51 protein-coding genes (2 of these 51 only partly in view) are annotated in these 56729 nt (G+C 71.5%); 29 read left to right on the top strand and 22 right to left on the bottom strand.

Translation table 11 applies throughout. From position 1 onward, the window contains the following. From MQP27_RS39870 to MQP27_RS39880, 3 genes are all read right to left on the bottom strand, one after another. A protein-coding gene (locus tag MQP27_RS39870) for a PAS domain S-box protein (protein ID WP_242774895.1) crosses the window boundary here: on the bottom strand, positions 1–1789 show its 5' portion. The gene continues 875 nt to the left of window position 1, outside the view; 1789 of the gene's 2664 nt are visible here — the first part of the coding sequence; the start codon lies at positions 1787–1789; its stop codon lies off the left edge, out of view. Positions 1790–1906: 117 nt separating this feature from the next. Then, positions 1907–2401 carry a type 2 periplasmic-binding domain-containing protein gene (locus tag MQP27_RS39875; RefSeq protein ID WP_242774663.1) on the bottom strand — a complete coding sequence of 165 codons (495 nt, stop codon included), beginning with the start codon at positions 2399–2401 and terminating at the stop codon, positions 1907–1909. Between the two features lie 426 nt (positions 2402–2827). Further along, positions 2828–4183 carry an ABC transporter substrate-binding protein gene (locus tag MQP27_RS39880; protein WP_242774666.1) on the bottom strand — a complete coding sequence of 452 codons (1356 nt, stop codon included), beginning with the start codon at positions 4181–4183 and terminating at the stop codon, positions 2828–2830. A 206-nt stretch (positions 4184–4389) separates the two neighbouring features. Between MQP27_RS39880 and MQP27_RS39885 the strand changes: the two genes are divergently transcribed. The 4 genes from MQP27_RS39885 (at position 4390) to MQP27_RS39900 (ending at position 8093) form a co-directional block, all read left to right on the top strand. Further along, the gene (locus MQP27_RS39885) at positions 4390–4764 is read left to right on the top strand and encodes a response regulator (RefSeq protein ID WP_242774669.1); all 375 of its coding nucleotides are present in this window, start codon (positions 4390–4392) and stop codon (positions 4762–4764) included. A 211-nt stretch (positions 4765–4975) separates the two neighbouring features. Then, entirely contained in the window at positions 4976–5929 is a 954-nt protein-coding gene (locus MQP27_RS39890) for a hypothetical protein (protein WP_242774672.1), read from the top strand. A gap of 141 nt (positions 5930–6070) precedes the next feature. Next, on the top strand, positions 6071–7117 hold the full coding sequence (locus MQP27_RS39895) for a LacI family DNA-binding transcriptional regulator (protein WP_242774675.1): 1047 nt from the start codon (positions 6071–6073) through the stop codon (positions 7115–7117). Between the two features lie 64 nt (positions 7118–7181). Next, positions 7182–8093, top strand: a complete 912-nt coding sequence (locus MQP27_RS39900; protein ID WP_242774678.1) for a carbohydrate kinase family protein — start codon at positions 7182–7184, stop codon at positions 8091–8093. Between the two features lie 32 nt (positions 8094–8125). Here MQP27_RS39900 and MQP27_RS39905 read toward each other — a convergent pair whose 3' ends face one another. After that, entirely contained in the window at positions 8126–8983 is an 858-nt protein-coding gene (locus MQP27_RS39905; RefSeq protein ID WP_242774681.1) for a helix-turn-helix domain-containing protein, read from the bottom strand. A gap of 100 nt (positions 8984–9083) precedes the next feature. On the opposite strand from MQP27_RS39905, the gene MQP27_RS39910 reads away from it, so the two are divergent. Beyond that, entirely contained in the window at positions 9084–9671 is a 588-nt protein-coding gene (locus MQP27_RS39910; protein WP_242774684.1) for a YceI family protein, read from the top strand. Between the two features lie 84 nt (positions 9672–9755). On the opposite strand, the gene uvrA is transcribed toward MQP27_RS39910, so the two are convergent. Continuing rightward, a complete protein-coding gene (uvrA, locus tag MQP27_RS39915) occupies positions 9756–12800 on the bottom strand; it encodes an excinuclease ABC subunit UvrA (RefSeq protein ID WP_242774687.1) in 3045 nt (1014 codons plus the stop codon). Positions 12801–13029: 229 nt separating this feature from the next. Here uvrA and MQP27_RS39920 point away from each other — a divergent pair, with 229 nt between their 5' ends. From MQP27_RS39920 to MQP27_RS39940, 5 genes are all read left to right on the top strand, one after another. Further along, positions 13030–13716, top strand: coding sequence for a maleylpyruvate isomerase family mycothiol-dependent enzyme (locus MQP27_RS39920; RefSeq protein ID WP_242774690.1), 687 nt, complete (start codon positions 13030–13032; stop codon positions 13714–13716). A 76-nt stretch (positions 13717–13792) separates the two neighbouring features. Continuing rightward, positions 13793–14449 (top strand): MBL fold metallo-hydrolase, encoded by a 657-nt coding sequence (locus MQP27_RS39925; protein ID WP_242774693.1) that lies wholly within the window; start codon positions 13793–13795, stop codon positions 14447–14449. A 339-nt stretch (positions 14450–14788) separates the two neighbouring features. Then, positions 14789–15673, top strand: a complete 885-nt coding sequence (locus MQP27_RS39930) for an ABC transporter substrate-binding protein (protein ID WP_242774696.1) — start codon at positions 14789–14791, stop codon at positions 15671–15673. After that, entirely contained in the window at positions 15670–16587 is a 918-nt protein-coding gene (locus MQP27_RS39935) for an amino acid ABC transporter permease (protein WP_242774699.1), read from the top strand. The genes MQP27_RS39930 and MQP27_RS39935 overlap by 4 nt, the downstream gene beginning before the upstream one ends. Then, complete coding sequence (locus MQP27_RS39940; RefSeq protein WP_242774702.1) at positions 16584–17336, top strand: amino acid ABC transporter ATP-binding protein; 753 nt, start codon at positions 16584–16586, stop codon at positions 17334–17336. Before MQP27_RS39935 ends, MQP27_RS39940 begins: the two co-directional genes overlap by 4 nt. 25 nt (positions 17337–17361) lie before the next feature. Here the strand turns inward: MQP27_RS39940 and aroQ are convergent, their stop codons facing one another. Continuing rightward, positions 17362–17835, bottom strand: a complete 474-nt coding sequence (gene aroQ / locus MQP27_RS39945) for a type II 3-dehydroquinate dehydratase (RefSeq protein WP_242774705.1) — start codon at positions 17833–17835, stop codon at positions 17362–17364. An 85-nt stretch (positions 17836–17920) separates the two neighbouring features. Between aroQ and MQP27_RS39950 the strand changes: the two genes are divergently transcribed. Further along, a complete protein-coding gene (locus MQP27_RS39950) occupies positions 17921–18967 on the top strand; it encodes a S66 family peptidase (protein WP_242774709.1) in 1047 nt (348 codons plus the stop codon). A 62-nt stretch (positions 18968–19029) separates the two neighbouring features. Next, positions 19030–20334 carry an MFS transporter gene (locus tag MQP27_RS39955; RefSeq protein ID WP_242774712.1) on the top strand — a complete coding sequence of 435 codons (1305 nt, stop codon included), beginning with the start codon at positions 19030–19032 and terminating at the stop codon, positions 20332–20334. A gap of 29 nt (positions 20335–20363) precedes the next feature. On the opposite strand, the gene MQP27_RS39960 is transcribed toward MQP27_RS39955, so the two are convergent. The 7 genes from MQP27_RS39960 to MQP27_RS39990 form a co-directional block, all read right to left on the bottom strand. After that, a complete protein-coding gene (locus tag MQP27_RS39960; protein WP_242774714.1) occupies positions 20364–21464 on the bottom strand; it encodes a calcium:cation antiporter in 1101 nt (366 codons plus the stop codon). A 61-nt stretch (positions 21465–21525) separates the two neighbouring features. Beyond that, positions 21526–21840, bottom strand: a complete 315-nt coding sequence (locus MQP27_RS39965; RefSeq protein ID WP_242774716.1) for a DUF1330 domain-containing protein — start codon at positions 21838–21840, stop codon at positions 21526–21528. Between the two features lie 128 nt (positions 21841–21968). Then, entirely contained in the window at positions 21969–22970 is a 1002-nt protein-coding gene (locus MQP27_RS39970; RefSeq protein ID WP_242774719.1) for a TerC family protein, read from the bottom strand. A 228-nt stretch (positions 22971–23198) separates the two neighbouring features. After that, a complete protein-coding gene (locus MQP27_RS39975) occupies positions 23199–25202 on the bottom strand; it encodes a TerD family protein (protein WP_242774721.1) in 2004 nt (667 codons plus the stop codon). Between the two features lie 56 nt (positions 25203–25258). Next, positions 25259–25837 carry a TerD family protein gene (locus tag MQP27_RS39980; RefSeq protein ID WP_242774723.1) on the bottom strand — a complete coding sequence of 193 codons (579 nt, stop codon included), beginning with the start codon at positions 25835–25837 and terminating at the stop codon, positions 25259–25261. A 160-nt stretch (positions 25838–25997) separates the two neighbouring features. Beyond that, positions 25998–28130 carry an excinuclease ABC subunit UvrB gene (uvrB, locus tag MQP27_RS39985; RefSeq protein WP_242774725.1) on the bottom strand — a complete coding sequence of 711 codons (2133 nt, stop codon included), beginning with the start codon at positions 28128–28130 and terminating at the stop codon, positions 25998–26000. A 40-nt stretch (positions 28131–28170) separates the two neighbouring features. Continuing rightward, positions 28171–29028: an MHYT domain-containing protein gene (locus tag MQP27_RS39990; RefSeq protein ID WP_242774728.1), complete on the bottom strand. Its 858-nt coding sequence runs from the start codon at positions 29026–29028 to the stop codon at positions 28171–28173. Positions 29029–29308: 280 nt separating this feature from the next. Here MQP27_RS39990 and MQP27_RS39995 point away from each other — a divergent pair, with 280 nt between their 5' ends. From MQP27_RS39995 to fdhA, 3 genes are all read left to right on the top strand, one after another. Then, positions 29309–30187 carry a glycerophosphodiester phosphodiesterase gene (locus tag MQP27_RS39995; protein ID WP_242774731.1) on the top strand — a complete coding sequence of 293 codons (879 nt, stop codon included), beginning with the start codon at positions 29309–29311 and terminating at the stop codon, positions 30185–30187. A gap of 54 nt (positions 30188–30241) precedes the next feature. Then, on the top strand, positions 30242–30796 hold the full coding sequence (locus tag MQP27_RS40000; RefSeq protein WP_242774733.1) for a methylated-DNA--[protein]-cysteine S-methyltransferase: 555 nt from the start codon (positions 30242–30244) through the stop codon (positions 30794–30796). Between the two features lie 129 nt (positions 30797–30925). Further along, positions 30926–32152 carry a formaldehyde dehydrogenase, glutathione-independent gene (fdhA, locus tag MQP27_RS40005; RefSeq protein WP_242774735.1) on the top strand — a complete coding sequence of 409 codons (1227 nt, stop codon included), beginning with the start codon at positions 30926–30928 and terminating at the stop codon, positions 32150–32152. 59 nt (positions 32153–32211) lie between these two features. On the opposite strand, the gene MQP27_RS40010 is transcribed toward fdhA, so the two are convergent. Further along, positions 32212–32640 carry a VOC family protein gene (locus MQP27_RS40010; RefSeq protein ID WP_242774737.1) on the bottom strand — a complete coding sequence of 143 codons (429 nt, stop codon included), beginning with the start codon at positions 32638–32640 and terminating at the stop codon, positions 32212–32214. A gap of 99 nt (positions 32641–32739) precedes the next feature. Between MQP27_RS40010 and MQP27_RS40015 the strand changes: the two genes are divergently transcribed. Continuing rightward, positions 32740–33648, top strand: a complete 909-nt coding sequence (locus MQP27_RS40015; protein WP_242774739.1) for a pseudouridine-5'-phosphate glycosidase — start codon at positions 32740–32742, stop codon at positions 33646–33648. 74 nt (positions 33649–33722) lie between these two features. Next, on the top strand, positions 33723–34664 hold the full coding sequence (locus tag MQP27_RS40020) for a carbohydrate kinase family protein (RefSeq protein ID WP_242774741.1): 942 nt from the start codon (positions 33723–33725) through the stop codon (positions 34662–34664). Positions 34665–35305: 641 nt separating this feature from the next. On the opposite strand, the gene MQP27_RS40025 is transcribed toward MQP27_RS40020, so the two are convergent. Continuing rightward, on the bottom strand, positions 35306–36100 hold the full coding sequence (locus MQP27_RS40025; RefSeq protein ID WP_242774743.1) for a methyltransferase domain-containing protein: 795 nt from the start codon (positions 36098–36100) through the stop codon (positions 35306–35308). A gap of 242 nt (positions 36101–36342) precedes the next feature. Here MQP27_RS40025 and MQP27_RS40030 point away from each other — a divergent pair, with 242 nt between their 5' ends. Next, on the top strand, positions 36343–37470 hold the full coding sequence (locus tag MQP27_RS40030; protein ID WP_242774746.1) for a magnesium and cobalt transport protein CorA: 1128 nt from the start codon (positions 36343–36345) through the stop codon (positions 37468–37470). A gap of 18 nt (positions 37471–37488) precedes the next feature. On the opposite strand, the gene MQP27_RS40035 is transcribed toward MQP27_RS40030, so the two are convergent. The 4 genes from MQP27_RS40035 to MQP27_RS40050 all read right to left on the bottom strand — a co-directional run bounded on the left by MQP27_RS40035 (position 37489) and on the right by MQP27_RS40050 (position 39803). Further along, complete coding sequence (locus MQP27_RS40035; RefSeq protein ID WP_242774749.1) at positions 37489–37917, bottom strand: CBS domain-containing protein; 429 nt, start codon at positions 37915–37917, stop codon at positions 37489–37491. A gap of 158 nt (positions 37918–38075) precedes the next feature. Next, positions 38076–38489, bottom strand: a complete 414-nt coding sequence (locus tag MQP27_RS40040; protein ID WP_242774751.1) for a PPOX class F420-dependent oxidoreductase — start codon at positions 38487–38489, stop codon at positions 38076–38078. Between the two features lie 118 nt (positions 38490–38607). Continuing rightward, positions 38608–39249: a nucleoside/nucleotide kinase family protein gene (locus MQP27_RS40045; protein WP_242774754.1), complete on the bottom strand. Its 642-nt coding sequence runs from the start codon at positions 39247–39249 to the stop codon at positions 38608–38610. A gap of 155 nt (positions 39250–39404) precedes the next feature. Then, entirely contained in the window at positions 39405–39803 is a 399-nt protein-coding gene (locus MQP27_RS40050; RefSeq protein ID WP_242774756.1) for a winged helix-turn-helix transcriptional regulator, read from the bottom strand. A gap of 99 nt (positions 39804–39902) precedes the next feature. On the opposite strand from MQP27_RS40050, the gene MQP27_RS40055 reads away from it, so the two are divergent. The 4 genes from MQP27_RS40055 (at position 39903) to MQP27_RS40070 (ending at position 44514) form a co-directional block, all read left to right on the top strand. Further along, positions 39903–40580, top strand: a complete 678-nt coding sequence (locus tag MQP27_RS40055) for an NAD(P)-dependent oxidoreductase (RefSeq protein ID WP_278197091.1) — start codon at positions 39903–39905, stop codon at positions 40578–40580. A 100-nt stretch (positions 40581–40680) separates the two neighbouring features. After that, on the top strand, positions 40681–41382 hold the full coding sequence (locus MQP27_RS40060; RefSeq protein WP_242774758.1) for a DUF2293 domain-containing protein: 702 nt from the start codon (positions 40681–40683) through the stop codon (positions 41380–41382). A gap of 897 nt (positions 41383–42279) precedes the next feature. Then, positions 42280–42759 carry an anthrone oxygenase family protein gene (locus tag MQP27_RS40065; protein WP_242774760.1) on the top strand — a complete coding sequence of 160 codons (480 nt, stop codon included), beginning with the start codon at positions 42280–42282 and terminating at the stop codon, positions 42757–42759. A gap of 267 nt (positions 42760–43026) precedes the next feature. Then, entirely contained in the window at positions 43027–44514 is a 1488-nt protein-coding gene (locus MQP27_RS40070) for a glutamate synthase subunit beta (protein WP_242774902.1), read from the top strand. Between the two features lie 47 nt (positions 44515–44561). On the opposite strand, the gene MQP27_RS40075 is transcribed toward MQP27_RS40070, so the two are convergent. After that, positions 44562–45077, bottom strand: coding sequence for a carboxymuconolactone decarboxylase family protein (locus MQP27_RS40075; RefSeq protein WP_242774762.1), 516 nt, complete (start codon positions 45075–45077; stop codon positions 44562–44564). 47 nt (positions 45078–45124) lie between these two features. On the opposite strand from MQP27_RS40075, the gene pdxR reads away from it, so the two are divergent. From pdxR to MQP27_RS40095, 4 genes are all read left to right on the top strand, one after another. Further along, positions 45125–46687, top strand: a complete 1563-nt coding sequence (gene pdxR, locus MQP27_RS40080) for a MocR-like pyridoxine biosynthesis transcription factor PdxR (RefSeq protein ID WP_242774764.1) — start codon at positions 45125–45127, stop codon at positions 46685–46687. A gap of 287 nt (positions 46688–46974) precedes the next feature. Continuing rightward, positions 46975–49185 carry a PEP/pyruvate-binding domain-containing protein gene (locus MQP27_RS40085; RefSeq protein ID WP_242774766.1) on the top strand — a complete coding sequence of 737 codons (2211 nt, stop codon included), beginning with the start codon at positions 46975–46977 and terminating at the stop codon, positions 49183–49185. Further along, on the top strand, positions 49182–50111 hold the full coding sequence (locus tag MQP27_RS40090) for a hypothetical protein (RefSeq protein WP_242774768.1): 930 nt from the start codon (positions 49182–49184) through the stop codon (positions 50109–50111). The genes MQP27_RS40085 and MQP27_RS40090 overlap by 4 nt, the downstream gene beginning before the upstream one ends. Positions 50112–51009: 898 nt before the next feature. Next, complete coding sequence (locus tag MQP27_RS40095) at positions 51010–51648, top strand: protein-tyrosine phosphatase family protein (protein ID WP_242774769.1); 639 nt, start codon at positions 51010–51012, stop codon at positions 51646–51648. A gap of 189 nt (positions 51649–51837) precedes the next feature. On the opposite strand, the gene MQP27_RS40100 is transcribed toward MQP27_RS40095, so the two are convergent. Together MQP27_RS40100 and MQP27_RS40105 are read right to left on the bottom strand one after the other, a co-directional pair. Further along, positions 51838–52092: a DUF397 domain-containing protein gene (locus MQP27_RS40100; protein ID WP_242774776.1), complete on the bottom strand. Its 255-nt coding sequence runs from the start codon at positions 52090–52092 to the stop codon at positions 51838–51840. Further along, entirely contained in the window at positions 52093–52953 is an 861-nt protein-coding gene (locus MQP27_RS40105) for a Sco1979 family transcriptional regulator (protein WP_242774777.1), read from the bottom strand. Between the two features lie 294 nt (positions 52954–53247). On the opposite strand from MQP27_RS40105, the gene MQP27_RS40110 reads away from it, so the two are divergent. The 3 genes from MQP27_RS40110 to MQP27_RS40120 form a co-directional block, all read left to right on the top strand. Continuing rightward, on the top strand, positions 53248–53901 hold the full coding sequence (locus MQP27_RS40110; protein WP_242774779.1) for an ATP-binding protein: 654 nt from the start codon (positions 53248–53250) through the stop codon (positions 53899–53901). Continuing rightward, positions 53892–54332, top strand: coding sequence for a hypothetical protein (locus MQP27_RS40115; RefSeq protein ID WP_242774785.1), 441 nt, complete (start codon positions 53892–53894; stop codon positions 54330–54332). The genes MQP27_RS40110 and MQP27_RS40115 overlap by 10 nt, the downstream gene beginning before the upstream one ends. 1277 nt (positions 54333–55609) lie before the next feature. Beyond that, on the top strand, positions 55610–56729 hold the 5' portion of the coding sequence (locus MQP27_RS40120; protein ID WP_242774904.1) for an ABC transporter ATP-binding protein. It continues 842 nt past the right edge of the window; 1120 of the gene's 1962 nt are visible here — the first part of the coding sequence; the start codon lies at positions 55610–55612; its stop codon lies off the right edge, out of view.

Below are 56729 nucleotides of genomic sequence, written 5' to 3' on the forward strand. Positions count from 1 at the left end.
TGGCCTCCTCGGGCTCCTGGGGGATCCAGTGCACGGTCCCCAGGACCGTGCGGCTGCCGTCGGGCTCGTTGCGCAGCACGGCCGCGTTGGTGCTCAGCAGGTCGCCGACCTCCCGTGCCACCTTGGAGAACACCTCGGAGGGCGGGGCGCCGTGTGCCACGAGGGTGGCGACTCGGCGCAGTGCGGCCTGTTCCTCGGCGGCGCGGCGCCGCTCGGTGACGTCGCGGGCGGCGGCGTAGATGAGCCCCTCCTCGAGGACGGGCCGGGCGCTCCACTGCAGCCAGCACTCGGTGCCGTCGGCGCGCAGATAGCGGTTCTCGAACTCGGCCAGTTCGACGCCGACCGCCAGCCGTTCGAGGGCCTCGCGGGTGCCGGCCCGGTCGTCCTCGTGCACGAACTCGATGTACGGCTTGGACAGAAGCGTTTCTCCCGAGTAGCCGAGGGTGCGCTCGAAGGCCGGGTTGACCCGCTTCAGATAGCCGTCGAGCCCCGAGATGCACAGCAGGTCGGGGGAGAGGTTGAAGATGCTCTCCAGTTCCCGTTCGGCCTTCCTGCGCCGCCCGTGCGCGGCCGCGAAGGACGCCATGGTGCCGTTCATGCCGCCCAGCAGCTGGGCCCAGGTGCCGAGGAAGGAGCCGACGTCGGCGCGGTGTCCGAGCCGGTTGTCGTCGATCGCGGTGTTCATGGAACGGATCTCGGCGGCCAGTCGTTCAGTGGTCACCCGCAGTGCGCGGAACGTGTCGGCGACGTCCCCGAGTTCGTCGCGTCCCGCGTACCGGATGTCGTACGACAGGTCGCCGTCCGACAGCGCCCGCGCGCCCGCGGAGACCTCGCTCAGCGGCCGGGTGATCGAGCGTCTCAGCGCCAGGGCGAGGACCGTGACGACGCCGAGGACGGTGAGCGAGAGGGCCAGGTCGCGCACCGTCCGGGTCCTCGCGGTGCTCAGGTCGTGGGCTGCTGTGCGGGCGAGTTCGCGCGCGGCCCGGTCCTGGACGGCGCGCAGGGACTGGATGCGCGCCCCGGAGGCGGTCAGCCAGCTGTCGTACGAGGGCCAGTGGGAGGTCTGCGGGTCGGCGGCGGTGAGCATGTCGCGGACCTTGCGGACGGCGCGGCCGGGCGCCTCGAACTGGGTGGTGTACACCTCGGCCCACAGCCGGTCGGAGGTGTTCTGCCGGAACTCCCGCAGCTGGGCCTCCTCCAGGGCGGGCCAGCGTCCGGCGGCGGCCACGCTGCGTTCGGCGGGTGCGTCGAGCAGGATGGCCACCTCGGCGCGCTCGCGTTCACCGGCCTCGATGGCCTCCAGGAGCGCGACATGGGCGTCGGCCGCGCGGCCCGCCGCCCTGGTGGGGCGCTCGGACTCCAGGGCGGCGACGGTGTCGAGCAGCTGGTCCTCGACCGACTGGTAGCGCTGCACGACGTCCGGGGCGCCGAGCGAGCCGGTGCCGGTCTCCACGCGCACGGCGTGCAGTTGACGGCTGACGGCGTCGAGTTTGCCGGAGACGTCGGAGTGCGGCCAGGAGGTGGCCCGGTCGGCAGCGCGCAGCAGCGTCCGGTCGGTGGCGCGCTCGGCGGCGGAGCGCTCGGTCAGGGCGGCCCTGCCGGGGTGCAGCCGGGCCAGTACGGCGGCGATGCGCTCGCGCGCGACGGCGTCGGAGACCTCTGTGGTCGCGAACGACACCCCGATCGCCTGGTGGAAGCGGTCCAGCGTGCGCGCCTCCTCCCCCTGCGCGGCGGCGCTGAACGCGGTGAAGACCAGCATGCCGGTCACCGGCAGCAGCACGAGCAGCATCAGCTTGCTGCCGACGCGGAGGCGGGCCAGGAAGGGGGTACGGCCTTGCGGGGAGCGGGACTTGGGCGTCGTGGGCCCTTGTCTTCGCGGGAGCGTGGGGCGGCGCACGGCCGGTCCTCAGCGGCCGGTGGGCGGGTAGTAACGGTGGGCCGCGAGGTCCTCGTCGATGGCCTCGACGGCCCGGTCGAGCTCGGCCCCGACCGGCGCACGGGCGAGGACGATCCGTTGCTGAGGCCGGGAGAAGGCGTCGGTGACGGCCGCGTGGGCGGGGGTGCCCGGCCGGGGGCGGGCGGTGCCGTTCTGCAGTTGCTCGGTGCGCATCCGCTCGGGGCCACTGACGGTGAACCGCCCGGTGCGGGTGATCGCCGAACGGGTCGCCGGTATCGCGCCGTTGACGTCCGTCATGCACACCACCTCGTCGGGGCTCGGGAGAAAGGCCGGGAGGGCCTGGACGGCGTCCGGGGCGGCGCTGGTCACGGGGATCGCCCACCGCCAGGAGCCCATGCCGGTGACGGTGCCGTGGCCGCTCCAGGAGATGAGACTGCGGCCGTTGTCGAAGGCCCGGTCGTCCTCGTCGGGGTCGACGGGGCCCGCCTCGGCCCGGTCCTGCATGGTCGTGAACGCCGCGAAGGCCCGCGGGCCGTTCAGGAAGCCGTCGGCAGTCCGGAAGTTCTGGGGATCGATGAGGTCACCTCCCGCCGGCCACTCCGCGGGCGCGAAGCCGTACGTGTTCCACTCCGAGCCGGCGTGGCGAACCGGAGGCCGAGGGTGAGCGGCGCCCGGTGTCCCGCCGTGCGGAGTTTCCTCAGGATGCCCGTGAACTCGTCGGCGGTCCAGGCGTCCCCGGTGCCCCTGGGGATGCGGATGCAGGCCTTCTTCAGCACCGACGGGCGGACGGACGGCCCGAGTCCGGAATCGAAGGTTCCGAGGCCGGACAACTCGCCCCGGCAGGTGCCCTGTTGGAGGACCGAGGGGAGCAGGCCGGCGTGCCGGGACGCGCCGAACCGTCGTACGGGGGTTCGCCGGGTGCCGCCGGGGTCATGAGCCCTTCCGCGGATAGCCGTCGTGGGCCGCGATGTCCTTGTCGATGGCCTTGACGGCCTCGTCGAGCGTGGCCCGCACCGGGGCGCCGTGCAGCATGATCTTCGCGAAGGCCCGACTGAAGGCGGAGGTGACCGCCGGGTAGGCGGGGGTCTGCGGGCGCGGACGCGCGGTGCCGTCGCGCAGCTGCTCGATGAAGAGGTGCTCGCCGCCGCCGGTGTCGAAGTTCGGCGACAGCTCCACGGCGCTGTCGGTGGCGGGGATGCCGCCGTTGGCGACGCTCATCCGGTGCACCTGCTGCGGCTTGAGGAGGTAGGCGAGGAAGCTCCAGACGGCGTCGCCGTCGGTGGCGCCGGAGGTGATGCCCCACTGCCAGGAGCCCATGCCGGTGACGGTGCCGTGCCCGAAGTCGGGCAGCGGCACGATCGCCACGTCGCCCGGGAACGCCTTGGTGTACTCCGGATACCGCCAGTGGCCGCTCCAGGAGATGACGCTACGGCCCTTGTCGAACGCCTTCTCGTCCTTGTCCGGGTCGATGTAGCCCGCCTTGCTCCAGCTCTGCATGACGGTGAGCGCCTTGACCGACGCCGGGCTGTTCAGGAAGCCGTCGGCGGTGCGGTAGGTCTTCGGATCGATGAGGTCGCCGCCCGCCGACCACACCGCGGGCGCGAAGCCGTACGTGTTCCACTCGTCGCCCGCCGCGACGTACACGAGCCCGATGTCGAGCGGCGTCCGGTACCCCAGCTTGCGGAGCTTGGCCAGGATGCCGGTGAGCTCCTCGGCGGTCCAGGCGTCCCCGGTGCCCTTGGGGACGCGGACGCCCGCCTTCTTCAGCACCGACGGCCGTACGTACAGCCCCATCCCGGAGTCGAAGGCGCCGACGCCCCACAACCGCCCGGCGTAGGTGCCCTGTTTGCGGACCGAGGGCAGGAGGTCGTCGCGGACGCTCTTCGGGACACAGGAGTCGATCGGCTTGAGCTTGCCGGACCAGGCGTAGCTGTAGAGGTTCGGGCCGTCGAAGTCGAGCAGGTCCGGCAGGTCGCCGCTGGCCGCGGCGGAGTCGACCAGGTCGGAGTAGGGCCGCTGCTCGGGGAGCTTGACGAGTTCGACGCGCACCTTGTTCTGCGCCTTGTTGAAGTCGGCGACCTGCTTGGCCAGGGTGTCGACCTCGGTCACCGGCCCCGAGTGGTACCACACCGAGACATGGGCGGTGCCGTCGATCCTGCCGTCGCAGGTCGTGTCGCCGTGCGCCTTCTGCGCCTTGCCGTCACCTCCCCCACCACCGCATCCGGCCAGCAACAGGGCGGTCACCGACAGCCCCGAGACCAGAATCCTGCTGAGCGACGCCTGCATAGCGACCCCCACTCGACCGGACGTTCGCGGCCATCCCCAGGGCGCGCTCATGCTACCGCCGGTGACGCGCCGCTGCGCGGGGTAACCGCGAACTCTCCGGTTCGGCACAGGCCTTCAGCACATTCCGGCTGGCGAGTACCGCACGGCCCGGACTCTTTCCGGCTAGCTGGAAAGCGCAATCAACCGCCGATTGGGACGCTGTCCGCATGTCCATGCGCTGTCTTCTCGTCGATGACAGCATCCGGTTCCTGGAGGCCGCACGTACCCTGCTCGAACGCGACGGCATACCTGTCGTCGGCATGGCCTCGACGGGTGCGGAGGCGCTCGCGCGGGCGGCCGAACTGGCCCCCGACATCGTCCTGGTGGACCTCGACCTCGACGGCGAGAGCGGTTTCGACGTCGCGGCCGAACTGGCCGGCCGGGTCGCCTCCGTCATCATCCTGATCTCCACACACTCCCTCGACGACTTCCAGGAGCTGGTCGCCGCCAGTCCGGCCCGCGGTTTCCTGCACAAGTCCGACCTGTCCGCACGGGCCATCAGGGAGGTGCTCGGCAACGACGGTACGGCCGCGCCGACTTGAGCCCGCCGATCGGGTCTCGGCCAGGAGTACGGGACTGTTGGGCACCAGGTGTTGTCGGGACTTGGTCAACACGCTTCAATGCGGGGGAACTCGGGGCCGTGAACGACGGCGTACGGATGTGAAGACGCCCCGGCGCCGACGGGGTGGCCCCGGAACCCAGCGCGAAGCCGGCCCGACCAGCCGTAGCGAGCATTCACAGAAAGGCCCCTGCATGCCGCACGTCACACAGCACGCGGACGTCGCCGTCGTCACCGCGGAACTGGACTCGGCCCTGCGAGGCGGCCCCTTCCATGTCGCGCTGCGCGCCGCCATCGCCGCCCGCGGACTGCCGCTGCAGCGCGTGCAGCACCATCTGTCCCGCTACGGCGTCAAGGTCGGGGTCACCAGCCTGAGTTACTGGCAGCAGGGCGCCCGACGCCCGCAGCGCCCCGAGTCGCTGCGGGCCGTACGCGCGCTGGAGGAGATCCTGCAGCTGCCGGAGGAGTCCCTGATCCGGCTGCTCGCCGAGGCCGACGAGGACTCCTCGGGGCAGCGGCCCGCGGCCCGCTCCTACCGCTCCCTGGTGCAGGCCTCCGACGTCCTCGACCGGATGCTGACCGAACTGAACCTGCCACCGGACGGCGGGCTGCACACCCTCGGCCACCACGAGCGGGTACGGATAGGCGCGCGCCGTGAGCTGGCGGGGCGCGAGTCGCACCACATCGTGCGCGCCCACAAGGACGGCATCGACCGCTTCGTGGCCGTCCACCACGGCGACCCGGAGTGCGCGCCGGAACGGATGCGGGTGCACGCCCTGGAGAACTGCCGCACGGGACGTGTGCGCGTGCACCACGACAGCGGTGTCCTCGTGGCCGAGCTGCTCTTCGACACCCGGCTGCGGGCCGGCGACACCTTCCTCTTCCGCTACGGCGTCGAGGACGGCACCGCCGGTGTCTCGCGCGAGTACGTCCGCGGATTCGGCCCGGCGGGCGGACAGTACGCGCTCCAGGTCCACTTCGACGAACGCGCCCTCCCCGTCCGCTGCCACCGCTTCGCCCAGCACTCCCCGGCGGCCCCCCGCAGCGGCCGCCAGGAACTCCCCCTCAGCAACCACCACCGCTCGGTCCACCTCGTCGAACCAAGAGTGCGGACAGGGGTTGTGGGGATCGGGTGGGACTGGGAGTGAGCGTGGGGTGAGGGCGGTTCCGCCCGGGTTGGTCCGGTGGGTCTGGTCCCCGAAAGACGTAAACGCTTGCGCAAGCGTTTACGCGCGAGTTCGGATGGGATAGCTTCCCGCCCGAGGGTCCGCGTCGGAGAGGGGGACGGGATGGCCACCATGGCCGACGTCGCGCGGAGCGCCGGGGTGTCCGTGGCGACCGTCTCGCACGTCGTGAACGACACCCGCCCCGTCCTCCCCCGCACCCGCCAGGCCGTCCTGGACGCGATAGACCGCCTCGGCTACACCCCGAACACCCTCGCCCGCTCCCTGGTGACCTCCCGGACCCGCTCCATAGGGCTCGCGGTGTCGGCGATCAGCAACCCGTACTTCACGGAGATCCTCCAGGGCGTCGAGGCCGGCGCCCTGGAACACGGCTACAGCCTCCTCATCGCCGACCCGCACGACGACCCCGACCACGAGCGCAAGGTCGTCCAACTGCTGCACGAGCGCCGGGTGGACGGCATGATCGTCGCCCCCTCCGCCGACCCGCGCGAACTCCTCGCCTACCTCGGCCGCCACGAGGTCCCGACCGTCTTCCTCGACCGGGTCGTCGATGCCCCGGCGGACAGCGCCGCGCTCCGCTACGACCAGGTCTGCGCCGAGAGCACCGAGCCGACCGCCCGGCTCGTCACCCACCTCGCCGGACTCGGCCACCGCCGCATCGCCCTCGTCGCCGGTCTGCCCGGGCTCAGCACCACCCGCGAACGCATCGCCGGCTACCGGCACGGCCTGGCCGCCGCCGGCCTCGGGCACGACGAACGCCTTGTGGTGCACGGCGACTCCGAGTCGGCCGGCGCCGAACGGGCCACCGCCGCCCTGCTCTCCCTCCCCGCCCCGCCCACCGCCCTCGTCACCGCCAACAACACGATGACCATCGGCACCCTGCGCGCCCTGCGCGACCGCGGCCTGTCCGTCCCCGACGACATCGCCCTGTGCTGCTTCGACGACTTCGCCTGGGCCGACCTGTTCACACCCCGACTCACCGCGATCGCCCAGCCCAGCAGGGAGATCGGTGCCCAGGCGGTACGGGTCCTCCTGGACCGCCTCGCCGAACCGGACCGCCCCGGCCGCACGGTACGGCTCCCCTGCACGTTCGTGCACCGGACATCGTGCGGGTGCCCGGAGGGGCGTCAACAGCCCCAGAAGGTCGAGTAGTTCAAGCAGCCCCAGTGGACCCAGTGGTCCCAGTAGTCCGAGCAGTTCATGAAAGGAACGTCCCGTGATCGTCGTCGCCGGTGAGGCCCTGATCGACCTGGTACCGCAGGGCACGGGTGCCCTCGCGGGGCTGCAGCCGGCGCTCGGCGGCGGCCCGTACAACACCGCCGTGGCCCTCGGCCGCCTCGGCTCCCCCACCGCCTTCTGCTCCCGCACCTCGCGGGACGCCTTCGGCGAGGCCCTGCTCGACGGGCTGCGCCGGGCCGGCGTGGACGTCTCCGCCGTGCAGCGCGGCGCGGAGCCGACCACACTCGCGGTCGCCACCCTCGACGGGAACGGCTCGGCCTCCTACTCCTTCTACGTCGACGGCACCGCCGACCGGCTGTTCACCGCCCCCGAGGCGCTCCCCGCCGGGACCCGAGCGGTGTCCTTCGGCACCTGCTCGCTCGTCCTGGAACCGGGGGCGACGGCCTACGAGAGCCTGCTGCGAGCCGCTGCCGCCCAGGACGTGTTCACCGCGCTCGACCCCAACATCCGCGCGGGCCTGATCCCGGACGCGGACGCCTACCGGGCCCGGTTCAAGAGCTGGCTGCCCTCGGTGTCGCTGCTCAAGCTCTCCGAGGAGGACGCCCACTGGCTGGGCGGCACCCCGCGCGACTGGCTGGCCGCCGGCCCCGCGGCCGTCGTGATCACCCACGGCGGCGACGGTCTCACCGCCTTCACCCGGGGCGGGGCCGTGTATCCCGTGCCGGGCGAGAAGGTCGACGTGGTCGACACGATCGGCGCCGGCGACACGGTGAACGCGGCCCTGCTGCACGGCCTGTCCACCCGGGACGCCCTGTCCCCGGAGGCGCTCCTCGACCTGGGCAAGGACGGCTGGGCCCGCCTGCTGCGGTTCGCGGCACGCGCGGCGGCGATCACGTGTTCCCGCGCGGGGGCCGAGCCGCCGTACGCCTCCGAAGTGGGCGAGGTGTAGGGGCGGTTCGCCTCACTGCGGCGCCGGGTCCGTCAGCCGCTCACCGCGCGCAGCGCTCCCGGCCGACGCCCGTTGAGACGGTCGAGGGCCGTGGCCGTGGCCTCGTCGGCCGGGATGTGCACGACCAGCCGCTGGCCCTCGTCGGGCAGGGCGAGCGTCTCGTACGACAGGCGCAGGCGCCCCGCCTCCGGGTGGTCGACGAGCTCGGTGCCGGAGCGGGCGGGCAGGGCCGGGACGGCGGCGAGCCGCTCGCTGAACGGCGCCCCCGCCACCGCCGTCAACTCCTCGGCCAGCGCGGCGACATGGGGCTCGTACAGCGAGGCCTCGTGACGCAGGTGGGCGATCTGCTCGTCGGCCAGTCGGTCCCAGTCCGGGTACACGGTGTGTGCCCGGTCGTCGGTGAACAGGTACCGCACGATGTTGGGCGGGTCGCCGTCGAGCAGGCCCAGCGGGCGTGCGTAGCGCTCGTATCCCCCGGTGTACGCCACGAGGTCGCCGATCCAGTTGAGCAGGACGGCCGGTGCGGGCTCCAGGCGGTCGAGGAGTGCCCGGACGGTCGGTCGTACCGTGCGGACCGGCGCGGTGGCGGCCGACTGGCAGAGGACCTTGTCCTCACCGTGCGCCTTGGCCAGCCGGCGCAGCAGTATGTTGTCCGTCGTCGACAGCCGCAGGGCGTCGCCGAGCGCGATGAGCACCTGGGGTGAGGGATTGCGGTCACGCCCCTGTTCGAGCCGGGTGAGGTACTCGACGCTGATGCCGGCGAGGGTGGCCAGCTCGGCGCGGCGCAGCCCGGGTGTGCGGCGACGGGAGCCTGTGGGCAGGCCCACTTCCGCGGGGGTGACGGCTTCGCGGCGGGTGCGCAGGAAGGTGCCCAACTCGTTGTCGCTCACCGCTTGAACGTACAACGCGTGCCGTCGCGGAGGGTGCCCCTGTCACTACCACTCTTCACCCGGCCTCCCTCCCCCGGCACGGGACTCGCAGGGTGGGGACATGACTTACGACAACCCCGCGAACTCCGCCGCCGCTTCCGTCGCCGCTCTGCCGCTCGTGCCCGGCGAGTGGGAGCTCGACCCGCTGCACTCGGCCGTCAACTTCACCGTCCGGCACCTCGGGATCGCCAAGGTGCGCGGCCGGTTCACCGAGTTCAAGGCCGAGCTGTTCGTCGGCGGGACGGCCGACGAGGTGCGGGTGAGTGCCGAGATCGCGCTCGCCTCCATCGACACCGGGAACTCCGACCGGGACGCGCACACCCGCTCGCCCGAACTGCTCGACGTGGAGAAGCGGCCGACGATGTCCTTCCGCTCCACGCGCGTGTCCGGGCAGGGCGAGGACTGGTCGATGGAAGGGGACCTGACCATCGGGGACGTGACCCGCCCGGTCACGCTCGCCGTCGAGTTCGGCGGGGCCGTGGACTCCCCTGTGGATCAGAGGAAGCACGCCGGGTTCGAGGCGACGGGTGAGATCCGGCGCAGCGACTACCGGCTGGACTTCGGAGCCGGGTTTCTCGGTGATGTTGTCAAGGTTCATCTGGACATGCAGTTCGTGGAACCCGTCGGACCGCAGGGCCAGGGTGGCTGATGGTGGAACGAGCGGCGCCCCGCGGGGAGTTCCCGCGGGGCGCCGCATTTTTCTGGATTTGTTCGGCCGCGTTGCTCGTGCGCCTCAGGCCTTCCGTGCCCGCGTCGTCCTCTTCGCGGGGGTCGTCTTCTTCGTGGCCGCAGCCGCCTTCTTCGCGGCCGTGTTGTTGGCGGCCCTGGCCGTCGTGGTCTTGGCCGTCGCCGTCTTCTTCGCCGTCGACTTGGCCGCGACCGTCTTCCTGGCCGGCGTCTTGCGCGGGGCCTTCACCGAGGCCGCGTCGCTGATCCGGTCGGCGCCGAGGATCTCCCGCAGGAACTTGCCGGTGTGGCTGGCCGGAACCCCGGCGACCTCCTCCGGCGTGCCCTCGGCCACGACGAGTCCGCCGCCCGCGCCGCCCTCGGGGCCCATGTCGACGACCCAGTCGGCGGTCTTGATCACGTCGAGGTTGTGCTCGATGACGATGACCGTGTTGCCCTTGTCGACCAGTCCGGACAGCACCTTCAGCAGCTTGCTGATGTCCTCGAAGTGCAGACCCGTGGTGGGCTCGTCCAGGACGTACACCGTACGGCCGGTGGAGCGCTTCTGCAGTTCGCTGGCGAGCTTGACGCGCTGCGCCTCACCGCCGGACAGGGTGGTCGCCGACTGGCCGAGACGGACGTAGCCGAGGCCGACGTCGTTGAGCGTCTTGAGGTGGCGGTTGATCGCCGGGACGGCCTCGAAGAAGTTCATGGCCTCTTCGATGGGCATGTTCAGGACCTCGGCGATGGACTTGCCCTTGTAGTGGACCTCCAGGGTCTCCCGGTTGTACCGGGCGCCGTGGCAGACCTCACACGGGACGTAGACGTCCGGGAGGAAGTTCATCTCGATCTTGATGGTGCCGTCGCCCGCGCAGTTCTCGCAGCGGCCACCCTTGACGTTGAAGGAGAAGCGGCCGGGCAGATAGCCGCGGACCTTCGCCTCGGTGGTCTCGGCGAACAGCTTGCGGACGTGGTCGAAGACGCCGGTGTACGTCGCCGGGTTGGAGCGCGGGGTGCGGCCGATGGGCGACTGGTCGACGTGCACGACCTTGTCGACGAGGTCGTCGCCGTCCACGCGCGTGTGCCGGCCGGGCACGCTCCTCGCGCCGTTCAGCTCGCGGGCCAGGTGCGTGTACAGGATGTCGTTGACCAGGGTCGACTTGCCGGAGCCGGACACGCCCGTGACGGCCGTGAACACGCCCAGCGGGAAGGACACGTCGATGTCCTGGAGGTTGTTCTCGCGGGCGCCGTGCACGGTGAGCCGGCGGGTCGGGTCCTGCGGGCGCCGGATGTCGGGCAGCGGGATCGACTTCTTGCCGGACAGGTACTGACCGGTCTGCGACTCGGCGTTGGCGAGCAGCTCCTTCAGGGAGCCGCTGTGCACGACCTTGCCGCCGTGCTCGCCCGCGCCGGGGCCGATGTCGACGACCCAGTCGGCGACCTTGATGGTGTCCTCGTCGTGCTCGACGACGATGAGCGTGTTGCCCATGTCGCGCAGGCGGACCAGGGTCTCGATCAGCCGATGGTTGTCGCGCTGGTGCAGGCCGATGGACGGCTCGTCGAGGACGTACAGGACGCCGACGAGTCCGGAGCCGATCTGGGTGGCCAGGCGGATGCGCTGGGCCTCGCCGCCGGAGAGCGTGCCGGCCGCGCGGTTGAGCGAGAGGTAGTCCAGGCCGACGTCGACCAGGAAGCGCAGCCGCTCGTTGACCTCCTTCAGCACGCGCTCGGCGATCTTCTTGTCGCGGGCGTTGAGCCTCAGCTCGCCCAGGAAGTCCGCGCAGTCGCTGATGGACATCGCGGAGACCTCGGCGATCGACTTCTCCATGATCGTGACCGCGAGGACGATCGGCTTCAGGCGCGTGCCCTCACAGGTGGGGCAGGGCACCTCGCGCATGTAGCCCTCGAAGCGCTCGCGGCTGGAGTCGCTCTCGGCCTCGCTGTGCCGGCGCTTCACGAAGGGGACGGCACCTTCGAAGGGCGTCGTGTACACGCGCTCGCGCCCGTACCGGTTGCGGTAGCGGACCTCGATCTGCGTCTTGTGGCCGTAGAGCAGGGCCTTCTTGGCGCGCTGCGGCAGGCCCGCGAAGGGGATGTCCGTCCGGAATCCCAACGCGTCCGCGAGGGCTCCGATCAGACGGCCGAAGTAGTCCTTGGTGTGCCCGTGCGACCAGGGGTGGATGGCGCCTTCGTCGAGGGACTTGTCCTCGTCCGGGACGATCAGTTCGGGGTCGACCTCCATGCGCGTGCCGATGCCGGTGCAGTCGGGGCAGGCGCCGAAGGGCGAGTTGAAGGAGAAGGAGCGAGGCTCCAGCTCCTCGAAGGACAGGTCGTCGTACGGGCAGTACAGATGCTCCGAGAACATGCGCTCGCGCTCTGGGTCGTCCTCCGGGAGGTCGACGAAGTCGAGTACGACCATGCCTCCGGACAGCCCGAGCGCGGTCTCCACGGAGTCGGTGAGGCGGCGCTTGGCGGAGTCCTTCACCGTGAGGCGGTCGACGACCACCTCGATGGTGTGCTTCTCCTGCTTCTTCAGGGTGGGCGGGTTGGAGAGCTGGACGGTCTCGCCGTCCACCCGCGCGCGGCTGTAGCCCTTGGTCTGGAGATCGGCGAAGAGGTCGACGAACTCGCCCTTGCGCTCGCGCACCAGCGGCGACAGCACCTGGAAGCGGCTCCCCTCCGGCAGCTCCAGGACCCGGTCGACGATGGCCTGCGGCGACTGGCGCGAGATCGGGCGGCCGCACTGGGGGCAGTGCGGCTTGCCGATGCGCGCGAAGAGCAGACGCAGGTAGTCGTAGACCTCGGTGATGGTGCCGACCGTGGAGCGCGGGTTGCGCGAGGTCGACTTCTGGTCGATGGAGACGGCGGGCGACAGACCCTCGATGAAGTCGACGTCCGGCTTGTCCATCTGGCCGAGGAACTGGCGGGCGTACGAGGAGAGCGACTCCACGTAGCGCCGCTGACCCTCGGCGAAAATGGTGTCGAAGGCCAGCGAGGACTTGCCCGACCCCGACAGGCCCGTGAAGACGATGAGCGAGTCGCGCGGCAGGTCGAGCGAGACATTCTTCAGATTGTGCTCGCGCGCGCCACGGACGATGAGACGGTCGGCCACGCCGGTCCGCACCTTTCTTGGCTTGAGAGGAGTGACAGGGGCGAGGCCCCCGTGCTTTCTCAGACTAGGGGGAGCCACTGACAACGCCGGTCGGATTCCCGGGACGCATAACAATCCCCGGCGGTCCAGCATGCCCGACGCCGCTTCCGACCATATAGCACGCGCATTCGATTTACGGCACAGCTTCACCACCTTCACCCAAAGGTGTGGCGGAGCTAGGGTCAGCACCATGATTGATCACGGTCATGACCTGGCGTCTGTACGCGACGCGACGGAACGGCTGCTCACCGCAGCGGTCAAACTGGACAACGCGTCGGTGGCCGAGCCGTCACGGCTGCCGGGCTGGACCCGCGGCCACGTCCTCGCCCACCTCGCCCGCAACGCGGACGCCCTCGTGAACGTTCTCGAGGGCCGTCCCATGTACGCCCCCGGCGACGCCCGCGACGCCGACATCGCGCGGGACGCCCCGCGCCCCCTCGACATCCAGGTCGCCGACCTGCGCGAGAGCGCCGCCCGCTTCCAGGCGGCAGGGGCCGCGCCGGCGGACTGGTCGCGGACGGTGGAGCTGCGCAACGGCATCACCGACTCCGCGTCCAGGGTGCCGTTCCGGCGATGGGTCGAGGTGGAGCTGCACCATGTCGACCTCGGGATCGGATACGAGCTGGAGGACCTGCCGGCGGAATTCCGGGAGCGGGAGATCGACTTCCTCGCGGAGCGCTTCTCGGGCCACCCGGACGTGGCGCCCACGCGTCTGACGGACGGCACGCGCGCGTGGCGGACGGGCCGGGAGGCCGACGCACCGGAGATCACCGTGACCGGCCCGTCCGCCGAGTTGCTCGGCTGGCTCGCCGGGCGGCGCGACGGCTCCGCACTGAGCGTGGCGGGCGGCCCGCTTCCGCAGCTACCGCCGCTCTAGTACGCCGGTCCCCGCAGTGGTCCGGGGGCGCACGCGGACGATTGCCGGGCCGCGGTCCCGCTATAGGCTGACCGCCATGACGTACAGCGGACAGGTGACGGTCGGCGGCCCGGCGGACGTGCACGAGCTCAAGGACCTGATGATCACCAAGATCGCGGTCGGCCCGATGGACAACAACGCCTATCTGCTGCGCTGCCGGGCCACCGACGAGCAGTTGCTGATCGACGCGGCCAACGACGCGGACACCCTGGTCGGGATGATCGGCGAGGACGGTGTCGCCTCCGTCGTCACCACGCACCAGCACGGCGACCACTGGCAGGCGCTCGCCCATGTCGTCGCGGCCACCGGCGCCCGTACGTACGCAGGCCGCGAGGACGCCCCCGGCATCCCCGTGCCGACCGACGTCCTCGTCGACGACGGCGACGTCATCCGGGTGGGGCGCGTGGAGCTCACCGCGCGCCACCTCGTCGGGCACACGCCGGGGTCGATCGCCCTCGTCTACGACGACCCGCACGGTCATCCCCATGTGTTCACCGGGGACTGCCTATTTCCCGGGGGCGTCGGCAACACCTGGAAGGATCCGAAGGCGTTCGCCAGTCTGATCCACGACGTCGAGACGAAGATCTTCGACGTGCTCCCGGACGAGACCTGGGTCTACCCGGGCCACGGCAACGACACGACGCTGGGCGCGGAGCGGCCGCAGCTGCCGGAGTGGCACGCGCGCGGGTGGTGAACGCCGGCGCGCATCGCATCGCCACGCGCCCCGTGTGAACGGTTCACACGCGCCGGTGCCGTGCGCGCGCTCGCGGCGCACCTTGTTGCGCAGTCAACTGGAAGCAGCCCCGCACAGGATGACGGCTCCTGCGCGGTACGGGCCGCCGGTCTTTCGATCCCCGCCCTCGGCCGGCGGCCCCGGCGTCCTGCCCGGAAGCGGTCAAGGTGTTCTGTCCGGAAACAGTTCACGGGCCTCTGTCCGGAAAGTGTTCACAGGACTGCAACACGGGTTCCCAGTATGCGGACAATTGCGGTCGTGACCTCGACAAACAGGACGTCCGACTGCCACTCTCCCGCCATGCACCTCGCCCCTCGCGCACTGCGCCGCGCCGTCGCCGCGGCCACCCTAGCCCTGCTCGCCACGGCCGTCGGCTGCGCGCCGCAGCCCGAGGACAAGGCGTCCGACCAGGCGTCCGGTTCGACCGGGAACACCTGTGCCAAGGGCAAGTTGGCCACCCACACCTCCGGCAAGCTGACGATCGCCACCGACGAGCCGGCGTACGAGCCCTGGTTCAAGGACGACAAGCCGGCCAACGGCCAGGGCTTCGAGTCGGCGGTCGCCTATGCCGTGGCGAAGCAGCTCGGCTACGACAAGAGCGCCGTCGTCTGGCAGAGCGTGCCCTTCAACAAGGCCTTCGCGCCCGGTGTGAAGACCTTCGACTTCGACATCAACCAGGTGTCCATCAGCGCCGAACGCAAGAAGGCCGTCGACTTCTCGTCCGGCTACTACGACGTGCGCCAGGCCGTCGTCGCGCTCAAGGGCAGCAAGGCCGCCAAGGCGACGAGTGTCGCGGACCTGAAGGGCCTGAAGCTCGGCGCCCAGGTGGGCACGACGAGCCTCAACTACATCAGCGACGTGGTGAAGCCGTCGCAGGAGGCGGCCGCGTTTTCCAAGAACGACCAGGCCGTCTCCGCGCTCAAGAACGGTCAGGTGGACGCCATCGTCGTCGACCTGCCGACGGCCTTCTACATCACCTCGGCCCAGGTGACGAACGCCGAGGTCGTCGGCCAGTTCGAGAACCAGGGTGGTACGCCCGAGCAGTTCGGGCTCGTCCTGGACAAGGGCAGCGACCTCACCTCGTGCGTGTCCTCGGCCGTGGACGCCCTGCGCAAGGACGGCACCCTGGCGAAGCTGGAGAAGCAGTGGCTCTCCGACGCCGTCGACGCCCCGGTGCTCAAGTGACGCTCGTGAAGGACGATTCCGGCCGGGAGAGCGAGGACGACAAGGGCGACATGCCCGGCGGGGGCGACGCGTACGTCCCCTCGCAGCGGCGCCTGGACCGCGAACGGTACAAGCGCGCACGCGCGCGTAGAGCGACCGCGATCGCCGCCCTGTCGACCCTGATCACGGCCGTCGTCCTGTATGTCGTCGTGGTCAGCGCGCCGGGCTGGGAGCGCACCAAGGAGACGTTCTTCGACGCGCACTACGCGCGCGAGGCGCTCCCCAAGGTCCTAGAAGGGCTGTGGCTGAACGTCCGGCTGCTGCTGATCTGCGGTGTCCTGGTGCTGGTCCTGGGCATGCTGATCGCCATCGCCCGCACCCTGCCCGGACCGGTGTTCTTCCCCCTGCGGGCGCTTGCGGCCGCCTACACGGACTTCTTCCGCGGGCTGCCGCTCATCATCAACCTGATGATCGTGGTCTTCGGTGTGCCCGCGCTGCGGCTGCAGGGCGTGACCGTGGATCCGGTGTGGCTCGGCGGTACGGCGCTGACCCTGACGTACTCGGCCTACGTCGCCGAGGTGTTCCGCGCCGGCATCGAGTCCGTCCATCCCTCGCAGCGCGCCGCGGCCCGCTCGCTGGGGCTGACCAACCGGCAGGCCCTGCGCCATGTGGTGCTCCCCCAGGCGGTGCGCCGACAGGTGCCGCCCCTCCTGAACGACCTGGTGTCCCTCCAGAAGGACACGGGCCTGGTGTCGATCGGCGGCGCGGTGGACGCCGTGCGCGCGGCCGACATCATCGCCCAGCGCAGCCTGAACTACACGCCGTACATCGTCGCGGGCCTGGTCTTCGTGGCGCTGACCATCCCGATGACCCGCTTCACGGACTGGGTGACGGCCCGGATGGACCGCCGGCGCGCCCAGGGAGGTGCGATATGAGCGACGTGCCCGTGCTGCGCATGGAGTCCGTGCGCAAGACCTTCGGCGACTCGGTCGTGCTGCGGGACGTCGACCTGGAGGTCGCCCCGCACACGGTGACCGCCCTGATCGGCGCCTCCGGTTCCGGCAAGTCGACGCTGCTGCGGTGCGCCAACCTGCTGGAGGAGATCGACGACGGCGCGATCTGGCTGGACGGCGAGGAGATCACCGACCCGCGCGTCGACCAGGACGCGGTACGGCGTCGTATCGGCGTGGTCTTCCAGGCGTACAACCTCTTCCCGCACATGACCGTCCTGGAGAACATCACCCTCGCCCCGCGGCGGGTGCACGGGGTGTCCCGGGAAGAGGCCGAGCAGCGTGGCAGGGAGCTGCTGGAGCGGCTCGGGCTGGGCGGGAAGGCCGGCGAGTACCCGGACCGGCTCAGTGGCGGCCAGCAGCAGCGTGTGGCGATCGTGCGCGCTCTCGCCGTACGTCCCCGGCTGCTGCTGCTCGACGAGGTCACCGCCGCCCTCGATCCGGAGCTCGTCGGCGAGGTCCTCAACGTCGTGCGCGACCTCAAGGAGGACGGCATGACCATGGTGCTGGCCACGCACGAGATGGGCTTCGCTCGGGACGTCGCCGACCAGGTTTGCTTTCTGGACTCGGGGGTCGTGCTGGAGCGCGGAACGGCCGAGCAGGTCTTCGGCGACCCGCAGCGGGAACGCACACAGCGGTTCCTGCGGCGGATCGTGGAGGCGGGACGGCTGTAAGAGTCGCCCGCCTGGTCAGCGGCCCTTACGTGTCGGCCTGTGCCGCTCCCGCGAGCGCAGCCACCCGCTCGACTCCGAACACGTACCCCTGCACCCCGCATCCCGCGATGACACCGTCGGCGCGCAGGGAGACGTAGGAGTGGTGCCGGAAGGACTCACGCCGGTGGATGTTGGAGATGTGGACCTCCAGGACGGGCAGCCCGTCGCAGGTGTTGAGTGCGTCCAGAATCGCGACCGACGTGTGCGAGTAGGCGCCGGGATTGATCACGATGCCGCAGTGGTTCAGCCGCGCCTCGTGGATCCAGTCGACCAGTTCGCCCTCGTGGTTGGACTGGCGGAAGTCGACCGTGCCGCCGTGCGCGGCCGCCGCCTTGGCGCACAGGGCCTCGACGTCGGCCAGCGTGTCCTTGCCGTAGATCTCCGGCTGGCGCTGGCCCAGCAGGTTCAGGTTGGGCCCGTTGAGGATCATGATCGGGGCGTTGGCCAGGGTGCGGGGCACGGTTCCTCCGGTCCGGTGAAGGTGGGCAGCTCAGCCCCGGTTTATCACGATGCGCCGACCGCGGTGCGGCCCGTACCCTCCCCGCATGACGACGATCGCGTACCCGCCCAAGCCCGCTCCCGGCGACCGCGTTGCCGTCGTCTCGCCGTCCGCCGGGCTTCCCGGGCTCTTTCCGCGCCCCTTTGAACTCGGCCTGGAGCGGCTGCGGAAGGAGTACGGGCTCGAACCGGTCGAGTATCCGGCGACGCGCAGGATGGGCTCGACGCCGCAGGAGCGCGCCGACGACATCCACGCCGCGTTCGCCGACCCGGACGTCAAGGCGGTGTTCGCGTCGATCGGCGGCGACGACCAGATCACCGTACTGCCGCTGCTGGACCGGGAGTTGATCCGGGCGAACCCGAAGCCGTTCTTCGGGATGAGCGACAACACGAACCTGCTCGCCTTCCTGTACACCACCGGAATCGTCGGCTACCACGGCGGGAACGTGATGTCGGCGCTCGGGCGGCCCGCGGCCATGGACCCGCTGACCGCCGCATCCCTCCAGGCCGCGCTGTTCACCTCCGGCGAGTACGACCTCGCGCCCGCCGAGCGCTGGAGCGACGTCGACCGCGACTGGGCCGACCCCGCGACCTTCGACGCCGAGCCGGAGACCCGGCCCGGCACCGGCTGGACCTGGGAGAACGCCGACCGAGTGGTGGAGGGCCGCAGTTGGGGCGGCTGCCTGGAGATCCTCGGCTGGCTGCTGATGGCCGGCCGCGAGATCGCACACGACCCGAGCGCGTACGACGGCGGAGTGCTGCTCCTGGAGACCTCCGAGGAACTGCCCGGCCCCGCCGAGGTCTTCCGCACCCTGCGCAACATGGGCGAACGCGGTCTCCTGCAGCGCTTCTCCGCACTGCTGATGGGCCGCCCCAAGACCTGGTCCTTCGACCACCCCAACGGCCCCGAGGAGGCGGCCCGTTACGCCGCCGAGCAGCGCGAGGCCGTAAGGCGGGCCATGCGCATATACGCCCCCACCACCCCGATCGTCTTCGACGTGGACTTCGGCCACACCGATCCACAACTCGTCATCCCTTACGGCGGTCTCGTCCGCGTCGACGGTCCCGCCCGGCGCATCACCGTCACGTACTGACGCCGCCCCGGCGCGCCCGCGCGCCCCCGTAACCCACGGTCACCGTGGGTAGTTGACGCGGCATGCACGACGTACGCACCGTAAGGGCACCCTCCATGCTGCGGCTCGCGGCGGCCTCGCTCGCCGGGACGGCCATCGAGTTCTACGACTTCTTCGTCTACGGGACCGCGGCCGCGCTGGTCCTCGGACCGTTGTTCTTCCCGACGTTCTCGCCCCTGGCCGGGACGCTGGCGGCGTTCGCGACCTTCGGGGTGGGGTTCGTGGCGCGGCCGTTGGGGTCGGTGCTGTTCGGGCACATCGGGGACCGACGCGGGCGGCGGCCGGTCCTCGTCGCCTCGCTGCTGCTGACCGGCGCCTCGACGGTCGCGGTCGGCTGTGTGCCGACGTACGACACGATCGGTGTGACGGCGCCGCTGCTGCTTCTGGTCCTGCGGTTTCTGCAGGGGCTGGGGCTCGGCGGGGAGTGGGGCGGGGCCGTACTGCTGACCGCGGAACACGCGCCGGCCGAGCGGCGGGCCCTGTGGTCGAGCTTCCCGCAGGTCGGACCCGCGCTCGGGTTTCTGCTCGCCAACGGGGTGATGCTGGCGCTGTCGGCATCACTGTCCGACGCGCAGTTCGCCGCTTGGGGATGGCGGGTGCCGTTCTGGACGGCCGGGGCGCTGGCCGCGGTGGGGCTGTGGCTCAGGTCGTCGCTCGCCGAGAGCCCCAGCTTCCTCGAGATCGACGACCACGCGCGCGTGCCGCTCGCGGAGGTGGTGCGCGACCACTGGCGGCTCGTCCTGCTGACGGCCGGGGCCCTGGCGGTCGGGTACGCGATCTTCTACGCCGTCACGACCTGGTCCCTCGCCTACGGGACGGAACGGCTGGGGGTGAGCCGTACCGTCATGCTGACCTGCATCATGGCCGCCGTCGTGGTGAAGGGCGCGCTCACACCACTGGCGGCGCTGCTCGGGGACCGTTACGGGCGGCGCCCGATGTGTCTGGCCGGATGCGCGGCCGCCGTCCTGTGGATGTTCCCGACGGTCGCGCTGCTCGCCACCGGACGGCCGCTGCCGATGTTCCTCGGCTTCCTGGGCGCGCTGCTCGCGTTCGTCGCGATGTTCGGGGTGATCGCCGCGTATCTGCCCGAGCTGTACGAGCCCCGGGTGCGCTGCACGGGGGCCGCAGTCGGCTACAACCTCGGCGGGGTGCTCGGCGGCGCGCTGACGCCGATCGCGGCGACGGCGCTGGCCGAGCACGGCGGCCGGGTGCCGTGGGGTGTGGGCGCGTATCTGACGGGGATCGCGCTGCTGAGCCTGGGGTGCTTCGCGCTGCTGCCCGAGACGCGGCCGGTGCCGGTGGGGGCGGTGGAGCCGGCCGCCGGGTGAGGCGGTACCGGAGTGGAGGCACGTTTCTGCTACGGGTTGATCGCCAGCTCCAAGTACGCCGCGAACAGCACCAGATGGACGCCTCCCTGCAGCGGCGTGGCCCGGCCCGGGACCACCGTCAGCGAGCTGACGACCACGGTCAGGGCGAGCAGCACCATGTGCGTCGAGCCGAGGCCGAGGACGAGCGGACCGGAGAGCCAGACGGAGGCCAGGGCGACCGCGGGGATGGTCAGGCCGATGCTGGCCATGGCCGAGCCGAGCGCGAGGTTCAGGCTGGTCTGGACCCGGTCGCGGCGGGCGGAGCGCAGGGCGGCGATGGTCTCGGGGAGCAGCACCAGCAGGGCGATGATCACGCCGACGACGGCGTGGTGCAGTCCGGCGGCCTCGACGCCGGACTCGATGGTGGGCGAGACGCCCTTGGCCAGGCCGACCACTCCGATCAGCGCCAGGCCGAGCAGGCCCAGGCTGATCCAGGCGGTGCGGGCGGAGGGCGCGTCGGCGTGGTCGTCCGCGGTGATCACATCGCCCTGGCGGGTGATGGGCAGGAAGTAGTCGCGGTGCCGCACGGTCTGGGTCGCGACGAACAGGCCGTACAGGATCAGGGACGAGATCGCGGCGAAGGTGAGCTGTACGCCGGAGAACTCCGGGCCCGGCTTGCTGGTGGTGAACGTCGGCAGGACCAGGCTGAGGGTGGCCAGGGTGGCGACGGTCGCGAGGGCGGCCCCGGTGCCCTCGGGGTTGAAGATCGCGGTGCCGTGGCGCAGGGAGGCGACGAGCAGGCAGATGCCGACGATGCCGTTGCAGGTGATCATCACGGCGGCGAAGACCGTGTCCCGGGCCAGGGTCGAGCCCTTGTCGCCACCGTCGGCCATCAGGGTGACGATCAGGGCGACCTCGATGACCGTGACGGCGACCGCGAGCACGAGGGAGCCGAACGGCTCGCCGACCCGGTGGGCCACCACCTCGGCGTGGTGAACGGCGGCCAGTACGGCTCCCGCGAGGACCAGCGTCACCAGCGCGACGACCGCGCCCGGCAGATGCCGCCCCCAGGTGAAGGCCAACAGGACGACCGCCAGTACCGGCACGAGTAGCGTCCACCGGGCGGTGAGCGACCTGAGCCGAGCGATCATGACGCGATCCTCGCAGAGGGGCGCAGGTCCCGCATTCCGGCTTTGCGGGGCCCGACGCACGTCACTTGAACTCGGTCATCCCTTCCAGGTCGCAGTCGGTGAAGGACGGCGGCCGGGTACACAGCGCGGCCATCCGCTGCGCGAACTCGGTGGTCTCGGGTGCGTCGTTGTTGGCCATGGCCTCCTCGTAGGAGTTGAACTCGATCACCACGAGGTAGCGGTTCGGCTGATTGCGGTCCTTGAGAAGGAGGCGGTGCGTGGGACCGCCGCTGCGGCCCGCGAATCGCTCCTCCGTCTCCTCGGCCAGCTTGCGCATCTCTTCGATGCGGTCGGTCTCGAAGTCGATGATCTGCACGAATTTGGTGGGTGCGGTCACGGGATCCTCCGCCCGGTCGTGGCTCTCCCGGGGCGGGAGCGCTCAGCACCCAACGAAGCACCGGGAGCGGTCGTCGGCAATTCATCCTGGGGCGCTCCCGGTGCTGGTTGTTCCTACGTCTGTCGTGGTCAGGCCTGGATGCTGTCCTTCGGAGCGCCTTCGCTCGACGCCTGCGCCGCCTCCTGGGCCGCCTGCTTCCTCGACGCCCGGAGGCTGGTGATCGTGGTGACGATCAGGACCGAGCAGATGACACCGAGGGAGACCGGGATGGAGATCTCCGGGACGTGGACGCCGGACTCGTGCAGCGCGTGCAGCACCAGCTTGACGCCGATGAAGCCGAGGATGATCGACAGGCCGTAGCTGAGGTGGACCAGCTTCTTGAGCAGGCCGCCGATGAGGAAGTACAGCTGGCGCAGGCCCATCAGGGCGAAGGCGTTCGCCGTGAAGACGATGTACGGGTCCTGGGTCAGGCCGAAGATCGCGGGGATGGAGTCGAGCGCGAACAGGACGTCGGTGGTGCCGATCGCGAGCATCACGACGAGCATCGGGGTCATGACCCGCTTGCCGTTCTGCTGGATCCACAGCTTGGTGCCGTGGTAGCGGTCGGCGACACCGAACCTGCGCTCGGCGGCCTTGAGTAGCTTGTTCTCCTCGAATTCCTCGTCGTCCTCGTCGGACCGGGCCTCCTGGATGAGCTTCCAGGCGGTCCAGATGAGGAAGGCGCCGAAGATGTAGAAGACCCACGCGAAGCTGGCGAGGATGGCGGCGCCCGCGGCGATGAAGACCGCCCGCAGGACCAGGGCTATGAGGACACCGACGAGCAGCACCCGCTGCTGGTACTGCGAGGGCACCGCGAACTTCGCCATGATCAGGACGAAGACGAAGAGGTTGTCGACGCTGAGCGACTTCTCGGTGATGAAGCCCGCGAAGAACTCGCCGCCGGCCTGGCCGCCGCCGAAGACGAGCAGACCGAGTCCGAAGAGTCCGGCGAGGGCGATCCAGACGACCGTCCAGATTCCGGCTTCCTTGATGGACACGTCGTGCGGCTTGCGGCCGATGAAGAAGTCGACCGCGATGAGGGCCGCCAGGCCCACGATGGTCAGGACCCAGAGGGTCGGGGAAACATCCATGTGCGCCTCCGGCATTACGTAACGGCAGATGACCAGCGTCGTCGCGCTGCCGGAGGTCTCTTCCACCCACGGTGGGCCGACGCCCCGGGATCGGATCCGATCCGTATTGACGGGTACGCCGCAGTCGACAGGGAGTACTCCCCTCCGTGCCGGAAACGATACCCCAATCACCAAGGAAAGGTAAAGTGATTGGCAAAGAAAGAATCAAATCAGCTGTTCAGGGGTGCTTTACGTGTACTTGGTGCGGGCCGCGGCCACCAAGGTGAGCACCTGCTGGAGCACCTGGCTGCCGGGCGGCACCAACGCCGACTCGTACGTCCAGGCATGGCCGACCCACGGGTCGGCCAGGTGGTCGTCGGGCAGCGGGGTCAGTCGCAGCAGCGAACGCCACAGGGGGTCGAGCAAAGGCCCGTAGGCCGAGGCCTCCTCGCGGTCCGCGACCATCATCAGGTGGACGCCGACGGCCGGGCCCTCGTCGGCGAGGTAGCGCAGCTGGTTCACGGCCCGGTCGTCGAAGCCGTGCGGGAAGTCGTTGACGATCAGCAGCTGCTGGGCCGTGTCGAAGCCGGGCGGGAGCGAGTCGGCCGCGCCGCCGCGCAGCGCCATCTGCACCAGGTCGACGCGCTGGGTGAGCCGGGTCAGGACGTCCGTCACCCCGGCGGCGCCCAGGGCGGGCGGGCCCGCGAGCACTCCGGACCGCACCAGCGGCGCGAGGGCCTGCGCGCCCGAGCCGGCCGGGTCGACGACGTGCACGGTGAACTCGCCCGCCGGATAGACCGCGAGCAGCCGGGCGGCCAGCGCCACAGCCGTGGTCATCGCGAGATGGCCGAGCGCGTGGGCGTCGGCGTACGACTCGTCGAAGGACCCCGAGCTGCCGCTGTCGATCCACAGACCGCGCTCCAGCGGCAGCCGCACCAGCATCGGGATGCGCAGCAGCTCGCTCTCGGGCAGGTAGAGGTCGCCCAGGCGCACGGCCATGGGGATCTCCATGGGTACGCGGTAGGCGTGCCACACGGGGTTGTCCCAGCGCGCGTACGCGGGCGGCAGCGCGGGCTCCACGACCTCGGCCTCGGCGGTGAGCTGGGCGAGGTCCCGGTCGAGGGCGGCCCTGGCCTGGTCGACGAGGTCCGCGTGCTTCGTGCGGGCGGCCTCGCGCGCCGCGTCGCCCGACCCGCCGATCCTGTTGCGCGGGTCGGACAGGGCCTGGTCGAGCTCCTTCTCCATCCGCGAGTCGGCGAAGTCGACGGCGCTGCGGTACGCGGCGGTGGTGCGGGCCAGGTCCTCGAACATGCCCCAGACCTGGTTGTAGAGCCGCTCGTCCATGGACCAGCCGGTCGCGTCGCCCGCGACGGGCTGCGCGGGCTGTCCGGGCGGGGCCGGGGGCGCGGTCGGCGGGGGCGGCGGCGGAGCGGCGGTCTGCCGGCCCGGATGGGTGTAGTTCACCGGCCCGCCCGCGGCGGGCGCGGACGGCTGGGTGACGGCGGAGGGGTCCGAGGATCCCGTGGGGTATCCGGGCTGTGCGCCCTGCGGGTGGTACGGGGACGAGGAATGCGGGGGTACGGGACCGGGGGCGCCCTGCGGCGCGGGGCCGGCCTGGTCGGGGCCGGGCGCGGGGGCGGCCGTCTGGCGGGTGCGGTCGCCGTCGGCCGTGCGCTGTGGCGCCGGTACCGAGCGGGCCAGGCCGCGGGCCACCGCGTCGTGGATGCCGCCCGCGAGGTGGTGGGCCTCGGGCAGACCCTGGTCGGCGAAGAGCTCGGCGAGGCCGCCGGAGTAGCCCTGGCCGACGGCGCGCACCTTCCAGGCGCCCTGGCGGCGGTAGAGCTCCAGGGCGACAACGGCCGACTCGGCGTCCAGGCCGGTGATCGTGTAGCTGGCCACCTCGGAGCCGTCCAGGCCGGTGACCGCGACGAAGGGGGCGGCGACGGCGCCGAAGCGGGGCGGGCCGCCCACGGCCGCCGTGGGCAGGGCGAGCAGCACGCTGACGCGGTGCACGGCCTCCGGCATGGCGGCCAGGTCCACCGCGAGCCGGTGGTCGGCGGCCGCCTGCCGGGAGACCTCCAGGCCCGGCAGGGTGGGTGCGCCGGGGTGGGCCACCCATTCCACGCCGCGGGCCTTGCCGTTCTCGTCGCCGAGCGTGGCCGAGGCCACGATCGGTGTGCCGGCCGAGATCCGGATCTCCAGACGGACCTGGGAGAGCGGGTGGTTCTGTCCCCGCACCAGCTCGGCCGTCATCGCCCTCGTCCCCCTGTGTCGCTGGTGTGTCGTGTCGTGTGCGGCCCTGGGCGGTCCTACAGGACCGGCAGGATGGCCGGCATCAGGTCCTGGAAGGTGCGGCCGTTGGCCGGGGAGCCGAGGGCCGTCATCGTCCAGCCCGGGCCCGAGCGGTGCACCTTCGCCATGATCTGGGCGGTGTAGGCGCCGCCGCCCGCGAGGGTGTAGCGGGCCAGCTCCTGGCCGTTGGTCTCGTCGACCAGGCGGCAGAACGCGTTCTGCACCTCCTGGAAGGTCTGGCCCGTGAAGGAGTTCACGGTGAAGACGATCTGGTCGATGTGGACCGGGACGCGCGCGAGGTCGACGAGGATCGCCTCGTCGTCGCCGCCCTGGCCGACACCACCGACGAGGTTGTCACCGGTGTGGCGCACCGAGCCGTCGTCGCTCACCAGGTGGCGGAAGAAGACGACGTCGACCGGCTGCTTGTCGGCGAACAGGACGGCCGAGGCGTCGAGGTCGATCTCCCGGGTGCGCGAGCCGAACAGGCCGCGCCGGGGAGCCGCCTGCCAGCCGAGACCCATGCGCACCGCGGTCAGGCTGCCTCCGTCGTTCTTCTGCAGACTGATGGCCTGACCCTTGGTCATGTTGACGGTCACGCGCTGATCCCCTCTCGAACTGTCCCCTGTTGCCGCGGAGTCCGCGGTTGACCAGAACCCTACGCAGCGCCACTGACAGTGCCGTACCCCGGCTCGTACTTTGTGTCGGTCTTGCAACACAGTGCGCATCCGCCGAGGTACGACGGGTGGCGCGGGGAGATCAGGCCAGGCCGGCCTCCTTCATCTGGCGCAGTTCCTTCTTCATCTCGGAGACCTCGTCGCGCAGCCGGGCGGCGATCTCGAATTGGAGATCCGCGGCGGCGGCGCGCATCCGTGCCGTCATCTCCTCGATCTGGTCGGCGAGTTCGGCCGCGGGGCGGTCGGTCGGCACCGTCTCCTTGGCCTTGCCCTTGGCGGACTTGGCGCCGCCGGCCTTTCCGAGTGCGGGCACGGGGGCCTTGGCTCCCTTGCCGTCCTTCGACTTGCGGTAGCCCGAGCCGAGCAGCTGCTCCGTGTCGACGTCCTCGCGGGCGATCTGCGCCACGATGTCGTTGATCTTCTTGCGCAGCGGCTGCGGGTCGATGCCGCGCTCCGTGTTGTACGCGACCTGCTTCTCCCGGCGGCGGTTGGTCTCCTCGATGGCCTTCTCCATCGCCGGGGTGATCTTGTCGGCGTACATGTGGACCTGGCCGGAGACATTGCGCGCCGCGCGGCCGATCGTCTGGATGAGGGACGTGCCGGAGCGTAGGAAGCCCTCCTTGTCGGCGTCCAGGATCGCGACCAGGGACACCTCGGGCAGGTCGAGGCCCTCACGCAGCAGGTTGATGCCGACCAGGACGTCGAACTCGCCGGAGCGCAGCTCCCGCAGCAGCTCGACGCGGCGCAGGGTGTCGACGTCGCTGTGCAGATAGCGAACCTGGATGCCGAGCTCCAGGAAGTAGTCCGTGAGGTCCTCGGCCATCTTCTTGGTGAGCGTGGTGACCAGGACGCGCTCGTCCTTCTCGGTGCGCTTGCGGATCTCGTGCACCAGGTCGTCGATCTGGCCCTCGGTGGGCTTGACGACGACCTCGGGGTCGACGAGGCCGGTGGGGCGGATGATCTGCTCCACGGCGCCGTCCGCGCGCGAGAGCTCGTACTTGCCCGGGGTCGCCGACAGGTACACCGTCTGCCCGATGCGCTCCTGGAACTCCTCCCACTTCAGCGGGCGGTTGTCGAGGGCGGAGGGCAGGCGGAAGCCGTGGTCGACGAGGGTGCGCTTGCGGGAGGCGTCGCCCTCGTACATGGCGCCGATCTGCGGGACGGTGTTGTGCGACTCGTCGATGACCAGCAGGAAGTCGTCCGGGAAGTAGTCCAGCAGGGTGTTCGGCGGGGAGCCGGGCAGGCGGCCGTCGAAGTGCATCGAGTAGTTCTCCACGCCGGAGCAGGAGCCGATCTGGCGGAGCATCTCGAGGTCGTACGTCGTGCGCATCCGAAGGCGCTGGGCCTCCAGGAGCTTGCCCTGCTTCTCGAGCTCGGCGAGGCGCTCGCCGAGCTCCTTCTCGATGTCGTTGACCGCGCGCTCCATGCGCTCGGGGCCCGCGACGTAGTGGGAGGCGGGGAAGACGTACAGGTGCTCGTCGTCGCTGATGATCTCGCCGGTGATCGGGTGGAGCGTCGAGAGGGCCTCGATCTCGTCGCCGAACATCTCGATGCGGACCGCGAGCTCCTCGTAGACCGGGAAGATCTCGATGGTGTCGCCGCGGACGCGGAAGGTGCCGCGGGTGAAGGCCAGGTCGTTGCGCGTGTACTGGATGTCCACGAAGCGGCGCAGCAGCTGGTCGCGGTCGATCTCCTCGCCGACCCGGAGCGGGACCATGCGGTCCACGTACTCCTGCGGTGTACCGAGGCCGTAGATGCAGGACACCGAGGCGACCACGACGACGTCGCGGCGGGTGAGCAGCGAGTTGGTCGCGGAGTGGCGCAGGCGCTCCACCTCCTCGTTGATCGAGGAGTCCTTCTCGATGTAGGTGTCCGACTGCGGGACGTAGGCCTCGGGCTGGTAGTAGTCGTAGTACGAGACGAAGTACTCGACCGCGTTGTTCGGCAGCAGCTCGCGGAACTCGTTCGCCAGCTGGGCGGCCAGGGTCTTGTTCGGCGCCATCACGAGCGTGGGGCGCTGGAGCTTCTCGATCATCCACGCGGTGGTGGCGGACTTGCCGGTGCCGGTGGCGCCGAGCAGGACGACGTCCTTCTCGCCCGCCTGGATGCGCCGGGCGAGCTCGGCGATGGCCTGGGGCTGGTCGCCGCTGGGCTGGTAGGGGCTGACGACCTCGAAGGGCGCCACCGTGCGTTCGATGTTGGAAACGGGCCGCATGGGTTCCACCGTACGACCCGCCACTGACAACGCGGCGCGATCAGCGGTTCTGCGGGGTGCGGGAGCTTTGTCGGGCGCCGCGGATCGGGCGCGGCCGGTGGGCCGGGTGGTGGACGGTGGGGTGGGCCGGGACGCCCGGCTTCTGCTCGACGGGGGTCCACTGGGGCTTGCCCATGACCATCAGCGGGTCGAACATCACCACCACGCCGGCGAGGACGAGGAAGGCGAGCGGGCCGACCAGCATGGGCCACAGCAGTGCGGCGGGCGAGTCGCCGGCGGTCGGGGCGGACGTGCCGTGGAGGTGGACGCTCATGGCCGCCATGCCCGTGTAGTGCATGCCGCTGACGGCGAGCCCCATGACGAGACTCGCGCCCACGCTCCACATGAAGCCCCTGACTTGTCCGGCGGCCCAGAGGGCGGCTGTGGCGGCGGCCATCGCTATGACGACGGAGGCGGCCACGGTGAGCGTGTTGTACTCCAGTTTTCCGTTCAGGCGCATTCCCGCCATGCCCAGGTAGTGCATCGAGGCGATGCCCAGGCCGGTGATCGTGCCGCCGGTGAACAGGGCCGTTCCCCTCGCGCCCTTGTAGCCGACTATGAAGATCCCGATGCCCACCATGACGATGGCGACGCCGAGGCTCGCGAAGGTCGTCGGTTTGTCGTAGTGGATCGGCGCCTGCTTGACGGTGAAGCCCATCATGGCGACGAAGTGCATGGTCCATATGCCGGAGCCGATGGCCGCCGAGCCGAGGGCCAGCCAGGCGGGGCGCCGGGAGTGGGTGACGAGCATCGATCTGGTGGTGCAGCGCAGGCCCAGGGCTCCGCCCAGAGAGGCCATGAGATAGGCCACCAGCGGTGTGACGAGTCCGTAGCTGAATCCGTCGACCGTGCCTTGCATGCGCGGCTGCCCTTCCCGCCCTCTTGCGTCCCTGATTTCCCTGAAATGCGCCCCCTCCCAGGACCGCCCGAGCGGTCAGGGTTGAGGCAGAGAGTATGACTCCCACCGGAATGGTCGAACGATTTTCCGGCAAAGAAACACGTCGTTGCCCCAGTTGTGCGGCACCAGTGAGCGGACTTGGACAACACCATTCGATGTGTGTCCATTCTGTACCGCGCCGACAATGACGCTCTGCTGTCACAGTTGAGCTGTCCGTGATTGCCCGACGCGAGGAGCACGCATGTACGCGCGCGCAATGGCCGCCATCACCACCGCGCTGCTGGGGGTCGCCGCCCTGCTGCTGCCCGGCTCCGACGCCCGGGCGGGCGACGTCGCCGGCGAGCACGTCGCGGTCATCGGCCACCGGGGCGCCTCCGCCTACGCGCCGGAGAACACCCTGGCCTCCATCGACAAGGCGGCGCGGCTGGGCATCACCTGGGTGGAGAACGACGTCCAGCGCACCAAGGACGGCGAACTCGTCGTCGTCCACGACGACAGCCTGCAGCGCACGACCGACGTCGAGCAGGTCTTCCCCGGGCGCTCGCCGTGGAAGGTAAAGGACTTCACAGCGGCCGAGATCGCGAGCCTGGACGCGGGGAGCTGGTTCGGCCCGAAGTACGCGGGCACGCGCGTGCCGACGCTGCGGCAGTACATGCGCCGGGTGGAGCACAACCACCAGAAGCTGCTTTTGGAGATCAAGAACCCCGAGCTGTACCCGGGTATCGAACGGCAGACTCTGAAGCTCCTCGCCAACGAGGGCTGGCTGGACCGGCAGCACCTGGCGGGCCGGCTGATCGTGCAGAGCTTCAGCGCGGACAGCCTCAAGATCGTCCACGACCTCGATCCCGCCGTCACGACCGGCTTCCTGGGCACGCCACGCGTGTCGGACCTGCCCGCGTACGCGGCCTTCACCGACGGGATCAACCCCTCGTACAGCTCGATCTCGACGGGTTACGTGGCCGCCGTGCACGCGTTCACCGGGCCGCACGACAGGCCGCTGGAGGTCTTCGCCTGGACCGTCAACGACGCGCCGACGGTACGGCGGGTCGTCCGCTACGGCGTGGACGGCGTCATCACCAACAAACCGGACGTGGTCCGGGCCGCGCTGCAGGCACCCTGAGTCCGGCCGGCCGGCTGGCGGGGCGTTGTCAGTGGCGGGTCGTACGGTGGGCGCATGGACAGCCATGGGCAGTACGAGCAGCAGGTCGTGTGGGCCGTGGTGGACAGCGGTATCGGTCCACTGCTGCTGGCCGCGACCCGCGAGGGCCTGGTCAACGTCGTGTTCCACGCCACGGACGCGGTGCGGGACAGGGCCCTCAAGGGGCTTGCGTCCCGCTTGGGCGTCGAGCCCGTCGAGGCACTGGACTCGCCGCTGCTCGCCGAGGCGATACGGCAGGTCGACGAGTACTTCGCGGGCAAGCGGCGCGACTTCGAGCTGCCGCTGGACTGGTCGCTGATCTCCGGCTTCAACCGGCAGGTGCTGCGCGAGCTGGCCGCCGGTGTGCCGTACGGCGCCGTGGTGGGCTACGGCGACCTGGCCGGGCGCGTGGGCCAGCCGGGCGCGGCCCAGGCGGTGGGGGCCGCGATGGGGTCCAATCCGCTGCCGGTCGTGGTGCCCTGCCACCGTGTGGTCGAGAGCGACGGCGGCATAGGCGGGTTCGGGGGCGGACTGGAGACCAAGCGGAAGCTGCTCGCCCTGGAGGGAGTGCTGCCCGAGCCGCTGTTCTGACGATCCGTCGGCCGGCTCCCACCCACCCGTACGCGGAGGGTGGCCGGAAGGCCGAGCCGGTAGCAGACTCCGCCATGCGCACAGCCACTGGCATCCGAGGGCTCGGAGCCGAAGGGACGGCGAATTCGCATGAGCGGAAACAGGGCAGTCGCGTATCTCAAGCCGGGCGCGGTGGAGGTCCGGACCATCGAACACCCGACGCTTGAACTGCAGGACGGGCCGGGGGTGGCACCGGAGAACGTCGGCCGCAAGTGCCGGCACGGTGTGATCCTCAAAGTGCTCGCCAGCAACATCTGCGGCAGCGACCAGCACATGGTGCGCGGGCGGACGACCGCGCCCGAGGGGCTGGTCCTCGGACACGAGATCACCGGGGAGGTCGTCGAACGAGGGCCGGACGTCGAGTTCATCGAGGTCGGCGACATCGTCTCGGTACCGTTCAACATCGCCTGCGGGCGGTGCCGCAACTGCAAGGAGCGCAAGACCGGCATCTGCCTGAACGTCAACCCGGCCCGCCCCGGGGCGGCGTACGGCTATGTCGACATGGGCGGCTGGGTCGGCGGCCAGGCCGAGTACGCCATGGTCCCGTACGCGGACTTCAACCTGCTGAGGTTCCCGGACCGCGACGAGGCGCGTGAGAAGCTGCTCGACCTGACCATGCTGTCGGACATCTTCCCGACCGGCTTCCACGGCGTGGTGAGCTCGGGCGCGGGCGTCGGTTCGACGGTGTACGTCGCCGGGGCGGGCCCGGTCGGTCTGGCGGCGGCCGCTTCGGCGCAGCTGCTGGGTGCCGCCGTGGTCATCGTCGGCGACCTCAACCCCGAACGCCTCGCGCAGGCGCGGAGCTTCGGCTGCGAGACCGTCGACGTCTCGCAGGGCAGCATCGAGGAGCAGATCGCCCAGATCACCGGGGAGCCGGAGGTGGACGCGGCGGTCGACGCGGTCGGCTTCGAGGCCCGGGCGCACGGCCCCGACGCCCCGGAGGCGCCCGCGACCGTCCTGAACTCGCTGATGGGCATCACGCGTGCGGGCGGCGCACTGGGCATTCCCGGGCTCTACGTCACGGACGACCCGGGCGGGATCGACGAGGACGCGAAGTCCGGGACGCTGAAGGTGCGGCTCGGTCTCGGCTGGGCCAAGAGCCACCACTTCACGACCGGACAGTGCCCGGTGATGAAGTACCACCGCGGCCTGATGCAGGCGATCCGGCACGGGCGCGTGCACATCGCCAAGGCGGTGAACGCGACCGTCATCGGCATCGAGGACGCTCCCCGCGGCTACGCCGAGTTCGACCAGGGCGCCAGCCGCAAGTACGTGCTCGATCCACATGGGGCGCTGGACGGCGTACGGCCCGTCTGAGCCCCTGAGGCAGGGGTGGCCACGCGTTCCACGCGCGCGTGGCCGCCGCCTGCGCCCTGCTAGTCGTAGTGCCGGGCCTCGAAGACGTTCCCGTCCGGGTCGCGGAAGTAGAAGCTGCGGGTGGCGTTCCCGCGGGCGCCGAAGGAGTCGTAGGAGAGCTCGGAGACAGGGACGGCGCGTTCCCGCAGTCGGCTGTGGAGGGTGTCGAAGTCGGCGCCGGGCAGGGCCAGGCAGACGTGGTTGACGGGGTGGCCGGCGCTCTCGGCGGCGCCGGGGAGCATCTTCATGCGCTCCGCCATGGAGTGGGGCATCAGGTCGAGGATGGTCTCGTCGTTGAGCCGTACGGAGGGGAACGGAGCCTCTCCCGAGGTGAACTCGTGGACCCGGACGGGCCTGAGCCCGATCACCTTCTCGTAGAAGTCGGCCGAGGCGACCGGGTCGCGCACCCACAGGACGACGTGGTCGAGACGTGTCGTGTTGTCCGTCATGTTCCTCAGGCTGGTGTCGGCCGCCACAGGCCGCAAGTGTTTGACCGGGCACGGCGCTCGCCAGACATGAGGGAAGAACGAACGACAGGAGGCAGGCGCGTGGTGCTGGTGGTGTCGGAGGAAGTACGCGAGGCGATCGACGCGCGTCGACCCGTGGTGGCCCTGGAGTCCACGATCATCGCGCACGGGCTGCCGCGCCCGCGGAATCTGCAGGTGGCGCTGGAGCTGGAGGACGTCGTACGGCGGGAGGGCGCCGTTCCCGCGACGATCGCGGTGCTGGACGGGCGGCCCCATGTCGGGCTGGACAAGGAGCAGTTGGAGCGGGTCGCGAACGCGGACGGCATCCGCAAGCTGGGCCACCGGGACCTGCCGCTCGCGGTGGCGTCCGGGGCCAGCGGGGCCACCACGGTGTCGGCGACTGCGCTGCTGGCGGCTCTGGCGGGCGTACGGGTGTTCGCCACGGGCGGGCTCGGCGGGGTGCACCGGGAGTGGACGGTCACGCAGGACGAGTCGGCCGACCTCGGGCTGCTGGCGCGGACGCGGATCACCGTGGTGTGCGCGGGAGTGAAGTCGATCCTGGACGTGCCGGCGACCTTGCAGCGGCTGGAGACACTGGGCGTCGCCGTGGCCGGGTACGGCACGGACCGCTTCCCCGGCTTCTATCTGTCGGACTCGGGGCATCCCGTGGAGTGGACGCTGGAGAGCCCCGCGCAGGTGGCCGACGTGATGCGGGCGCAGGACGCGCTCGACGGTCCCGAGTCGTCGTTGATCGTCGCCAACCCCGTGCCCGAGGACGAGCAGCTGGATCCCGAGCTGCACGCGCGCGTACTCGCCGACGCGCTGCACGCGTGCGAGGCGGAGGGCGTGACCGGCCAGGCCGTGACGCCGTTCCTCCTGGACTATCTGGTACGGCACACCGACGGAGCCTCGCTGGAAGCGAATCTGGCGGCCGTACGGGGCAACGTACGCCTGGCGGCACGGATCGCGGCGGCCTGGGCCGGGGCGTGACGGCGGGGGTCGGTGGGGCGGCGGGCGCTGATGGCACGGGCTCATCGGTCGCGGCTCCCGGCAGTGGGGGCGCAGTGACGGGTGCGCCTGGTCCGCAGGCCGGGGCGCTGCTCGTCGTCGGGGATGTGGTCACCGATGTCGTCGCCCGGCATCGGGGGGCGCTGGCCGTGGGGACGGACACGGCTGCCGTCATTCGGAGGGTGCCGGGTGGGGCGGGGGCCAATGTGGCCTGCTGGGCGGCGCATTGGGGGTGGCCCGAGGTGCGGCTGCTCGGGCGGGTGGGGGTCGACGCGGCGGACTGGCACGAGCGGGAGCTGGCCGGGTGCGGGGTGCGGCCGCGGCTCGTCGTCGATCCGGAGGCGCCGACCGGGACGGTGATCTGCCTCGTCGCCACGGAGGACTCGGCCGAGCGGACGTTCCTGACCGACAGCGGGGCGTCGATGCGGCTGGATCCCGGGGACTGGTCGGAGACGTTGCTGGACGGCGTGGCCCGGCTGCATCTGTCCGGCTATCTGCTGTTCTCCGAGCCGAGCCGGGCGCTGGTGGCGGTGGCGCTGGAGTCTGCACGCGCGCGTGGCGTGCCGGTGAGTCTGGATCCCGCGTCGGCGGGCTTCCTGCTGGAGCTGGGCGTCGACCGGTTCCTGAAGCTCGTCGAAGGCGTGGACCTGCTGCTACCCAGCCGGGACGAGGCGTGCCTTCTCACGGGGCTGCCCAACGCGGCGGACGCGGCGGCGGAGCTGAGCCGGCACATCCCGCTGGTGATCATGAAGCAGGGCGCGGATGGAGCGCTGGTGGCCCGCGGCGGCACGGTACGCGCGCGCGTGCCGGCCGCACGGGCGACCCCGACGGACACCACGGGCGCCGGCGACGCCTTCACAGGCGCGTTCCTGGCCACGTTGCTCGCGGGCGCGGAACCGGAAGAGGCGGCGCGGGAGGGCTGCCGGGCGGGGGCGATGGCCGTCGAACGGGTTGGGGGGCGACCGCCGGGGCGGGCTGAGGGACTGGGCCGAGGGTGAGGGGCTGGGCCGAGGGTGAGAGGCGGGGCGGAGATGAGGAGCTGTGGCAGGGGTTGGAGACGGGGGCGGTGATGAGGAACTGCGGCGGGGGGGAGGGCCGGGCCGAGGATGAGGAGCGGGCCGAGGATGAGGAGCGGGGCGGAGATGACGAGCTGAGGCCGGGACGAGAGACGGGGGTGGCGATGAGGGACTCCGGCGGGGCCGAGAGGCGGCGGTGGCGACGAGGACTGCGGTGGGGGCGAGGAACTGGGCCGACGGCGAAAAGGGGGGCGGAGATGACGAGCTCCGGCAGGGTGAGGCACTGAACCGAGGATGAGAAGCGAGGCGGAGATGACGAGCTGACGCGGGGCGAGTAGCTGGGCGGAGCCCTCTGCGCCCGCAGCCCCGCGGCCTCGCCTACTCCCCCGCCCACTCTCTGCCGCCTAGCCCCGCTTCCCCGCCGCCTCGCTCGCGCCTCCTGCCGCCTCGCTCAACCTCCGCCGCCTCGCTCACACCCCCTGCCGCCTCGCCCGCACCCCTGCCGCCTCGCTCACACCCCCTGCCGCCTCGTCCGCTCCCCCGCCGCCTCACCCACCCCCGCCGCCTCGCTAAACCTCCACCGCCTAGCTCAACCTCCTCCGCCTCGCCCACACCCCCGTCGCCTACGCCTTCCTCCCCCACGCCGAAATCATCGGCGCCGTCGCCAGGTCCATTCCCCCGGCCTCGACGTTTGCCAGGTGGCGGTCGATGTCCTCGGGTGTGGCGATGCCCGCTTCGAGGAGTTGGGGGCGGATCTGGCGGACGGTGGCGGATTCGAGGGCCGCGCAGGACTGGGAGGTCAGGGGGAAGTACGCGTCGGCCTCCACTCGGCGCAGGCCGTGTTCGCGCAGCAGGCGCGGGAGTTGGCGGCCGTACGAGAGGTCCGCGCCGCGGTCAGCGAGGAGTTGGCGGAAGCCCTGGCGGAGGCGGTTGGCGAGGCGCTGTTCCGGGCCGTGTTCGTCGGGGCAGGCCAGGGGCTGGAGCGCCGGGTCGGCGTCCTCCAGCAGGAGGCGGCCACCGGGGCGCAGGGCCTTGATCATGGAGCGCAACGCCCGTTCGCGGTCCGGGACATGGACCAGGACCAGCCGGGCGTGCACCAGGTCGAAGCCCTCCCCCGGCGGCTCCTCGCCGGCCACGTCGTGGACGCGCACGTCCACCGGCGGCCGGGCGGCGGCCGCGAGCCGCGAGGTGTCGATGTCGGTGGCGACGACCTTTCCGGTCGGGCCGACCTTCTTGGCCAGCCAGGACACCACCGACGTACCGCCCGCGCCGACCTCCCAGCAGCGCCAGCCGGGGCCGATGCCGAATCCTTCGAGGTGCCGGAAGGTCGTGGGGTCGAAGAGGGTGGCGAAGGCGTCGAAGCGCTCGCCCGCCTCGGACTGCCGGTTGTCGAGGAGATACCCGTCGGATCGCGTCATGCCGCGATCATCCCAGTTGCCCGGCTTGCCGGGAGTGGTCGACGCGACGCTATGGCGAGATGTCCGGCGCCCGCGGGAGCGGGCACCTTCGTCCACAGGCGGGAACAAAGCGGAATCTTCTGTTCCCACAGGCTCACCTGCCGCTTACGCGGACCTGGCAAACTGGCTCGCCAGAGCGCAGGAGACGGCAGATCCGCCGGCTCCCGCGCCGAGCCCGAGGAGATCCACGCAAGGAGATCCAGATGTCCATGGCAGGGAATCTGCGGAAGGTCACGAGCCTCGGCAGGGTCGGTGGCCTTCGCAAGGTGGCACGGCTGGCCCGGCGGCGCCCCCGCGTCGACCTGAGCCACCCGGCCAGGTCCCCGCTGGGCTCCTCGGTGGTCAACTGCGTGACCTACCGGGAAGGCGTGCGGGTACCCGAGGGCAGCGACCTGGTCGACACCGTGGAGAAGGTGCGCAAGAGCAGGGACGGTTTCGTGTGGCTCGGTCTGCACGAGCCGACGGACCAGGAGTTCGCCGGCATCGCCGAGCTCTTCGACCTGCATCCGCTGGCGGTCGAGGACGCGGTCGAGGCACATCAGCGCCCGAAGCTGGAGCGGTACGGCGACACGCTGTTCGCCGTGTTCAAGACGGTCTGCTACGTCGAGCACGAGCAGCTGACCGCGACCAGCGAGGTGGTGAACACCGGCGAGATCATGGTGTTCGTCGGCGAGGAGTTCGTGATCACGGTACGGCACGGGATGCACGGCTCGCTGGGCCCGCTGCGCGAGGAGCTGGAGTCCGACTCCCGGCAGCTCGCGAAGGGGCCGGCGGCGGTGCTGCACGCGATCGCGGACCATGTGGTGGACGACTATCTGCACGTCACCGACCAGGTCCAGGCGGACATCGACCAGGTGGAGACGGACGTGTTCGCGGAGAACGGCGCGCGGGCCGACCCCGGCCGGATCTACCAGATGAAGCGTGAACTCCTGGAGCTCAAGCGGGCCGTGGCGCCCCTGGCCGGCCCGCTCGACGACCTGGCCACCAGGCCGAGCCGGGTGGTCGGCCCGGAGATACAGGCCTACTTCAGGGACGTCCTCGACCACCTCATGCGGGCGAAGGAGCAGATCGCCTCGTTCGACGAACTGCTCAACTCGATCCTGCAGGCCCACCTCGCGCAGGTCACCGTGGCCCAGAACGAGGACATGCGCAAGATCACGGCCTGGGCCGCGGTGATCGCCGTACCGACGATGGTCTGCGGTGTGTACGGCATGAACTTCGATCACATGCCGGAGCTGCACTGGAGGTTCGGGTACCCCCTGGTCATAGGCGCGATATCCGTGGCCTGCCTGGTGCTGTACCGGGGCTTTCGGCGCAACGGCTGGCTGTGACGGATCCCGTCGGGGAGATCAGGACGTCGCGCCCCTGGCGTAGACGCTGTGGGCGAAGTCGGCGATCTGGTCCTCCGTCAGGTGCCGGGCCAGGTCGGCCTCGCTGATCATGCCGACCAGCCGCTTGTTCTCGATGACGGGGAGCCGGCGGATCTGGTGGTCCTGCATCTCCCGCAGCACATCGCTCACGTCGGCGTCCGCCTCGATCCAGCGCGGGGTGCCCTGGGCCATCTCTCCGGCGGTGACCTTGGCCGGGTCGTGGCCCATGGCCACGCAGCCGACGACGATGTCACGGTCGGTGAGAATGCCGCAGAGCCGCTCGTTCTGGTCGCTGATGGGCAGGGCTCCGACGTTCAGCTCGCGCATCAGCTGGGCCGCGCGGTCCAGGGTCTCGTGGGCGGGGATCCACTGGGCGCCCCGGTGCATGATGTCTGAGGCGGTGGTCATGGAGTACCTCCCGGTGCCGGACGACCGGCGCGGCGCGGGGAGGCACCGCTGGGCCCGGAGTCCCGGCGCCCTACATTCTCGCCGCGCGGCAGAGCGGGCGCACGTGGAACTCCGCGGTAACCGCCGCCCCGGAGGGCCGGGGCGGACGCCCGCCGGGTTCAGGCGGAGAAGCCCAGGATCTTCCGTGGCACGACACGGATGATCACGCGTACCTCGTCGTCCTTCTCGCCGGGCGGGTCGATGCCGAGGTACTTGTGCGAGAGCTCGTGCGGGAGGCGCTTTTCCTCGTCGGGGAGGATCTCGGCGGTGCCGCGGATCTCGACCGAGGTATAGGGGTTGGTGAGGTCGAAGACCGTGAGGCTGATGCGGGGGTCGCGGCGGAGGTTGCGCACCTTCTGGCGGCCGTCGGTGGAGGAGAAGAGCACGGTGTCGCCCTCGCGCTTGATCCAAACGACGGAGTTCTGCGGGGCGCCGTCGGGGCCGAGGGTGGCGACGCCGGCGAAGTTCTTGCCGTCGAGGAGGGCGCGGACGGGATCGGAGAAGGAGAGCGCAGGTGTGGTGGAGATCGTCATGGGGCCACGGTAATTAGATGCACGTGCATTGAAAAGCGGTTTGCCGGATCGACTTCGTGATCCAGGTGGTCCACGTGATCCAGGTGGTTGGGTGATCCAGGTGGTCGAGTGATCCGGGTCAGCCGTTCCACGCCGGGTGGCGCGGGTCGTCTGCGCGGACCAGTACGTCGGCTGTGCCGGCCGGGTCGGTCTCGGCCTCGTAGCGCTCGTAGGCGGGGAGGGTCCAGTGGTCGGGCTCGGGGGTGCGGCGGCGCAGGGCGCCGGGTGAGAGGAGGACGTGGACGGTCAGGTCGAAGGGGAACCAGTGGCGCAGCAGGAGGGGGCCGTGCAGCAACAGGAGGCCGCCGGGCGGGAGTTGGACGTAGGGGCTGCGGGTGGCTCGGTCGGCGACCGGGTCCCAGAGGTCGGGCAGGACGCGGCCGTCACCGCCGGGTTCGAGGGGGCCGAAGACCTCGCGCCACAGGGCGCGGGTGTCGAACCAGCCGTCGTAGTAGGCGTCCACGTCCTGGTGGCCGTACTCCAGGCGGAGCGAGGCCGGGCGCAGGAAGCCCTCCGTGCCGATGGTCAGCGAGGGGCGGCCATGTATGCGCAAGGCTTCGGCGACGCGTTCGGCGAGGTCTCCGGGGCGGGCCGCCGGGGCGCCGTCGAAGGCGATGCGGGGCCAGGGGCTGCCGTCGGCCGGTTTCAGGTCGAGCAGGCGCTCGGCGAGGAGGTCGCCGAGCCGGTCCCAGGTGATCGCTTCGAGTCGCACACGGCCCATGATGCGCCAGGGGGTGGCCGGGGTGCGTGGCGCGTGGGCGGTCCGACGGATCGGGGCGCCGCTTCGCCGCTCGCCGCTTCCCTGTCGGCAGTACTGGCAGTACTGGCAGTACTGGCAGTGAGGGCAGTACCGGCAGTGCGGTCAGGTCGCGCCGCTCAGGGTGCTTCTTGTTCGTGGGCGGTGCGGGCGGCGAGCAGGAGCGGTAGGTGGGTTCGGCTCCAGGTGCGGGCTGCGTCAAGGAGGGGAAGGAGGGATCGGCCGAGGGGGGTGAGGGTGTATTCGACTCGGGGTGGGTTCTCGTCGTAGGAGGTGCGGGTCAGCAGACCGTCGCGTTCCATCGCGCGCAGGGTTTCGCTGAGGACCTTGGGGGTGACGGCCCTGAGCGGGGCGCGGAGTTCCGTGAAGCGGCGCGGGCCGTCTTCGAGGCAGCGGATGACCATGCCGGTCCACTTGTCGCCGACGCGGAAGGGCATCGCCGAGGAGGGGCAGAGGGGGTCGAACATGTCGGGGTCCAGCGGGGCGGGGCGCCGGGTGCCGGACGGGGAGTCGGTCATCGGTCGAGGTTAGCGCCGATACCGTTGAAGTAACCGGGGTCTGTGCTTCTAACGTCCAGGTCAGGCGGCCAAGTGCGCTGCCGGGCAAGGGGGTTGGGCATGGGCGGGATCGTGGTCTTCGGGGCCGGTGGGCGGGCTGGGCGGGCGGTGACGGCCGAGGCGCGACGGCGTGGGGTGACGGTGACGGCCGTGGTGCGGGAGCCGGCGCGTTATCCGGATCTCGGGGCTGAGGGTGTCGTGGTGGTGAGGGGTGATGTGACCGATTCCGGGTCGGTCGGCGGTGTCGTGGGCGGCCATGTGGCGGCCGTACATGCCGTGTCGCCGTTCAGTGGGCCGGAGCAGGGGTTCGACTCGTTGGATCCGGACTTCTTCGTCAGGGCGTCGGATGCGTTGCTGGATGGGCTCGGGGCGGCGGGGGTGGGGCGTCTGGTCGCCATCGGTTTGTTCGCGAATCTGCTGGGGGCGGACGGGCGGGCGGTGATGGACGACGCGGAGGTGTTCCCGCCGGAGATACGGCCGTTCGCGCTCGCCCACACCGCGGGTCTGCGTCGGCTGGGGTCGCGGGGCGGCGCGGGTCCCGTCGACTGGGTGATGCTCACGCCGGGCGGCGGGCTGGAGGAGGGTGCGGCGCGGACCGGGCGGTACCGGCTGGGCGGTGAGCGGGTTCCCGAGGGCGGATCGGGGTTGTCGTACGCGGATCTCGCGGTGGCTGTGCTCGACGAGATCGAGATGCCTACGCAGCATCGGGTTCGGGTGTCGGTGACTGGGGCGCGGTGACAGGGGCGCGGTGACCGGTGGTCGGAGATCGGTGGTCGGTGGTCGGGAGTGTGGCTGGATCGGAGTAGGTCCCGGGGGGTGTCCTGGGAAGGAAACACGTATGGCGCGTCTTGCAACTCCCTCGTCCCGTACCGGGCTTCTCGTCATCCAGCCGCTCAGGCGGCGGCTTTGCGGGGAGTGTCATGCGGGGCCGTTGTCGATGCTGGTGCCGGAGGAGGGGGCGCCGCGGTGTCTGGACTGTGCGGATCTCGGGCATCTGGTGTTTCTGGCGCGCGGTGACACGGCGCTCACTCGGCGGTCGCGGGAGGAGAGTGCGCTGTCGGCGGTGGTCGTGCGGTTCAACCGGCGCAAGGGGCGGTACGAGCGGCAGGGCGTGCTGGTCGAGGAGGCGGGGCTGGCCCGGGCCGAGGAGCGGTGCCTGGCGGACGCGGAGGCTCGGCGGCGGCGCAGGGTGCGGGACGCGCGGCGGCGGGCGGCGGAGGACGTGCGGTTCGCGGAGGCGTTCGCGGCGGAGATCCGGCGGTTGTTTCCCGGGTGTCCGGAGGAGCGGGCTCGGGCGATCGCCCGGCATGCGTCCGTGCGGGGCAGTGGGCGGGTGGGGCGGAGTGCGGCGGGGCGGGCGTTGTCGGAGGGGGCGGTGGTGTCGGCGGTGGTGGCGTCCGTACGGCATGTGGAGACGCCGTACGACCAGTTGCTGATGAGTGGGGTGCCGCGGCATGAGGCTCGGCGGCGGATCAGGGCGGGGGTGGAGACGGTGCTGCGGGGGTGGCGGGCCGAGGGGACGGGGGTGGAGGTCGGCTGAGGGAGCGGGGTGGGGCGGGGCGGGGGAAGGAGGGTCGGTTGCGGACGTATGGCACCGCCGGGATGCGTTGTGGGGGTTGCGCGCCGTTGCGGCGGATTGGGGAGACCGGCAGGGAAAAGAGGCCGGCAGAGGGGATGGGCGACCGAATCGAGGACCCGGCCGAGGAACGGAGGCCGGCGGAGGAGACCGGCAGACGGCACCGGCAGACGCAGCGGGCAGCGGGCAGCGGGCAGCGGGCAGCGGGCAGCGGGCAGCGGGCAGCGGCGGAGAGTAGCGGCAGAGGACCCGTCACAGAGAAGCGAGAGGGGACCAGCAGGGGGCCCGTCAGAGAGGAGCGAGAGGGACCGGCAGAGGCCAGCCGCGGAGAGGAGCGGCGCACGGCACCCTTCAGAGAGCAGCCGGCAAGCGGACTGGCAGAGGCCAGCGGCAGAGAGCAGCTGCGCACGCACCTATCGAGAGGAACCAGAGCGCGGACCGGCACAGGGCAGCCGCAGAGAGCAGCAGCGCACGGCACCTTCAGAGAGCAGCCAGCGAGCGGAACGGTAGAGAGCCCGCAGAGAAGGCCACCTTCGGAGAGGAGCGGCAGAGGGGGCCCTCCGAGAGCCCCCAGAGGAGGGTGGCGGGGAGGAGTGGGCGAGCGTTCGAGCGGGCGGTGGAGGAAGAGCGGGCCGCGTGAGGGGCGGGTGGGTGGTTCGAGGGGTGGCGAAGCAGGGGGTCGGTAGGCGGAGTGTGGGGTGGGTTTTGGAGGGGGCGGGGTGGTCTCGTGAGCGGGGGCTGGATGTTTGCGTATGGGTTCGGGCGTATTGGTTATGGGATTTGTGGGGTTGGGGGAATTGACTTGTGGTGATGGAGGGTGCCGGGGAGGATCTCGGGTCTATACGGGGAGTTGACGTCGTCGTGATCGATGGGCCGTACCTGTGGCTGACCGTGCTGGGTGTGCTCGGGACCGGGCTGGTGGCCGGGGTCTTCTGCGGGTTTTCCACCTTCGTCATGCGAGGCCTGGCCGCGTTGCCGCCCGCGCAGGGCGTCGCCGCCATGAACGCGATCAACGTGACGGCGGTGATGCCGGCGTTCATGCTCGTGTTCGTGGGGTCGGCCGTGCTGTGCGCGGTGATCGGCGTGGTGACGTTCGTGCTGTGGCCGGACGACGGGCGGGTGGAGCTGCTGGTCGGCAGCGCGCTGTATCTGTTCGGGTGCTTCGGCGTGACCATGGTCGCGAACGTGCCTCGCAACGACGCGCTGCTCAAGCTGGACCCGGGCACGCCGGAAGCGGCCGCGTACTGGCCGTCGTACGTGCGCGAGTGGACCATGTGGAACCACGTGCGGATGGTGGCCTCCGCCGGGTCGGCCGTGGCGTACGTGCTGGCGCTCACCTGAAACCAGCCTGACTGGGGCTGACCTGAGACCGGCCCGGCGGAGGCTGACCTGAGCCCAGCCTGACTGGGGCCGCACTGAAACCGGCCTGAAGACGCCCTGGGCGTGGGCTGAGGAGTTCTCCGTGGGAGTTGGGGGGAAGTCTGAGGAACCTGGGCGGAAAGCGCTGTCCGTCCCCTCTGCGTCCGTGGCCGACCCGTCGTATCGTGGCCGAAAGAGTGCCGTCCGATGTCGCATGGCCTGTCGTACGCGGACGCGAGGAAGACCGCCATGGCCGATCCCAAGGGTTTCATGACCACGCCGCGCCAGGACTGGCCCCGTCGGCCGGTCGGGGAGCGGGTCCGGGACTGGGACGAGGTGTACGTCCCCGGTGCGCTGCTGCCCATCATCAGCAAGCAGGCCGACCGGTGCATGGACTGCGGCATACCGTTCTGCCACGAAGCGTGTCCGCTCGGGAACCTGATCCCCGAGTGGAACGACCTGGTCAGCCGGGACGACTGGCGGGCCGCGGCGGATCGGCTGCACGCCACCAACAACTTCCCCGAGTTCACCGGCCGGTTGTGTCCGGCGCCGTGCGAGGCGGGGTGTGTGCTCGCCATCAACCAGCCTGCCGTCACCATCAAGAACGTCGAGGTCGCCATCGCCGACCGGGCGTGGGAGCTGGGGTTCGCCCCGCCGCAGGCGCCGGACCGGCTGTCCGGGCGGACGGTGGCCGTGGTCGGCTCGGGGCCGACGGGGCTGGCGGCGGCGCAGCAGTTGACCCGGGCCGGGCACACGGTCGCGGTCTACGAGAAGGACGACCGGCTCGGCGGGCTGATGCGGTACGGGATCCCCGAGTTCAAGATGGAGAAGCGGCATCTGGAGCGGCGGATCGAGCAGATGCGGGCCGAGGGGACGAAGTTCCGTACGTCGACCGCGGTCGGGCGGGACGTGGGGGCGGCGGAGTTGCGGGCCCGGTACGACGCGGTGGTGATCGCGACCGGGGCGACTGCCTGGCGCGAACTGCCGGTTCCGGGGCGGGAGTTGGCCGGGGTGCAGCAGGCGATGGAGTATCTGCCGCTGGCCAACCGGGTGTGTGAGGGGGACCTGGAGAGCTCGCCGATGTCCGCCGCCGGGAAGCATGTCGTCATCGTGGGCGGCGGGGACACCGGGGCGGACTGTCTGGGGACGGCGGTACGGGAAGGGGCCGCGTCGGTGACCCAGTTGGACATCTACGCGCAGCCCGGTGCCGAGCGGGACGAGGACGCGGAGCCCTGGCCGACGTACCCGAAGATCTACCGGTTGTCCGCGGCGCACGAGGAGGCGGGGGAACTGGGGACGGCGCCCACGGCGGACGCGGACGCGCGGTTGTTCGCGGCGTCGACGCTGCGGTTCGTGGGGGACGCGGACGGGCATGTGCGGTCGCTGCACCTGGTCGAGGTGGATGCGGGGCGGCGGCCGGTGGCGGGGACGGGTCGGAGCCTGCCGGCCGATCTCGTGCTGCTCGCGCTGGGGTTCTCCGGGCCCGACCGGGAGGACGGCCTGATCGGGCAGTTGGGGCTGGCGATGGAGGCGCGCGGGACGATCACCCGGGACGCGGGGTTCGCGACGAGCGTGCCGGGGGTGTTCGCGGCCGGGGACGCGGCTCGGGGGCAGTCGTTGATCGTGTGGGCGATCGCGGAGGGGCGGGCCGTGGCAGCGGCTGTGGACCGGTATCTGACAGGGAGTACGAGGTTGCCTGCGCCCATCGGGCCCTATGACCGGCCCATGACCGTATAGGGCCCGAAGGCGCGACGACACACAAACCCAAGGCGCGGAAAGAGGCGTCAGCGGCGGCGTTCGTCCGTGCCCGCCACCTTCGCCGTCGACAGGGCGACCCGGTTCCACGTGTTGATCGTGAGGATCAGGGACAGTACGTGGGCCAGTTCCTCGTCGTCGAAGTGGGCGGCGGCCTCCGCGTAGACGTCCGCCGGGACGCCCTTGTCGGCCACCAGGGTCACCGCCTCCGTCAGGGCCAGGGCCGCCTGTTCCCTCGGGGTGAAGAAGTGACGGGCCTCCCGCCAGACCGGAACCATGTGCAGGCGGTCCTCGCTCTCGCCGGCCTTGCGGGCGTCGTTGGTGTGCATGTGCAGGCAGTACGCGCAGTGGTTGAGGTGCGAGGCGCGGATCTGGATCAGCTCGACGAGGGCGGGGTCGAGGCCCTCGCGCGCGGCGGCGTCGAAGCCGACGAGGGCACGGAAGACCTTCGGGGCGGACTTGGCGAAGTCGATGCGAGCGGTGGTGGAGGTAGAGGTGGTAGTGGCGGCGGCGGTGCCGGTGGCGGTGGTGGTGTTCGTCGTCATGTCATTCAAGCTACGGGGGTGAAAGACCCACTGTAGGGTGCATTTCCATGGCTGAATCGTGGGTCAATTCCGCGGAGCGGATCGGGGCCGATCTGCATCTGGAGGTGGCGGCGGCGGGTGGGCGGCGGGCCGCCGTCGCCGCGGCGCTGCGTGAGGCCGTGCGGAGCGGGCGGCTCGCTCCCGGCACCCGGTTGCCGCCGTACCGTTCCCTGGCCGCGGACCTCGGCGTCGCCCGCAACACCGTCGCCGACGCCTACTCCGAGCTGGTCGCGGAGGGATGGCTCACGGCCCGGCAGGGCTCGGGCACACGGGTCGCGGAACGGGCGGAACCGCTGCGGCGCGGGGAGCGGGGTGCCATAAGCGCGCAGGCACGCGCGCGTGACGAAAGCCGTCCAGCACGCGCGCGTGACGAAAACCGCCCCGCACGCGCGCGTGGGTCCGAGTCGCTGCCGCCAAACGCCCGCGGCCGGCGGACTCCGCCCCCACCACTACCCCCTCCCCCTCCCCCGCGCCGCCCGCTCCACGACCTCCGGCAGGGCACCCCGGACGCCTCGGCGTTCCCCCGTGGCGAGTGGGTTGCCTCGTACCGGCGGGCTGTTCTCGGCGCGGCCGGTGAGGTGTTCGGGCCGGGGGAGCCGGCCGGGCGGGTGGAGTTGCGGGAGGCGCTCGCGGAGTATCTGGCACGTACTCGGGGGGTGCGGACGGAGCCGGGGCGGATCGTGGTGTGTTCCGGGTTCGCGCACGGTCTGCGGTTGCTGTTCGGGGGCGGCGTGCTGCGCGGGCCGCTCGCCGTGGAGGCGTACGGCCTGCCCTTCCACCGGGAGTTGCTCGCGGGCGCGGGCGTGCGCACCGTACCGCTGCCGTTGGACGAACACGGCGCGCTCGTGGGCCGGTTGGGGCGGGAGCGGGCCGTGCTGCTCACGCCCGCGCACCAGTTTCCGACCGGTGGGCCGCTGCACGCGGAGCGGCGGGCGGCCGTGGTCGACTGGGCACGCGCGCGTGACGGGGTGGTGCTGGAGGACGACTACGACGGGGAGTTCCGGTACGACCGCAAGCCCGTCGGCGCCGTGCAGGGGCTCGACCCCGAGCGGGTGATCCTGCTCGGCTCGGTCAGCAAGAGCCTGTCGCCGGCCGTACGGCTGGGCTGGATGGTGCTTCCGGAGCGGTACGTCGACGGGGTGCTCGCGGCCAAGGGCGAGCGGGAGGCATGGGCGAGCGTCCTCGACCAGCTGAGCCTCGCCGACTTCATCTCCAGTGGGTCGTACGACCGTCACGTGCGACGGATGCGGCAGCGGTACCGGCGTCGGCGCGACCGGCTCGTGGCGGCGCTCGCCGAGCACGCGCCGCACATCGAGGTCACCGGGGTCGCGGCGGGCCTGCACGCGGTGCTGCGGCTGCCGCCCGGCACCGAGCGGTCCGCCGTCAAGGCGGCGGTCTGGAACGGCGTCGCGCTCGACGGACTGGCCGAATTCCGGCACCCGGACGCGGAGATGGATACACCCGACGGCCTGGTCGTGGGGTACGCGACGCCCCCGGAGCACGCGTACGGGGCGGCGCTGGAGGCGCTGCTCCGGGTGCTGCCGCCGGGGGCGCCGGATACGGCGGTGTGAGTCGACGGAGACGGGCCCTCGCACCTGCGGAGGACGCCGTGCGTACTACCCCCGGACGAGGCCGTGTCGGCGGTCTCCTCCCGGCTCACGAAATCGGGGCGGAGCGGACGGGAAAGCGACGTCCAACCGACCTGTGGGGCAACGGCGGTGGGACCATGGGTGAGGAGGCGTGTCATGGCCGTGTCCCTCCGGAGCGGCCGGGGCCCGCCCCATCCTTCGTTCCGCCGTCAGGCGCTGGGCCACCCCCGCGCGTCCCCCCTGTTGGCGGTCGGTCCTGGAGGGTGTTGATGACGACGCTCGACGAACGTCAGGGTGACGGCCGTATCGCCGCGCGGGGTCGGGCCGGGGCGTACGGCCCGGCCGCCGTCCCGCTGGACGAACCCGCCGCCGCGCTCCCCCACCGCGCCGGTTCCAAGGCGGCGAACCTCGCGCGGGCCGCCCGGGCCGGGCTGCCGGTGCTTCCCGGTTTCGTGATCCCCGACGGCTCGGAAGACGACACGATCGCCCTGCGGCGGGCCTGGGACGAGCTGTCCGAGGGCGGTGCCCGGCCGCTCGTCGTGCGGTCCTCCTCGCCGCAGGAGGACACCCAGGAGTCGTCGCTGGCGGGGCAGTTCGCGTCCGTGCTGGATGTGCGGGGCTGGCGGGACTTCCTTACGGCGGTACGGGCGGTGCTCGACTCGGCGCGGCGGCCCGGCGGGGAGACGGCCCCGATGGCGGTGCTGGTGCAGCCGATGCTGGCGGCCCGGGTCGGCGGGGTGATGTTCGGGGCGGATCCCGTGGAGGGACGGGCCGACCGGATGCTGGTGAGCGCGGTGCGCGGTGGGCCGGACAGTCTGGTCAGCGGTGAACAGGCGGGAACCAACTACTGGTTGAGCCGGTCGGGGCGGCTGCTGCGAACCGAGCCGCCGACGGCGGACGCGGTCCTCACCCGTGGCGAACTGTTCCGGCTGGCCCGGCTCGCGCGGCGGGCCCGGCGGGTGTTCGGGGGGCCGCAGGACATCGAGTTCGGGTTCGACGGGGACGGGCGGCTGTGGCTGTTCCAGAGCCGGCCGATCACGGCGATGGCGGCGCGGCCCGCGCGTGGGGCGCGGCTGCTGGGGCCCGGACCGGTGGCGGAGACGCTGCCGGAGCAACTGCTGCCGCTGGAGGAGGACTTGTGGGTGACGCCGATGGCCCGCGGGCTCGCCGCCGCGCTGGACATCGGGGGCAGTGCGCCGCGGCGGCTGCTGCGCCGGGTGCCGGTGGTGACGACGGTCGGGGGGCGGGCCGCGGCGGATCTGCGGCTGCTGGGGGCGGCGCCGCCGAGGCACCGGTGGCTGGCGCTGCTGAACCCGGCGCCGGGTGCGCGGCGGCTGGGCGCGGCCTGGCGGGTGGGACGCCTCAGCGCGGCGCTGCCCGGCCTGGCCACGGACCTCGTCGCCGACGTCGACCGCCACCTCGCCGGGGTCCCGGCACCGGCCGAACTCACCGCGGCCGACCTGACCGCCGAACTCCGCTGGACCCGGAGGGCGTTGGTCTCCCTGCATGCCCAGGAGGCCCTGGCGGGGGCGCTGCTGCGGGAACCGCCGAGGAGCCGTACGGCGGCGGGGGCGGCCCTGAGCGCGCTGGCGCAGGCGCAGGCACGAGGCGTGCCGGACGAGCGGGCGGCGGCCGAGGATCCGGTGGTACTGGCACTTACGGCGCCGAGTCTGCGGGGGCCGGGGCGGTTGCCGGAGAGGGTGGCGTCGGGTGCGGGCGGGGACGGGGAGCGACGGGAGGTGGCGGCCGGGGTCGCGGCTACGACTGAGGCTGGTGCCGCGGCTGCGACTGGGGCTGGGGCTGGGGCTGGGGGCGACGGATTGGGGCATGCTTCGGCTTCGGTGCCCGGCATCGAGTCCCCGACAGCTCCAACTGCCGTACGCCACACCACTCACCGCTCCCCCGCACTCCCCCCGCGCGAAGCCCTCCGGCTCCGGGTTCGTTGGGTGCAGGAGCTTCAGGTGCGGCTTGTCCGGGAGGGTGGGCGGCGGCTGGGGCTCGGGGCGGAGCGCGTCGGGATGCTTCGTTGGCGGGAGTTGGGCACCGTACTGGAGGACGGGGTTTCGTTGCCGGGGGATCTTCACTCGCGGGTGCCGCAGGGGGCGTCGGCGCCGTTGCCGGACGCGTTCCGGCTCGCGGACGGGAAGGTCGTGGCCGAGCGGCACGGAGATGCCGACGGCGGTCGGGGGGTGTCCGGTGGGCGCGTCGTCGGGACGGTGTGGGACGGGAGCGGGCCCCGGCCACCGGACCCCGTGCTCGTCGTACGCACCCTCGACCCCGCCCTCGCCCCGCTGTTGCCCCGACTCACCGGCCTGATCGCCCAGACTGGCAGTCCGCTGTCCCATCTCGCCGTGCTGGCACGGGAGTTCGGCCTGCCGGCAGTGGTGGGAGCGACGGATGCGGTACGGCGTTTTCCGCCGGGGTCGCGCGTGGCGATGGACGGGGGTACGGGTGACGTACGCGCCGAGGAGCCCCGATGAGGCGTGTCGTCTATCTCTTCGGTGGGCTCGCGGCGGCCGGGGCCGGTACCTATCTCGTCGTCTACCTGTACCGGTGGCAGTGGCAGCGGGCCATTCTCTGCGGGATCCTGCTGCTCGTCGTCGAGGTCATGCTGCTCGGCATCGTGATGCTGGGGCGGCTGGGCCGGATCGAGGAGCGGATCCGAGACAGCGACGCCCGGCAACGGGAGTTGACGGCACGTCAGGAGGACGTGCTGGCGCGGTTGCGGGCGGCGCCGGAGAGCGGGCGGAGCGAGGCTGCGCGGTTCCGTTGGCTGGAGGAGAGCGGCGAGCGTACGTACGTCTTCGTGCCCGTCCTCATGGTCACCGGGGTGCTGCTGTCCGGGATCGCCTGGGTGGTGCAGCGGATCGCGTCGGCGACCGCCAAGCCGGCCGAGCGGAGGCTCGCGGGGCGGCTTGCCGTGCTCGCCGCGCCGCCCGAGACCGACACCGACACCGACACCGATCTGGAGGACCTTGCCCTGCTGGACCGGCGGCCCAAGGGCCGGGCCGCGCGGGTCGCCGCGGTCACCGTCGTCGGGGCCGCGCTGCTGACCGCGCTGGTCGTGGGGCTCGCTGACCTCACCCAGACGCGGGAACAGCACGAGAACGACAACGAGGCGACCTCGGTGCTGGTCCAGGTCGACACGCGGGGTTCCGGGATGACCGCGGAACGGCGTCGGCTAGCCGCCCAGCAGGTCTGGGAGCGGTGCCGGGACTCCACGTCCGTGCCGCTCAGCCACGCCACCCTGGGCGACCTGGGCGACGGCGTGTTCGCCGGCGTCGTACGCCCCGCGCTCACCGAGCACGACCGCATGCGGCTGCGCGGCTGCCTGGAGGACACCACCCTCGACCGCGCCCACCTCACGGTGGTCGGCATCGGCGACGCGGATGCGGACGACGACTGAAGGGGCGCCGGGGAGGGCCGAGTTGGAGGGGGCGCGGGCCGGGCCGAAGGGGGGCGACCGCCCGGGAGGGGACACCGACTGAGCCGGAGGTGACGGCGGCGGGCCTGGAAGCGACGGCGACTGAGCCGGAGACGAAGGCGGGCCTGGAAGTGGCGACGGCTGAGCCGGAGACGACAGCGGCCGACCCGGAGGCCCCGACGACCGAGCCGGAGACGACGGTGGGCCGAACGGGAGGACGGCTGTCCGGGAAGGGACACCGGCTGAGCCGGAGGTGACGACAGCGGGCCTGGAAGCGACGGCGACTGAGCCGGAGACGACCGTGGCCCCCGGAAGCGACGGCGACCGAGCCGCAGACGACGGTGGGCCGAACGGGAGGACGGCTGTCCGGGAAGGGACACCGGCTGAGCCGGAGGTGACGACAGCGGGCCTGGAAGCGACGGCGACTGAGCCGGAGACGACCGTGGCCCCCGGAAGCGACGGCGACCGAGCCGGAGACGACAGCGACCGCCCCGGAGGCCACGACGACCGAGCCGCAGATGAGCAGGGGGCCGTCTGGAGGCGACGGCGGCTGAGCCGGAGGTGGGGACGGACGCCCTCGAGATCACGCGCGGGTACCGGAGGCCCGTAAGGGCGCCACGGAACCGCAGGCCCGTAAAGCCGCCACGGAACCGGAAGCCCATCAGGCCGCCGCGGAACCGGAAGCCCGTAAAGCCTCCGCCTTGGAGATGACGATTGCCGCGCCGCAGGCCCCAGCCGCCGACCCGGCCCGGCCCGCCACGCCCCGGGTTACGATGCGCATCGCGCCCCCGTCCCCGAGTCTCCCGGGTCGCCCATGGCTGTCGTTCCCGCTCCGTTGCCCCGGCCCGTCCTGCCCAGGGGTCGGTTGTCGCGCCGTGCGTTGCGGGTCGTTGTGACGGTGGTCGTCGGTTATCTCGCGTTGTGGGCCGCCGGTTCGCTGGGCGTGCTCGCGCTCTCGTACTGGGCCCGCGAAGGAACACCCCCACCCACCGGCACCCGAACCGTCCAGGGCATCCACCACTTCCAACCCGTCGACGCCAAGGGCCGGTTGTGGCGCGGCGCCGCCCCCTCCCCCGCCGGATACCGCGAGTTGGCCCGGCTCGGCTTCACCACGGTCGTCGACCTGCGCGCCGAGGACCTCACCCCGGCCCAGCTCGCCGAACCGGGCAAGGCCGGGCTGGACGTCGTACGACTGCCGATCCGGGACGGGCAGACACCGAAGCCCGGGCAGGTGCGGAGGTTTCTGGACACCGTCGCCGCCGCGTCCGGGCCCGTGTTCGTGCACTGCGGGGCCGGGGTCGGGCGGACCGGCACGATGGCGGCGGCCTATCTCGTGCAGACCGGGGAGCAGTCGTCCGTGACGGCGGTCCGGCGCAATCTCGCCGTCGGACCGCCGTCGATCGAGCAGATCTACTACGGGCTGAGCCTCGCCCCCGGCCGGGTCGCACAGCCACCGCTGCCGGTGATCGCGATCAGCCGCCTGGTGGACGCACCCCGGCGCATGCGGTCCTGGCTGTAGGCCGCACCAGAGGCCCAGTTGACTCGTGCCATCACTCGCGCGCACGGGTGGACGGCGATTCTTCGCCCGCCTGTGTCGGTCTCGGCGATTCCAGCTGTCTCAGCCATCTCAGCCATCTCAGCCAATGATTGATTATCCATCAGTTCGCAATCAAGAAAGGGGAGTTGAACGGGCGTCGGACCATGCGCGTCACGACAGCAGGAAGTCGGCCTCCCCCGCCTTGGCACCCTCGATGAACGCGGTCATCTCGTCGGTGGTGTAGATCAGCGCCGGGCCGTCCGGGTCGGTGGACTGGCGGACGGCGATCCGGCCGTCGGCGAGCTTCATCGCCTCCAGGCAGTTGCCGCCGTTGCCACCGCTCCAGGGCTTGTGCCAGCCCTCACTGCCCAACTCCCGCGCGGGCATGCCGTTGTAGACGCCTTTGCGCGGCTTGATGCGATCCATTCACAGCTCCTTGCGGAGATCCCGGAGGATCTCCTTCGTGCGATGTGCCGTAGCGGCCTGCGCCGCCATGCGGTCCATGACCTCGAGGTGGGTCGCCACCTCGGCACGCGCGTCCAGGTAGACGGCGCCGGTCAGGTACTCGCTGTAGACCATGTCCGGAAGCTCCGGCATGGCGAATCGGAACAGCACGAAGGGCCCGTACGTGCCGGGGTGCGGCCCGTTCAGGAACGGTGCGACCTGCAACGTCACGTTGGGCAGCTTCGCGGCTTCGAGCAGCCTGTCGATCTGAGCACGCATCACCTCCGGACCGCCGACGGGGCGGCGCAGTGCGGTCTCGTCCATGACGGCCCAGAAGCGGGGCGCTCCGGGTCGGGTGAGCAGATCCTGGCGTTGTATGCGCAGGGCGACATGACGCTCGATGTCTTCCGGCCGCGTCTGGCCGATCGCGCCCGACAGCAGGACCCCACGCGCGTAGTCCTCGGTCTGGAGCAGGCCGGGCACGAAGTGCGGGTCGTAGGAGCGGATGAGGGAGGCCGCGCCCTCCAGGCTGACGTACATGGAGAACCAGCCCGGCAGGATGTCGTGGAACCGCTGCCACCAGCCGGGGCGGTTGGCCTCCTCGGCGAGCTGCACGAAGGTCTCGGCCTCGTCGTCCGAGACGCCGTAGGACTTCAGCAGCAGCTGGAGGTACGGGATCTTGAGGGCGACCTCGGCCATCTCCATGCGGCGGACCGTGGCAGGGGCGACGCGGAGGACGCGGGCGGCCTCCTCGCGCTTGAGGCCGGCGCGTTCCCGCAGGTCCAGCAGTCGCCGGCCGAGGACCACCTGGCCGACGGTCGGCGCGGACCGCGGTTCGCTCACGCTCCACCTCCACTGATCGCCGGCCCACTGGCTCGCCGGCTCGCCGGTTTTCCGAAGTCCCTGGCAGGACGGCCGCGAGGGTGCGGTCCGACCTCGAACTGCATGCTGACAGCCATACGGCGCCATTCGAAGACCTATTCGAAGATCTGTACGGTTTTGTACGGATCTACGTTGATCTCAACTGGCGCCGTTCGACGTGCTGTTGTCAGCAGTGTGCCACGGCCTTCCAGAGAGTCACACCGCACTCTGCAATTTTCAGAGTGACACTTGCCAAGTGTTCACGGCGGGGCGATAGTGGCAAGCGTGATTCCGTCCGCGCCCTTAGGAACAGACGCCGCCACGGGCCGCCGCCACGGCCCTGGTGCCGCTGCGGAAGCAGGCCCCGGCGGGGCCCCTGCCGAGCGCCGGTTCCGTTTCGAGCTGGCCGCACACCCGGGGTCCCCGGCGCAGGCGAGACGCCTGACCAGGGCCCGGCTGAACGGCTGGTCGGTGTGCGAGGACACCTGCGACACGGCGGCTCTGGTCATCACGGAGCTGGTCACCAACGCCCTCGTGCACACGGCGAGCAGCCTCATAGTCTGCGAGCTGCACGACGGTGAGGACCTGGTGCGCATAGCCGTGCGCGACGAGGGTTGTGCGCCGGGCGTACCCCACCCGTCACGGGCGCGACCCGAGGAGGAGCACGGGAGGGGACTGCTTCTCATCGACGCGATGTGCCATGCCTGGGGGGCGCACGAGCACGGTCCGGGGCTGCTGGTCTGGGCGGAGCTGCCGCGCAAGGCCGACGAACCCCGGCACGACTGCGGGCCCTGCAACGACCTGGGGTGGGGAGCCCGACCCAAGCCGGGGCCGGCCGGTGGTTCGGGTGACGAGGACGAACCGGAAGGGCACCACGGAACGGGCACTGGGCCGGACACGGGGACGGGGACGGGGTTCGCATGGGGGTGAGGGCCGCGTCCGGCGGCCGGGCGCTGAGCCTGGACACGCTGGTCCGCCTCGAGCGGGGGCTGAAGGCGTCGGGCACGCCCCGGCGGCTGCCCGTACCGGACGGGATGACGGCGCCCCTGGGGTGCGACGCGGTGGCGGTGCCGGCCCGTTTCGGCCCACTGGTACTGCCCCGGCTGCCACGAGTGGGGTGCGTCTACGCCGATGAGGCGCACTGGTGGTGGCTCGTCCCGTCCGATTCGGACTACGCCCTGGAGTGGCCGGCGCCCGCCCATTACGCCGCCGGGGCGGTTGTTCCGGACGCCCCGGCGGTCCCCGGCCTCATCCACAAGCCGGACGGCACGCTGCCGTACACCCCGCCGATCCCGCTGTACCTCGCGCTGTGCCGGGTGACGGGAACGACACCGACCTGGTCGCGCCCGGTGATCGCCTAGCAGTCCTGCCAGACATGGTTGCGTAAACATCGGGCTCCGGGTGCCGGAACTCCCTGACGCACGGCTGCGGGGTCCGTGCCGGGCGATCGCCGAGCTTCGGGGCGCGTACTGCAGGATCCTTACCGTCTGATCATCGACCTTCTGCCACATGGCCTGCGACACGAGCCCGGCGCGCCCGCCGGCCTTCTGGCGCGCGACGGCCGGACGACAGCCGCGTGGCCGCACGGCCTCTAGCACGCCCGCCGGATCACGGCCGCTGTGTGGCCTCGCGGCTGCCGGGCCACTACCGGCGGGCGCAGGCCCTCTGGTGCGGCCGCCCGACGCGACGACCGCGTGGCCGCCGACCTTGAGACGCGCGACTGCCACAGCATCGCCGTGCGGCCGTACGGCCTCTAAGGGCTCTGCTGGATGTGCGACGGTAGGTCGTGGGCGGCTGCTGCGCCGTCGTGGCTGGTCGCGCAGTTCCCCGCGCCCCTTGGCGGCGCTGCCCGACCGCAGCCGACTTCCCCAGGACCGCTGAGCACTCCCGCCGAACGGCCACCGCGTAGGCGCCAGGCTCCTGTCACGTGGCCGCCGAATCTCGACCGGGTGACCGTCGGGCCCCGGTCGGCCAACCGCCGGACCCCGATCGCGCAACCGCCGCACCTCAACCGCACGACCGCCGGACCCGGTCCCCCAACCACCAGGCCCCGATCGCGCAACCGCCGCACCTCAACCGCACGACCGCCGGACCCGATCCCCCAACCGCCAGGCCCCGATCGCGCAACCGCCGCACCTCGGCCGCACGACCGTCAGACCCGGTCGCATGACCGTCGGCCCCAGCCCCATGACCACCGGCCTCCAACCGCGTGGCCGCCGAGCCGCCGTAGGGCGTACGCCCGCGCGCTCGGGCTTCTCTCACCTGCGCCCTGCCACCAGCCGCGGACCCCCGCGATAGTGGCCGTCCGTCGAGGTGAAGGGGGAAGCCGACGGTGGCCAGTACGCGGGGCTCGGACGAGCGGGGGAAGGCCCGGGACTCCGACGGGCAGGGCACGGCGCAGGACTCCCACGGGCAGGGGAAAGCGCAGGACCCGCACGGGCAGAGCAAGGCGCAGGACCCGCACGGGCAGGGGAAAGCGCAGGACCCGCACGGGCCGAGCAAGGCGCCGGACTCGCACGGGCAGGGCAAGGCGCCGGACCCGCACGGGCACGGCAAGGCGCCGGACTCGGACGGGCGCGGGAAAGCGCCGGGCCCGGGTGGGTGGGCGGAAGCGTTGCGGGCCGGTGGGCGCGGGAAGATGTTGCGTTCGGGGCGGCGGCGGGCGCGGGGGCGTGGAGCGGAGGGTGGGGTGTCCGAGTCGGAGCAGTTGCTCTTCGGGGGGCCGCTGCGTTACGACATGGGCTGGAATCAGCACACCGACGCGTTCCTGGAGCTGAACTTCCGGGCGATGGTGACGCGGCTGCCCGCCCTGCTGGGCGCGAGCTGCCGGCTGGCCTGGCAGGCCGACCGGCGGGCCGCGCGGGTCGTGCTGGCGGCCGAGGCCGGCCGGGGCGTCGCGCAGGCGGTGAGTCTGCTCGCCATGAACAGCGTGCTGGGCCGGCTGATCGGCGGCGGCGCGATCGAGGACCGGCTGCGCGGCGCCGTACCGGTACTGGCCGCGCTGGCCGCCGTATCCCTGGTCGGAGCGCTGCTGCGAGCCGCGTCCACCTGGGCGACCGGTCGGCTGGAACCCAAGGTCGAGCGAGTGGCCACCGAGCTGTACCTGGAGCGCGCGGCGGCCGTGGAGCTCGCCGCGATCGAGGACCACGCCTTCCACAAGCTGCTGGACACCGCACAGTACGGCGCCGGATCGGCGCGGCGGATGATCTCGTACGCCACCCGCGTGGTGAGCGCGCTGATCTCGCTGATCGCGGCGGCGAGCGTACTGACCGTGCTGCACCCGGTCCTGCTCCCGCTGCTCGCGACCATGACACTCCCGACCGCGTGGAGCGCCCTGACCAACGCCCGGCGCCGCTACGAGTCCTGGCACAACTGGGTGCAGCACGTCCGGGCGAGCCATCTGATCAGCGGTCTGCTCACCGAACCCGACGCCGCTCCCGAGATCCGCGTGCACGGCGTCGGCCCCTTCCTGCTGCGGCACTACCGCGCCATGGCGGAGACGGCGGAGACCGAGCAGGCACGGCTTGCTCGGCTGGCGGCGCGCACGGGTGTGATCGCATCCGCCTGGACGGGCCTCGCGACCGTCGCGACGTACGCGACGCTCGCCGGGCTGCTGCTGGCCGGCGCGATGGCCCTGTCGGTGGCGGGTACGGCGGTGATCGCGATCCGGACGGGCTCGTCGAGCCTGGACAACCTGGTCGTGGCGGTCAACTCGCTGCACGAGGACGCGCTGTTCGTCGGCGACCTGCAACGGCTGT

This window comes from Streptomyces cylindrosporus (genome assembly GCF_022698165.1).
Lineage (GTDB): Bacteria > Actinomycetota > Actinomycetes > Streptomycetales > Streptomycetaceae > Streptomyces > Streptomyces cylindrosporus.

What these genes read in the sequence shown, in the direction of transcription:
- pdxR (WP_242774764.1), top strand. Translation starts at nt 45,125, where the DNA reads ATGGCTGAATCGTGGGTCAATTCCGCGGAGCGGATCGGGGCCGATCTG.
- MQP27_RS40070 (WP_242774902.1), top strand. Translation starts at nt 43,027, where the DNA reads ATGGCCGATCCCAAGGGTTTCATGACCACGCCGCGCCAGGACTGGCCC.
- MQP27_RS39895 (WP_242774675.1), top strand. Translation starts at nt 6,071, where the DNA reads ATGGCCACCATGGCCGACGTCGCGCGGAGCGCCGGGGTGTCCGTGGCG.
- MQP27_RS39975 (WP_242774721.1), bottom strand. Translation starts at nt 25,202, where the DNA reads ATGACGGCCGAGCTGGTGCGGGGACAGAACCACCCGCTCTCCCAGGTC.
- MQP27_RS40060 (WP_242774758.1), top strand. Translation starts at nt 40,681, where the DNA reads ATGGCGCGTCTTGCAACTCCCTCGTCCCGTACCGGGCTTCTCGTCATC.
- MQP27_RS39955 (WP_242774712.1), top strand. Translation starts at nt 19,030, where the DNA reads ATGCACGACGTACGCACCGTAAGGGCACCCTCCATGCTGCGGCTCGCG.
- MQP27_RS39995 (WP_242774731.1), top strand. Translation starts at nt 29,309, where the DNA reads ATGTACGCGCGCGCAATGGCCGCCATCACCACCGCGCTGCTGGGGGTC.
- MQP27_RS39880 (WP_242774666.1), bottom strand. Translation starts at nt 4,183, where the DNA reads ATGCAGGCGTCGCTCAGCAGGATTCTGGTCTCGGGGCTGTCGGTGACC.
- uvrB (WP_242774725.1), bottom strand. Translation starts at nt 28,130, where the DNA reads ATGCGGCCCGTTTCCAACATCGAACGCACGGTGGCGCCCTTCGAGGTC.
- MQP27_RS39920 (WP_242774690.1), top strand. Translation starts at nt 13,030, where the DNA reads ATGATTGATCACGGTCATGACCTGGCGTCTGTACGCGACGCGACGGAA.
- MQP27_RS39940 (WP_242774702.1), top strand. Translation starts at nt 16,584, where the DNA reads ATGAGCGACGTGCCCGTGCTGCGCATGGAGTCCGTGCGCAAGACCTTC.
- MQP27_RS40115 (WP_242774785.1), top strand. Translation starts at nt 53,892, where the DNA reads ATGGGGGTGAGGGCCGCGTCCGGCGGCCGGGCGCTGAGCCTGGACACG.
- MQP27_RS39960 (WP_242774714.1), bottom strand. Translation starts at nt 21,464, where the DNA reads ATGATCGCTCGGCTCAGGTCGCTCACCGCCCGGTGGACGCTACTCGTG.
- MQP27_RS39925 (WP_242774693.1), top strand. Translation starts at nt 13,793, where the DNA reads ATGACGTACAGCGGACAGGTGACGGTCGGCGGCCCGGCGGACGTGCAC.
- MQP27_RS39930 (WP_242774696.1), top strand. Translation starts at nt 14,789, where the DNA reads ATGCACCTCGCCCCTCGCGCACTGCGCCGCGCCGTCGCCGCGGCCACC.
- MQP27_RS39875 (WP_242774663.1), bottom strand. Translation starts at nt 2,401, where the DNA reads ATGCAGGACCGGGCCGAGGCGGGCCCCGTCGACCCCGACGAGGACGAC.
- MQP27_RS40085 (WP_242774766.1), top strand. Translation starts at nt 46,975, where the DNA reads ATGACGACGCTCGACGAACGTCAGGGTGACGGCCGTATCGCCGCGCGG.
- MQP27_RS40035 (WP_242774749.1), bottom strand. Translation starts at nt 37,917, where the DNA reads ATGACCACCGCCTCAGACATCATGCACCGGGGCGCCCAGTGGATCCCC.
- MQP27_RS40045 (WP_242774754.1), bottom strand. Translation starts at nt 39,249, where the DNA reads ATGGGCCGTGTGCGACTCGAAGCGATCACCTGGGACCGGCTCGGCGAC.
- MQP27_RS40055 (WP_278197091.1), top strand. Translation starts at nt 39,903, where the DNA reads ATGGGCGGGATCGTGGTCTTCGGGGCCGGTGGGCGGGCTGGGCGGGCG.
- MQP27_RS40010 (WP_242774737.1), bottom strand. Translation starts at nt 32,640, where the DNA reads ATGACGGACAACACGACACGTCTCGACCACGTCGTCCTGTGGGTGCGC.
- MQP27_RS40075 (WP_242774762.1), bottom strand. Translation starts at nt 45,077, where the DNA reads ATGACGACGAACACCACCACCGCCACCGGCACCGCCGCCGCCACTACC.
- MQP27_RS40040 (WP_242774751.1), bottom strand. Translation starts at nt 38,489, where the DNA reads ATGACGATCTCCACCACACCTGCGCTCTCCTTCTCCGATCCCGTCCGC.
- MQP27_RS40050 (WP_242774756.1), bottom strand. Translation starts at nt 39,803, where the DNA reads ATGACCGACTCCCCGTCCGGCACCCGGCGCCCCGCCCCGCTGGACCCC.
- MQP27_RS39990 (WP_242774728.1), bottom strand. Translation starts at nt 29,028, where the DNA reads ATGCAAGGCACGGTCGACGGATTCAGCTACGGACTCGTCACACCGCTG.
- MQP27_RS39950 (WP_242774709.1), top strand. Translation starts at nt 17,921, where the DNA reads ATGACGACGATCGCGTACCCGCCCAAGCCCGCTCCCGGCGACCGCGTT.
- MQP27_RS40025 (WP_242774743.1), bottom strand. Translation starts at nt 36,100, where the DNA reads ATGACGCGATCCGACGGGTATCTCCTCGACAACCGGCAGTCCGAGGCG.
- MQP27_RS39885 (WP_242774669.1), top strand. Translation starts at nt 4,390, where the DNA reads ATGTCCATGCGCTGTCTTCTCGTCGATGACAGCATCCGGTTCCTGGAG.
- MQP27_RS40090 (WP_242774768.1), top strand. Translation starts at nt 49,182, where the DNA reads ATGAGGCGTGTCGTCTATCTCTTCGGTGGGCTCGCGGCGGCCGGGGCC.
- MQP27_RS39890 (WP_242774672.1), top strand. Translation starts at nt 4,976, where the DNA reads ATGCCGCACGTCACACAGCACGCGGACGTCGCCGTCGTCACCGCGGAA.
- MQP27_RS40000 (WP_242774733.1), top strand. Translation starts at nt 30,242, where the DNA reads ATGGACAGCCATGGGCAGTACGAGCAGCAGGTCGTGTGGGCCGTGGTG.
- MQP27_RS39970 (WP_242774719.1), bottom strand. Translation starts at nt 22,970, where the DNA reads ATGGATGTTTCCCCGACCCTCTGGGTCCTGACCATCGTGGGCCTGGCG.
- fdhA (WP_242774735.1), top strand. Translation starts at nt 30,926, where the DNA reads ATGAGCGGAAACAGGGCAGTCGCGTATCTCAAGCCGGGCGCGGTGGAG.
- MQP27_RS40100 (WP_242774776.1), bottom strand. Translation starts at nt 52,092, where the DNA reads ATGGATCGCATCAAGCCGCGCAAAGGCGTCTACAACGGCATGCCCGCG.
- MQP27_RS40030 (WP_242774746.1), top strand. Translation starts at nt 36,343, where the DNA reads ATGTCCATGGCAGGGAATCTGCGGAAGGTCACGAGCCTCGGCAGGGTC.
- MQP27_RS39910 (WP_242774684.1), top strand. Translation starts at nt 9,084, where the DNA reads ATGACTTACGACAACCCCGCGAACTCCGCCGCCGCTTCCGTCGCCGCT.